Here is a 56,844-nt window from a genome sequence, read left to right as displayed (position 1 = left end):
ATCCACGTCGACGCCCAGCTCGACGTGCACCAGCATCACACCGATGCGCACGAACTCGACCAGTTCGGTGAGTGCTTCCAGATCGCCGGCATCGGCGTCCAGCGCCACCGGGCCGGCGGCAAGCGCGGCGAAGGCGTGCAGCACTTCGTCGACTTCCGCGGGCAGGCGCCGACCCGCGCCGACGCCGGCCAGGCCCAATCCTTCGAGAAATCCGCGGCAGAAGTCCACCAGCGCCTCGGCCTGATCCGGCAGCGGCTGCTCGGCGTCGGGCAGCAGCGGCACATAGCCCAGCTCTGGATCGGCCAGCGTCTTCTGCGTGCCGGCCAGACAGGCGCGTGCCGCGGCACGCAGCGCATCCGCCGCGCTCACGGCAACATCCTCCAATAGCGCGTCCAGCTCGCGCAGGGCTGGCTCCGGCGCCAGCGCGCAGGCCAGTGCGGTGATGCTGCCATGCAACTCGCTGGCGCTTGCGGGCGCGCGCGCGGCGCTCAAGGCTTGGCTCAATGCGAGGTAATCGGGGGCGGTGGTCATGCGGGTGCGACATCCACGGGGCGGTGCAGACGCGCCATGGCGTGGCGCGTTGATCAGCCTAGCCGCTTGCCCGGGGATTGCCTACACTCGGCGCATCGGGGGAGATCGGATCGTCATGCCGGCAGGTTCCACGCGCACCTTGCACGCTCTGGCTCTCATGCTGGGGTTGGGTGTGTTGCTGCTGACGCCGCGTGGTCACACGCAAGCAGCGGTACCGGTGCGTCACACGGTGGCGATCGCGCACTACTACTTTGAGCATATCGGCGCCAACGACGGCCTGCAGCAATCGGGCATCAGCAGTATCTACCAGGATGCCGAAGGCTTCATCTGGATTGCCACGCCCTCGGACCTGTACCGCTTCGACGGCCACCGCCTGCTGGCCTTTCCCGATTTCATGCGCCAGCGCGGCAGCAGCCCCGCGGCGATCACCGACATCGCCGGCGCCGGCGCCGGGCGGCTGTGGCTCTCCACGGCCGCTCTCACGCGCGATGCGGGCGGACCCAATATCATACTGTTCGATCCCACGCGTGGCCCGCAACCGTTGCCACCCGGACTGCTGGCGCCCGGCCCGGGGGCATCGCTGCTCGGGCTGCCCAACGCGCGCCTGCTGATGTCCGGCCCCGCCGGCGTGAGCTTGTGGGACGCCGGTCCGTCACGCCTGCACACGCTGTGGCAAGCGCCAGCGCAGAGCGAAGGCAGTCATGCGCTGACCCTGTGCGGCAAGAACACCGCCTATGCGCTGGCCGATGGCAATTTGCTGCGTGTGAATCTGGCGCAGCCAGCGGCGGTCGCGCTGGCATTGCCCGACAATGCCAGTGGCAGCGGACAAGCCCTGCTGTGCACGCATCATGGCCGGCTGCTGCTGGGCACCAAGGCGGGCCTGTTCGCGCAGACTTCCGCCGGTGGCTGGTCGCGCCTGTGGCCCGAGGCGGGCGCAGCGGTCGCGGGCGTGGCAGCGCTGGCCGAGGATGCTAGCGGCGCGCTGTGGATCGCGCCAGATTCCGGCGGCCTGCTGCGCCTTGCCGGAGACCAGATCCAGCGCGTGCCATCACGCCACGGCGTGAGCGGCGACCTGCCCCCGGGCGCGCTGCGCCAGTTGCTGGTCAGCCGCGACGACACGCTGTGGGCCATCGCCGGTGCGGCGGGTGTGGTCTATACCGATCCGCGCGGCACGCGTTTTCAGTCGGTCACCGTGCCCGATCGCAACGACCCCGAGGATCGCGCCAACTTCATCCGTGCACTGGCCCCGGACGGTGACAGCAGCGTGTGGGTGGGCTCGCACGCCGGGCTGATGCTGTACGACGCGCGCACGCAAACATTGAACGATTACACCGCGCTGCTGCTGCCGGCGCTGGCGGCCGAAGCGCCGCGACCGCCGCAGCCAGGAGCGCCCGCGGTAGATGGGCTGGCCGTGGAGGGCATCGTGCGCGAGCCAGCCAGCGGCCTGCTGTGGTTGGCGACCAGCGCCGGACTGTTGCGGTTCGATCCGGCCACCGGCGTGGCGCAGCCCGCCTACCCCAGCGACCCCGACAATCCGGTGCCGGGGCAGTGGCTGTATACGGTCTGGCAGGCGCCCGACGGCACGCTATGGCTGGCCGGAGCGGTGCGCGGCGTGGCGCGCTGGCGCCCCGGCATGGCTACACCGCAGTGGCTGCCCGCGCCGCCGGGCAGCGCGCAGTTTCCGCATGCAATGGGCTTCGCCGCGGCCGGCAACAACGCGGTGTGGATCGCCACCAACGGTGATCTGCTGCTATGGCGACACGGCCAGTTGCGCGCATTCCGCCATCAGCCCGGACAGGCCGACAGCCTCGGCAATGACGAGGTGATCAGCCTGACGCGCAGCGCCGACGGCACGCTGTGGGTGGGTACCGGCGACGGCCTTGACCGCCTGCTCAACATCGGCGGCGGGCAGGCGCGCTTCCAGCACTATGGCCTGCGCCAGGGCCTGCCGGACAGCGTCATCTACTGCCTGGTCGAGCAGCCGCGTGGCACGCTGTGGATCGGCACCAACCTCGGCATCGCCGCGCTGGATACCGTCAACGGCCGTATCGTGCGCTATGGCCAGCGCGACGGCATCAACGGCATGGAGTCCAACGCCGGCACCTGCACGCGCCTGAAGGACGGCAGCATCGCCTTCGGTGGCCCCGAAGGCTTCGTCATCGGCGCGGCCTCGCGCAAGCCGTCCGATCCGCCCCACACCGTGCAACTGACCGCACTGCGCATCGGCGATGAGGGCGAGCGCGTGCCGCCGCGCGACGGCAGCCTGCACGTGGCGCTGGGCCAACCGGTGCGCATTCAATTCGCCAGTCTCGACTATCGCCACCCCGCGGCGGGCCTGTACCGCTATCGCTTGCTCGGCCGTGGTACACGCTGGAGCGCGCCGGCGCCGACGCACGGGGTGTCCTATGTCGATCTCGACGCCGGCCGTTACACCTTCGAGGTCGCCGCCAGCACCAGCACCATGACCTCGCCGCCGGCGCGTCTGGCCATCATCGTCGTGCCGCCGTGGTGGGACAGCCCGGCCATGCGCGCGCTGTATGCGTTGCTGGCCGGTGGTGTGGTGCTGTTGCTGATCGGGATGACCTGGAGCCGACGCCGTACCGAGCGCCGCTATCGACTGGACAGCGCCGCGCGCGAGGAGCGCCTGAAGCTGGCCCTATGGGGCTCTGGCGATGCGCTGTGGGAACTGGATTTGCAGCGTGGCGTACTGCGCCGCATGGGCGACCTGCACTTGCTGGGCGGGCCGCGCGAGGATGTGCTCACCATCGAAGACTGGCGCCGCTACGCGGTGCATCCCGACGATCTGCCGCATCTGGAGCAGACCCTCGCCGAGCACCTCGCCGGACACACGCCGTTCTACGAATCCGAGCATCGCCTGCGCGGCGCCGATGGTCAGTGGATCTGGATTCGCGCGCGCGGCAAAGTCAGCGAATCCGACGCCGAGGGCCGGCCGCTGCGCGTGATCGGCACCTCGCGCGACATCAGCACCGAGCTGGCGCGCGAGCGCGAGCGCTCGATCGCGGATCTGGTGGTGCGCTCCATGGGTGAGGCGGTCGCGGTCACCGACGCGCGGATGCGCTTCGTCGCCGTCAACCCGGCGTTCACGCGCATGACCGGATACACCGGGCAGGATATTCTCGGGCAATCCTCCAGCCTGCTCGACAGCCCGGACCAGCCCGAGGCGTTTGTGCAGGTACACGCCAAACTCGAAAGCAGCGGCCACTTCAGCGGCGAGCTGTGGCAGCGCAAGCGCGATGGCGAACCCATCCTGTGCCGCATCGAAATCAACGAGATCCGCGACGGCCATGGTCAGCGCACGCACTTTGTCGCCGTGCTCACTGATGTCACCGCGCGCCGCCGCGCCGAGCAGGAACTGCATTACCTCGCCAACTACGACCCGCTGACCGGCCTGCCCAACCGCACCCTGCTCACCGAGCGCCTCGGCGATGCCATTCTGCGCGCGCGTCAGATGGGACGTCTGGTGGCGGTGCTGTTCGTCGATCTGGACCGCTTCAAGCACGTCAATGACGCGCACGGCCACAGCGTCGGCGACCGCGTGCTGCAGGCGGCCGGGCGCCGCCTGCGCGCGGTGGTGCGCGACGATGACACCGTTGCGCGCCTCGGCGGCGACGAGTTCACCGTGGTGCTGGAGCGCGTGGCGCAAACCCGTGATGCCGAGGACATCGCGCAAAAACTGCTGGAGGTATTCGCCGAACCGATGGACCTCGGCGAGGGGCGCGAGGCACAGATTTCGCTCTCGATCGGCATCGCGCTCTACCCCACGCACGGCCAGGCGCCCACTGATCTGCTCAAGTACGCCGACATCGCCATGTACCGCGCCAAGGAACGCGGCCGCAATACGTACGCCGTGTACACCGAGGCGCTGGACACCGAGGTGCGCCAACGCGCCGATCTGATCGCGGCGCTGCAACGCGCGCTCAAGCGCGAGGAACTGCACCTGGTATACCAGCCCAAGCTGAGCCTGGCCGAGAATCGCATCACCGGCGTCGAGGCGCTGCTGCGCTGGCACAGCGAGGAGTTTGGCAGCATCCCGCCCTCGCTGTTCATTCCGCTGGCCGAGGAAATCGGCCTGATCAGCACGCTCGGCGAGTTCGTGATCGAGCGCGCTTGCGCAGAACTGGCCGCATGGTGCGCAGCCGGACTCACGGACGTGACCATGGCGGTCAACCTGTCCGCGGCGCAGCTCGCGCGCGGTGACATCAGCAATTATCTGTTCGAGACGCTGGCGCGCCACGCCATCGCCCCCGAGCTGCTGGAGCTGGAACTGACCGAGAGCATGCTGATGCGGGATCCGGAGCGCGCGCGCGCCATTCTGGAGGCCATCAACAACGTCGGCGTCACCCTCGCCATCGACGACTTCGGCACCGGCTATTCGTCGCTGGCCTACCTGCAGCGCCTGCCGCTGGACACCCTCAAGATCGACCAGACCTTCGTCGCCAAACTCACTCTGAGCGTCGACGACGAAACCATCCTCAGCACCATCGTGCTGATGGCACACGCGCTGGGACTGAACGTGGTGGCCGAAGGCGTGGAAACGCCCGAGCAGCTCGAATACCTGCGCGAGAAGGATTGCGACGAAGTGCAGGGTTATCTGCTCGCGCAACCGATGCCCGGACCGGCGTGCCTGGCGTTCATCCAGCAACACCGCGCGCAGCGCGCGGCGCAACGCAACTGAGCGTCCCATCCACGTACGGTCAACCTGCTAAAGTTGCGCCATGCCGCCCGCCGATCCGATCCGCGCCGAACTGGAAACCCTGCACGCGCTGGTCGAGCGTGCGCTGCAACAGCAGCACCGCCTGGCGGATGAAAACCGCAGCCTGCGCCACAGCCAGGAACAGCTCGCCACGGATCGCGCCAGTCTGGTGGCGCGCAACGATACGGCGCGCACGCGCATTGAAGCGATGATCCAGCGCCTGCGCGCGCTGGAGCAGCCACCGCAGGCGTGAATCGATGAGCACTGTCCCGGTCACCGTCCGCCTGCTCGACCGCGAGTTTCTGGTCAGCTGCACCGAGGAAGAACGCACCGGCCTCGCTGCCGCGGCCAACCTGCTTGATCAGAAAATGCGCGAACTGCGTGGCGCGACCCGTACCGTCGGTTTTGATCGCATCGCGGTGCTCGCGGCACTGAGCCTGACCCACGACCTGGTGCAGTTACGCGAGCGCCACGCCGAGCGCGAGCGCGAGCTGGCGCACAGCCTCGGGCTGCTGCGGCGCAAGCTGGAAGCGGCGCTGCCGGATAGCTGAGTACGCCTCGCGAAAACGCCCAATATCTGTCGGCACTGCTAGAATCCCGGGTGCGTTCCCTGCGGTGTCCGACAGCACGCTATTAGCATTTGCCTTGCTCCTGTTGAACGACCCCGGGTCGGTAAAATGGCTTCCCCATGTGCATGTCCGCCACGCGCGGAAAGCCTGAACGGTCGCCTGAGCCCTCCCACCTGATCCCTGGGATCAAGGTCGCCTGGCGTGCACCGGCATCGCGGAGAACGCACCCTTGCCTTTCATGCCACCCGAAAACCTCGACGCGCGCCGAACCTTGCGCCACCTCATGCGCGCACGCCGTGCCGCGCTGCCCGCGCGCCAACGCCTGGATGCTGGCAATGCGCTCGCGCAACAGCTCGCGTTGTTGCCGATCATGGAATCCGCGCAAACACTGGCCGGTTATTTTGCCTGTACCGGCGAGTTGCCGCTGCACGAGGTGCCCGGGCTGTGTCGCGCGCGCGATCTCGACTACCTGCTGCCGGTGCTGGGACGTGGCCGCGGCCTACGCTTTGCGCGCTGGCAGACCGGCGCCAGCCTGCTGAGCAACCGCTACGGCATCCCCGAGCCCGATGTCGCAGAGGCCGAACTGCTGGCACCCGAGCACCTTGATATCGTGCTGGTGCCGCTGCTCGCTTTCGAGCGCGGCGGCACGCGCCTCGGCAGCGGTGGCGGCTTTTACGATGCCAGTTTTGCCATGCTGCAGCGCGTGCGGCGACCGGCGCGTCCGTGGCTGTGCGGTGTGGCTTATGCTTTCCAGGAAGTCGACAGCGCTCATCCGGCCCTGCAGGCGCAGCCTTGGGACGTGCGCCTCGATGCCGTGCTGACCGATCGCGAAACCATCCTCTGTGCGCAGGATCCGGCATGCACTACTGGCTGATGAAATCCGAACCCGAGACGTTCTCGATCGACGATCTCGCGCGCAAAGGCAGCGAGCCCTGGGACGGCGTGCGCAATTATCAGGCACGCAACTTCATGCGCGATGGCATGCGCGTCGGCGACGGCGTGCTGTTCTACCACTCCAACTGCGCCGTGCCCGGCGTGGCCGGGCTGGCCGAGGTCGCCAGCACCGCCTATCCCGATCCCAGCCAGTTCCAGCCGCGCAATCCACACTATGACCCCGACAGCCCGCGCGATGCGCCGCGCTGGTGGCTGGTGGACGTGCGCTTCGTGCGCAAGCTTGACCGGGTGATCGCGCTGGACACCTTGAAGACCGACGCGCGTCTGGGCGATTTCGCGCTCACCCGCCGCGGCAACCGCCTGTCGGTGCTGCCGGTCAGCGCCGCGCAATGGCGCGTCATCCTCAGCCACGATAAGGACCCCGCATGAATACTGCCGCCACCGATCCCAACGCAGGCAAGCGCGCCGCCGCCGAGGCCGCGCTCAAGGAGGTGCAGGACGACAGCGTCGTCGGCGTCGGCACCGGCTCGACGGTGCGCTTTTTCATCGCGGGCCTGGCACGCATGCGCGCGCGCATCGAGGGCGCGGTGTCCAGCTCCGAGCAGTCCAGCGCGCTGCTGCGCGCGGCCGGTATCCCGGTGCTCGATTTGAACGCGGTCGGACCGATCCCGCTGTACGTGGACGGCGCCGACGAGTGCGACCCGTGGCGACGTCTGATCAAGGGCGGCGGCGCGGCGCTGACGCGCGAGAAGATCGTCGCCGAGGCCGCGCAGCGTTTCGTGTGCATCATCGATCCGAGCAAGTGCGTCGATGTGCTGGGCCGCTTTCCGCTGCCGGTCGAGGTGATCCCGATGGCGCGCAGTCTGGTGGCGCGCGCGCTGGTGCAACTGGGCGGTCAGCCGGTGTGGCGCGACGGCACCACTACCGACAACGGCAACTGGATTCTCGATGTGCACGGACTGCGCATCACCGATCCCGTGGGGCTGGAGCGCGAGATCAACCAGATCCCCGGCGTGGTCAGCGTGGGTTTGTTCGCGCGGCGTCCGGCCGATGTGGTGCTGATCGGCGCCACGCCGATGGCCGATCCGCCGCGCTGAGCGGCCGGCGTCAGCGCAGTGGCGGCACCTCGGCCAGCAGCGGCGGGACATGCCCACCCGGCGGCAACGCAGTGGCCACCAGATGCGGATCACGCTGCAGGAGATAGATCTCGTCACCGAGGATGTGTGCGGCCTCGATCAGCATGGTGTCGGGCTTGTCGTCGCGCTTGCGCTCGCGCGCCAGATCGGCGTGCAGCGGACGCTCGTTGGGCTGCAAACCATCATCGCGGGTGCTGGCCGCGTGCGCTGGCGCGGCAACGGCGGCCGATGCCGCACGCGCCGGCGTGCTGGCCGTGGTCGCGTGCGCCGGCCCCTTGGCGGCGGCCTCGATGGCCTTTTCGCGCGCGCGAAACTGGTCTTGCAGCGCATCCTGCGCCTTGCGTTCGCGCTCGCGCGCGGCGTAGTTCAGCGAGATCGTCTTCTCAGCCTGCAGTTTCTGCACCGCGGCCAGCTCTTCAAGCATCAACTGCCACGCGGGCGATTTGGCCACGCGCGCGTCGTGCTCCGCGAGCAGGGTCGGGATCAGCGGCTGCAAGTCAGCCACCGGCTTGTAGTCTGCCGGCTTGATCTGGCTCCACGGCAGCGGATTGGGGTTGCTGGACTCGCCGAAATCCTTGGGGTTGATGGTCTGCGGGAACACGATGTTCGGGGTCACGCCCTTGAGCTGCGTGGAACCGCCGTCGACGCGAAAGAACTCGGCGATGGTCATGTGCAGATCGCCGAGCTTGGCCTTGGGCTGGTCAGCCATGCGATCGAGATTGACCAGGTTCTGTACCGTGCCCTTACCGTAGGTGTTCTCGCCGATGATCAGCGCGCGGCCATAATCCTGCATCGCCGCGGCGAAAATTTCCGATGCCGAGGCCGAAGCGCGGTTGACCAGCACCGCCAGCGGCCCGTTCCACACGCGCGTCTCGTCGCTGTCCTGCTCCCCGATCTGGCCGTTGCTGTCGCGCACCTGCACGATCGGACCCTTGCCGATGAACAGACCGGACAACTCGATGGCCTCGGTCAGCGAACCGCCGCCGTTGTTGCGCAGGTCCATGACCACGCCGTCGACCTTGTCCTTCTTCAGTTCGACCAGCAACTTGGCCACGTCGCGCGTGGCGCTGCGGTAGTCGGGATCGCCACGGCGGCGCGCGGCGAAGTCCTCGTAGAACGCCGGCAGCGAGATCACGCCGATGCGATAGGTGTGACCATGATCGTGCACGGTGATGATGGACTTCTTGGCGGCCTGCTCCTTGAGGGTCACCTTCTTGCGCACGATGCTGAGGGTCTCGTGCCTAGCATCGGGGCCGGCGTCGCCGGGGATGATCTCGAGACGCACCGTGGTGTCCTTCTTGCCGCGGATCAGCGCGACCACATCGTCGAGGCGCCAGCCGAGCACATCGACCATCGGACATGCACTGCCCTGACCGACACCGACGATGCGGTCACCCACCTGCAGGGGTGAACGCGAAGCCGGGCCACCGGGCAGGACCTGGCGGATGGTGGTGTAGTCGCCACGCCGTTCCAATTCGGCGCCAATGCCGTCCAGCGACAGGTTCATGGAGATGTCGAAGTTCTCGCTGGCGCGCGGTCCGAAGTAATTGGTGTGCGGATCGTTGGCCATGGCATAGGCGTTGAGGAACATCGAGAACACGTCCTCGCTGTCCAGCTCGCGCAAGCTATCGAGGTAATTCAGGTAGCGCTTGTCCAGCACGGTGCGGATGTCGGCGTCGCTCTTGCCGGCCAGCTTCAGGCGCAGCCAGTCGTTCATCACGCGCTCGCGCCAGATCGTGTCCAGCGCGGTGTCGTCGGCGGCCCAGGGCGCGTGCTCGCGGTCAACCTCGTAGTTGAGGTTCTGGTTGAAATCGAAGCCGCCCTTCTTGATCAGCGCCTCGGCGTAGGCCACGCGTGCGGTGACGCTTTTCTCGAAGACGTTGAACATGGCGAATGGGCCGCTGAGATCGCCGCTCCAGATCGCGCCGTCGAGGTGATCCTCGATCGGCTTGAAGCTGGCCAGATCCTGCGCGGTGAAGTACATCTTGTCGGGATCGAGCGCGTCGATGTAACCCTTGAACACGCGCTGCGCCATGCTGGCGTCCAGCGGCAACGCTTCATACGAGTAGCGCGTCAGCAGGCGCGCGGTGAGCTGGGTGACCTCGCTCTGTGTCGCGTTGGGCTGCAGCGGACGCAATGCGCCCGCGCCCTGATGCACGCGCACGGGCAGCTTGCACGCCGCGGACGTGGCCGCCACCGGGATGGGCGCGGCGCTGGTGGCGGGTGCGGGAGCGGCCAGGGCCGGAACCGCCGCGAACAGGACAAAACTCAGGCCCAGCAGGGTGGGCAGCAAGCGCCGGATGCTCGGCATGGGTCAATCGGCCTCGTGGTAGCCGGCGGCATGGGCCTGCGCATCGGCGTGATAGGAAGAACGCACCAGCGGCCCGCTGGCGACATGTTTGAAGCCCAGCGCCATGCCGGCTTCGTGCAAATCGTTGAACTCGCCCGGCGTCCAGTAGCGCAGCACCGGGTGATGGTGCGGCGAAGGCTGCAAGTACTGGCCAATGGTGACCATATCCACGTCATGCCGACGTAAATCCGCCAGCGTGCCGAGCACCTGATCGCGGGTTTCACCCAGACCCAGCATGATGCCGCTCTTGGTCGGGATGTCGGCGTGCTGCGCCTTGAAGTGCCTGAGCAGATCCAGCGACCACTGATAGTCGGCGCCAGGACGCACCTCGCGGTACAGATCGGGTACGGTTTCGAGATTGTGGTTGAACACGTCCGGCGGCGCCTCGGCCAGTACCGCCAGCGCGCGCTGCATGCGCCCCTTGCCGCGGAAATCGGGGGTGAGGATTTCGATTTGCAGGCTCGGACTGGCGGCGCGCGCGGCGCGGATGCAGGCGGCGAAGTGCGCGGCGCCGCCGTCGGGCAGGTCATCGCGATCGACCGAGGTGATCACCACGTAGCGCAAACCCATGTCGGCGATGGTGGCGGCCAGACGGGCCGGCTCCAGCGCATCGGGCGGCCTGGGCCGACCGTGCGCGACATCGCAGAACGAGCAGCGTCGCGTGCACACCTCGCCGAGGATCATGAACGTGGCGGTACCCTTGCTGAAGCACTCGTGGATGTTGGGGCACGAGGCTTCCTCGCACACCGTCACCAGCGCGCTCTCGCGCAGGCGCGACTTGAGCCGCTGCACGGCGTTGCCTTGCGGCAGGCGCACGCGAATCCACGCCGGCTTGCGCAGTGTTTGCGCGGGGGCGAACGCGGCGCGGTTGGCGGCGATCTTGTCCGCGCCGAGCAGGGCCTGGCCTTCGACCAGTCCGGATTCGACGCGCGCGGGGAAGATTTTTTCGCTCATGGCTCCACAGATTCCGGCGCGGACGCCAGCTCGGGCAGGATGGGGGAGGCCGCGCAAGGACGCAAGCTGAACTGACGGCCTAGTTGCTCGATCAATACATCTTCGACCGCTTCGATCGAACCGGGTCCGCCCAGATCGGCCACCTGGGTCACCGCCAGACCGGCATAGCCGCAGGGGTTGATACGCTGGAACGGCTGCAGATCCATGCTCACGTTGAACGCCAGTCCGTGAAACGTGCAGCCGTGGCGCACGCGTAGCCCCAGCGCGCCGATCTTGGCGTCGGCCACGTACACGCCGGGCGCGCCGGCGCGGCGCGCGGCGTGAATGTCCCAAGTGTCCAGGGTGTCGATGATGGCCTGCTCGATGCGCTGCACCAGCTCGCGCACGCCGATGCCGAGACGGCGCAGGTCCAGCAGCGGATAAGCGACGATTTGTCCGGGTCCGTGATAGGTCACCTGACCGCCGCGTTCGACCGCGATCACCGGGATGTCGCCCGGCGCCAGCACGTGCTCCATGCGCCCGGCCTGCCCCAGGGTGAACACCGGATCGTGCTGCAGCACCCACAATTCGTCCACGGTGTCCGGCCCGCGCGCATCGGTGAATGCGCGCATGGCGTGCCACACCGGCGCATAGGGGCGGCGTCCAAGACGGCGGACAAGGAGGTTTTGATCGCTCATGGGCTGATTCGCCCCGGCGCGGCCGCGGCGAATGGGCGATTGTAACGGCTGCAGCTCATGGACGCGCACGAACCCATGTTTCAAAGCGTGTAGCGGATGTCCGGATCGGCGCGCAGCACCGCGTGCGCGCGCTCGTAGTCATCGCGTGAGGCGGCCACGAAGCGCATGCGCACCGCCACGTATTGACCGCCGCTGGAGGGGCGCACGCTGAGCGAACCATCGATCACCCGCAGACCGGCCTCGTGGCGCAGCAGGCTGGGCACGCGCGCCTCCAGTCCGAGGTCGGCGCGGCCCATGGCCGCGATCTCGAACTCGCCGGGAAAACTGAAGCCTTCGCCCGGCAGCAGCGCGCGGTCCGGCGGCAGGCTCATGGCTTGGCCGCGGCGGCCGGCGCTGGCGCGGCGGGCTTGGCCTTGTCGCCCGCCCACCACAGCCGCAGGCTGTCCCATGCGCGACCGAAGAAGCCGGCCTCGGGCACGGCTTTCAAGGCCACCAGCGGCGCTTGCGCCAGCACCTTGCCATCGAGGCTGATGCTGAGCGTGCCGATGCGCTGGCCCTGCCTGAACGGTGCGATCAGCGTCGCCGGAATGTCCATGTTGGCCTTCAGGTCGTGATAGTGGCCGCGCGGAATGGTGACCTCCACCGCCTGCGTCACGCCCACCGGCAGCGTATCGCTGACGCCCTTCCACACCGCCGGCGCAGCCAGCGCTTGATTGGCCTTGTACAGCGTGCGCGTGGTGAAGAAGCGGAAGCCGTAATTCAGCAGCGCCTCGTCCTGGTTGGCCGCGTCGCTGAGGCTCTTGGTTTTCATCACCACGCCGATCAGACGCTGGCCGTTGCGCTCGGCCGAGGCCACCAGACAGAAACCCGCCTCGGCGGTGCTGCCGGTCTTCAAGCCGTCCACCGACGGGTCGCGCCACAGCAGCGCGTTGCGGTTCCACTGCTTGATGCCATCGATGGTGTAGTTCGGAATCTTGTACACGTAGTAGTACTGCGGGAAATCGTGGATCAGCGCGCGCGCCAGCAAGGCCAGATCGTAGGCCGTGACGTAGAGATCCGGCTTCGGATAACCGCTGGCGTCGGAGTAGTGCGTGTCCTTCATGCCCAGGCGCTGCGCATAGGCGTTCATCAACTGCACGAATGCGCCCTCGGTGCCGGCGACGTGCTCGGCCAGGGCGATGGCGGCATCGTTGCCGGACTGCACGATCATGCCCTTGTACACCTCGGACAAGGGGTAGTAGTGATGCAGCTTGAGAAAGCTGGTGGAACCGTCGGTACCAGCGCCGCCCTTGGCCCAGGCGTGATCGCTGATGTAGACCTTGTCGTTCCAGTGCACCTTGCCCGAAGCCAGCGCGGCGTCGACCACATAGGCGGTCATCAGCTTGGTCAGCGAGGCCGGTGGCAGGCGCATGTGCATGTCGTGGTGCGCGATCAACTGCCCGGTCTGGTAATCCATCAACACATAGGAAATGGCATCCAGCGCTGGCGGCGGAGGTGTCGGCATCTGCGGCATCGCCACCGTGGGCCGCGGCGGCATGGGCAGCGCCGCGTCGGGCACAGGCTGCTGCGCCTGCGCGATGGTCGCGGCAGCAAGCAGCGACAGGGAAGCAAGTGCCAGCAACAGGGAGCGCATGGATTTCATCGACGATGGACTCAGGGTGATTGTGTCGGGATGGTGACTTGCAGCGTCGGCAGGCCCAGGTCATGGACACGTGACGCCAAGGCAGCGGCAGCGGCGGCATCCGTCAGTGGACCGAGGCGCACTGCCCAGAAGGTTCGGTCGCGCGCTACGACGCGGCCAATGGTCGCATTGTCCAGCCCGGCCGCGCGCAGTTGAGCCAGCACGCGTTCAGCGTTTGCTTGCTCGGCGAAGGCGCCAACCTGCAGATAGATCTCCGCGCCCCCACTGGCGGGTGCCGGTGAAGGCGCCTGCGTGCCGCCGCCGCAGCGCAGCGCGCGCACGTCGGCGGGATCGTTGGCATCGATGCCCTGCACGCGTACCCTGCCGGTGCCGGCCTGCCAGATGCCCAGCCGGATCGCGGCCACGTAGGACAGATCAATGATGCGCCCGGCCACGAACGGCCCGCGATCGTTGACGCGCACGATCACGCACTTGCCGTTGTCGAGATTGGTCACGCGCGCATAGCTGGGGATGGGCAGCACCTTGCTGGCGGCGGTGAATTTGTACATGTCGTAGGGCTCGAGGCTGGAGGTCAGATAGCCCTGAAACTTGGTGCCGTACCACGACGCGATGCCGGTGGCGTCATAGCTGCGCGCGCTTTCGAGCACGTGATAAGTGCGCCCGTTGACCACGTAGCTGGAGGCATTGCCATAGCGCGACAGCGGCTCGGGGCGCGGCACCGGCATGGGAATGTTCGCCACATCCGGCAACGGCCCGGACGGCGCGCCGTCGTGCCGCCGCGCATAATCCTGGCCGCCGCGCGGCGGCGACGAGGCGCAGCCGGCCAGCAGCAGGATCAAAACCAGCGTGGCCAGCGCGAGGCACTGCCTCAAGGCGCGGCTCCGTCCGCATGCGCGCCCGCAGCGATGGCCGCGGCCAACTGCGTCACCGCCAGCGCATACAGGGCGCTGCTGTTGTAGCGCGTGATCACCTGGAAATTGCCGAAAGTAAGCCAGTACTCGGGGCCATTCACGCCCTGCACCGTGAGCAGGGTCGCCGCGCGATCGGACGCCACCGCCGCGCTGGGCGTGTAACCGCGCGCCGCCAGCTGCGCCACGCTGTAGATCGGCTCGCTGCGTTCGACCCTGGGGGCTTCCGCCTGCGCGGATGCCTGCGCCGGCAGGGCGATCGGCGCACCGCGTTCCCAACCGTGCCGCGCCAGATAGTTCGCCGTGCTGGCGAGGATGTCGGGCAGCGAGCTCCACAGGTTCACGCGCCCGTCGGCGGCGGCGCTCACGCCATAGTGCGCGAAGCTCGTCGGCATGAACTGGCACCAGCCCATGGCGCCGGCGTAGGAGCCGCGCAGTTCGGCGCGCGGGCCGGGCAGCGCGCTGCGCGGCAGGCTCAGGAACACGCCCAGTTCCTTCTGGAAAAACGCCGCGCGCGGCGGATAGTGAAACGCCAGCGTGTACAACGCATCGAGTACGCGATAGCCGCCGGTCTGGCGCCCGTAGTAGGTCTCCACGCCGAGGATCGCCACCAGCACCTGCGGCGGCACGCCATACCGCGCGGCAATGCGATCGATCAGCGCGCGATGCGCACGATAGAACGCGATGCCGGCGTCGATGCGCGCCTCACCGAGAAAAATCGGACGGTAATCCTTCCACGGCATGGACTCGGCCGGGTGCGCCATGGCGGCGAGGATCGAGGGCTGCACGCGCGCCTCGGTCAGCAGTTGCTCGATGTGCGCACGATCCAGATCAGGATGCTGGCGCAGCAACTGCGCGACGAATGCCTGCTCGGAGGCGGACGTATCCGCCACGCTGACCGGCGTTGGTGCTGACGCGGACGCGACCGGCGCGGCCGCCGATCCCCCGGTAGTGGACGCGGCCGCCGGTGTCGCGGCCTTGCCGGCCTCGGGCGCCGGCCGCGGCTGCGCCACGCAGCCCGCGCACAACACGACGCAGACCAGCAGCAGAGAGCGAATCGGCGTGGACATCGGTGGCGTGTCGCATCCGTGGCGGCAGCGGTCAGCGTAGCATGCGCGTCCAAGCCTCTCGCCACCCGCGGCGCTACGGTTTCGCAAGCCGGCCGTGACGCCGCTTACTTCATGAACTTGCGGTGTGCGTGGATCGACATCAGCATGCCGAAGCCCGCGAGCAGGCTCACCGCCGAGGTACCGCCGTAACTGACCAGCGGCAAGGGCACGCCGACCACCGGCAGCAGCCCGGTGATCATGCCGCCGTTGACCATGACGTACACGAAAAAGCTCATCGCCAGCGCGCCGCTCAGCAGGCGCGCATAGGTGTCGCGCGCGTTGACCGCGATCCACAGGCTGCGGCCGATGATGAACAGATACAGCGCCAGCAACAGCAGCGCGCCAATCAAGCCGAACTCCTCGCCGACCACGGCGTAGATGAAATCGGTGGTGTGCTCGGGCAGAAACTGCAACTGCGCCTGGGTGCCGCGCATGAAGCCCTTGCCGAATACGCCACCGGAACCCACCGCGATCTCGGATTGAATGACGTGCCAGCCGGTACCCAGCGGATCGGACTCGGGATTGAACAAGGTCAGCACGCGTTCGCGCTGATAGTCGTGCATGAAATGCCAGGCCACCGGCAGCATCAGCAGGACGAAGCCCAGGATCAAACCCATGCGGCGCAGCGACAGCCCGGACAGAAACAACACGAATGCGCCCGCCGCCACGACCAGCAGCGCGGTACCCAGATCCGGCTGTATGGCGATCAATCCCGCCGGCAGCGCGATCAGCAGCAGCACCACGCCCAGATCGCGCCAGCTCGGCGGCAGCGGACGCTGTGCCAGATACCAGGCCGCCATCATCGGCGTGGTCAGCTTGAGCAACTCCGAGGGCTGAAAGCGGACGATGCCCAGGTTGAGCCAACGGTCGGCGCCACGACCCTCGCCCAACACCAGCACCAGCACCAGCAACAAAATACTGAACGCATACAACGCCGGCGACCAGTGCCGGAACTGCATCGGCGGAATGCGCGAAACCACGTACAGCAGCATGAAGCCCAGCACGAAGCGCGCCGCCTGCGCACCGATGGTGCGCCAAGCCAGATCCGCGGCGCTGGACAGGAAGAACAAGCCCATGCCGGCCAGCAGCAGCAGCGCGATCAGCAGCGGCAAGTCCAGCCGCGGCCGCGTCAGCAGGTGGCGCAGAAAAATCTCGATGCGCAGCGCGACGCGGTTCAAGACGACACGCTCACGGCGACATGTTCACGGCCGCTGCGGCGGCACGGTTGAGCACGCTGCTGGCGTGGGGCAGATCCACCGCCGGCGGCACCGGCGCGCTGCTGGCTGCGCCCGCCGGCAGACTCAGCGGCGCCCAGGCCGGCAGGGTGTCTCCCGGCAGCGGCGTATCCGGCAAATGGCGCAAGCGCGCCCAGGCGTCGAACATGTCGCGCACGATCGGCGCGGCGTCGCGACCACCCCAAGCCGCGCGCTCCAGTACCGCCACGCCGGCCACGCGTGGATCGCTGGCCGGGGTGAAGCCGATGAACAAGGCGCGATGGCGCAACGCCAATTCCTGGTTGGTCCGGTCGTTGTGCCAGGTATGCGAAGTACGCGAAAAGATCTCGGCGGTGCCGGTCTTGCCAGCGATGCGGTAGGGGAAGCCCACGTCCAGGCCGCGTGCCGTGCCGCGTGCGCCTTCAACCACCTTGACCATGCCCTGCATCACCGCCTGCCAATCGGCGCGGTGCGCGATCACCGGCGGTCCCGGCGGCGGCACCACCACCGGCTTGATCGGTGCGTCGCTGCCATCTTGCGTGGCCAGCAGCAGGTGCAGGCGCTGCGGCTGGCCAAAATCGGCCAGGGTCGACAGCGCGTTGGCCAGTTGCAGCGGCGTGACCTGCCAGTATCCCTGGCCGATGCCGGAGATCACCGTATCGCCCAGATACCACGGCCGGTGCAGCGTTTTTTGCTTCCACGCGCGCGAGGGCAGCACACCGCTGGCCTCGTGCGGCAGATCGATGCCGCTGGGCTGACCGAAACCGAACCTGGCCATGAAGGCGCTCAGGCGGTCGATGCCCATGTCGTAGGCGAGCTTGTAGAAATACGTATTCACCGACATCTCGATGGCCTGCGCCAGGTCCACCACGCCGACGCCACCGGGCACATCATCGCGATAGCCGCGCGCGCCGGGCAATCCGGGGATGTGCCACTCGCCGACCGAATCGACGGTGTATTGCGGCGTGCGCAGCCCCAGTTCCAATCCGGCCACGGCCTCGAACGGCTTCACCGTCGAGCCCGGCAGGTAGGTGCCATCGGTGACGCGGTTGAGCAGCGGATGGTGCGGATCGTCCAGCAGCGCCTTGTAGTTGGCTTCGCTGATGCCGCCGACGAACAGATTGGGGTCGTAGCTGGGCGAGCTGGCCAGCGCCAGCACTTGCCCGTTGCGCGGGTCCACCGCGACCGCGGCGCCGGCGCGCCCGCGCAACCCCGCGTAGGCGGCGTTTTGCAGGCGCATGTCCAGGGTCAGATAAAGGTTTTTACCCGGCCGCGGCGGCACACGCTCAAGCACGCGTAGCGGACGCTGGTCGGCGTTAACTTCGACCAGTTCATAGCCGGGCACGCCGCGCAGCAGCTTCTCGTACTCGCGCTCGATGCCGGACTTGCCGATCTGGCTCATGTCGGCGTAGGGCGTGCCCTGCAGTTTTTCCGCCTCGCGCTGATCGATGCTGCCGACATACCCCACCACCGATGCGGTCAGCGCGCCTTGGGGGTAGTAGCGACGCAAATAGGGCGCGATCTCGACCCCCGGGAAACGCCAGCGATTGATGGCGAAACGCGCAATCTCGTCCTCGCTGAGGTGATTGCGCAGCGGCACGCTTTGAAAACTGCGCTGCTCCTTCAGCGTCTGGTGAAAGCGGCGCAGATCGTCGCTCGACAGCGGCACCACCGTGGCCAGCGACTTGAGCATCGCCGGCATGTCGTGCACCTGATCGGGCACCACCTCAAGGCGAAAAGCGGGCACGTTTTCGGCCAGCACCACGCCATTGCGATCGAAGATCATGCCGCGCGGCGGCGACAGAAAGCGCACGTGGATGCTGTTGTCGTTGGCGCGCGTCACGAACTCATCGTGGCGCACCACCTGCAGCCAGAAAAAGCGCACGCCCAATCCGACCAGCGCCAGCATGATCAGGGCCAGGCTGAACCATGCGCGCCGGGTGAACTGGCGCTGCTCGTCGCCGCTGTTGCGCAGTACTGGACGCGGTTTGCGCTTCATGACTCACGCGCGCGCATGCGCGCACGCAAACCATCCAGCAGCAGGAACACGAATGGCCACAACGCGGCATCCACCAGCGGCGCGGCCCAGGCCAGCAGCGGCGGCAGCGGCAGCCCGGCAAACGCGCGAATCAACCAGCGCAACAAGCTGTCGTTGAGCAGCAGCAACAGCACCGCCGCGGACTGCTGCACCATCGGGAAAAAGCGCAGGCGCGCGCGAAAACGCTGCGCCAGAAACACGATCACCACCAGCCGCAGTGCCTGATCGCCGAGCAGCGCGCCGGCGAGCACATCGGCCGCCAAACCGGTGATGAAAGCCGTGCCCAAACCGACTCGGTCCGGCGCCTCCAACACCCAATACACCAGCACCAGCGCCGGCCACCACGGCCGCAGCGGCAGCAGCGCCATGGGCAACGGCAGCAACATCAGCAGCAGGCTCAGCACCAGACTGAGGTAGCAGACCCAACGCTGCCAATCGTTGCGCATCATCGCCGTGCTCCGTTGCGCGCGGCCTGTGGCGTCGACGTGTTGTCCATACCCGCAGGCGCCGGTCCGATCAGGCTGGAAGGTGGGCCGGCATCGATGACTGACGCGGGCGGACCCATCGGCTCGGCGAGATCACGCAGCAACAACACCTGATCGCTGCGATCCAGGCGTGCCGCCGGCCGCGCCGCGGCGCGCAGATAATTGCCTGAGCGATCCGCCATAATCGTCACGATGGTGGCCGCGGGAAAACCGGCCGGGAAACGCCCGCCCAGACCCGAGGTAAGCAAGCTGTCGCCGACCTTGATGTCGGCGTTGACCGGCAAGTCGGGCAGGCTGAGTAAATCGCCCGAGCCACTGCCGTAAGCCACCGCGCGCACGCCGCTGCGCGCATCGATCACCGGCAGCGCGCTGCTCGGGTCGGTGACCAGCAGCACCACCGCGGTATTCGGCAGCACTTCGATCACCTGGCCCATCACGCCGTGTGCGTCGACCACGGCCTGCCCCACCCGCACGCCCTGACGTGCGCCCCGATTCAGCACCAGACGCCGCCGATAAGGGTCGAGATCGATATCGATTACACGCGCCAACTGGCCCTGCATGCGCAGCGAATCGGCGGCATCGAGCAGGCGCTTGAGCTGGTCGTTCTGACGCACCAGCGCCTGCATGCGCGCGATGCGCACGTTGGCCAGCAGCAGCGCATCGCGCAACTTGCGATTTTCGCTGCGCAAGCTGGATTGCGCGGCGAGGTTCTCGCGTATGTCACCCAGCCATCGTGCCGGTGCGCCGGCCAGGCGCCAAGCCGGCTCCACCGCCAGCGCCGTCGCACTGCGCACACGCGGCAGCCAGTCGTCGTGGCGGTCCAGCATCATCAATGCCACCGCCAGCAGCAGATAGCCGGCCAGCCGCAGCGTGCCGCCCGCCGAAGCAGCGAACAGGCTGGCCGAACCGTCGCGCGACAGCACCATGGGCCGCGCCGCCTCCGCGCTTATTCGTAGGTGAAGAAGTCGCTGCCGTGCTGGTCGATCAGCTCCAGCGCGCGCCCGCCACCGCGGGCGACACAGGTCAGCGGATCGTCAGCCACGTGCACGTGCAGGCCGGTTTCCTTGGCGATGAGCTTGTCCAGATCGCGCAGCAGCGCACCGCCGCCGGTGAGCACGATGCCGCGCTCGGCCACATCAGAGCACAATTCTGGCGGGGTTTGCTCCAGCGCCGATTTGACCGCCGCGACGATGCCCTGCAGCGGCTCGTGCAGTGCATCCAGCACGTCGTTGGAGTTGAGCGTGAACATGCGCGGCACGCCCTCGGCGAGGTTGCGTCCGGACACCTCAAGCTCCTTGATCTCGGACTGCGGATAGGCGCAGCCCAGCTCGAACTTGATGCGCTCGGCGGTGGCATCGCCGATCAGCGTGCCACGCGTGCGGCGCACGAAGTTGACAATGGCCTCGTCGAAGCGGTCGCCGCCGATGCGCACCGACTGCGAATAGACGATGCCATTGAGCGCGATCACCGCAACCTCGGAGGTGCCGCCGCCGACATCCAGCACCATCGAGCCGCGCGCCTCATGCACCGGCAGGCCGGCGCCGATCGCCGCGGCCATCGGCTCCTCGATCAGGAACACATCGCGCGCTCCGGCGCCTTCGGCCGACTCCTTGATCGCGCGGCGCTCGACCTGGGTCGAACCACAGGGCACGCACACCAGCACGCGCGGACTGGGGCGCAAAAAACGCGTGCGGTGCACCTGCTTGATGAAGTGCTGCAGCATCGCCTCGGTCATGGTGAAGTCGGCGATCACGCCATCCTTCATCGGACGCACGGTGATGATGTTGCCGGGCGTGCGCCCGAGCATGTGCTTGGCCTCGGAACCCACCGCCGCGACGGTGCGTGGGCCGCCGCGGGCGCGATCCTGGCGCATGGCCACTACCGAGGGTTCGTTGAGCACGATGCCCTCGCCACGCACGTAGATCAGCGTGTTGGCGGTACCGAGATCAATCGAGAGGTCATTGGAAAAGAACCCGCGGAATTTCTTGAACATGCGCGCGTGTCCGGCCGGTAGCGGAAAGGGAAGCCCTACAGTGTAGGCGCACACCCTACCCCCGGCAAGAACAAAGGCGTTAAAAAAGCCTTTGCCGACGCGGTTTTGCCCGCGCCGCTGCGGCATGCCGCGCGGCCGCGTTAACATGACCGGCCCATTTGCCTTGTTGGAATCCCGATGCCTGCGCTGATCTGCGGCTCGCTCGCCTACGACACCATCATGGTGTTCCAGGACCAGTTCAAGAACCACATCCTGCCGGACAAGGTGCACATCCTGAATGTGTCTTTTCTGGTGCCGCACATGCGCCGCGAATTCGGCGGTTGCGCCGGCAATATCGCCTACAACCTCAAGCTGCTCGGCGGCGAGCCCATTCCGATGGCCGCGGTCGGTCAGGATTTCGGTCCTTATCGCAAGCATTTCGAGGCCTGCGGCATCCGTCTCGACCAGGTGCGCGAGATCGATGATTTGTTCACCGCGCAGGCGTTCATCACCACCGATCTGGACGACAACCAGATCACCGCCTTTCATCCCGGCGCGATGATGCGCTCGATGGAAAGCCACGTGCGCGATGTGCCCGATGTGAGTTTCGGTATCGTCGCCCCGGATGCGCGCGAGGCCATGCTGCAGCACGCGCGCGAATTTGCCGAGCGCGATGTGCCGTTCATTCTCGACCCGGGTCAGGCGCTGCCGCTGTTCAACGGCGCCGAGTTCCGTGCCTTCATCGAGCAGGCGCAGTACGTCACCGTCAACGACTACGAATCGCAACTGCTGCAGCAGCAGACCGGCTGGAGCGAGCGGCAGATCGCCGAGCGCGTGCGCGCCTACATCGTCACGCGCGGGCCGCGCGGCTCGCTGATCCACACCGCCAAGGGCAGCATCGAGATTCCGCCCGCGCACGAGCGCCGCATCACCGACCCCACCGGCTGCGGCGATGCCTATCGCGCCGGCCTGATTTTTGGCCTGATGCGTGACTGCGACTGGGCCACGGCCGGGCGCATGGCCTCGCTGATGGGCGCGCTGAAAATCGAATACCCCGGCACGCAAAACCAGCGCTTCGGCTATGCCGAGTTCGCCGAGCAGTTCCGCCAGCAGTTCGGCTACGCGCTGGATTGAGGATCCGCCAACAGCGTGCGCGTTGGGCTTGCTGCCCGCCAACCAATTATCGATGCCGCGCTTGCAAAGGCGCCCGCACTGCAGTGGCGAGCTTGAGGATGCGAAGTAGTTTGTAGACTACACTCAACCGTGATGATCGAACTCCGACAGACCGGGGCTTTCAGCACGTGGTGGACCAAGCTCAAGGACGAGCGGGCGCGTGGCTTGATCGCGGCGCGGTTAGATCGCCTCGCCTATGGCCTCGTCGGCGATGTGGAACCGGTCGGGCACGGGATCAGCGAGCTGCGCATCCACAGCGGCCCCGGCTATCGCGTCTATTTTCAGAAGCGGGGCAACACGATCATCGTCCTGCTCTGCGGTGGCGACAAGAGCATGCGGGCCATGGACATCAAAGCGGCGCGGCGACTGGCTACCGAATGGAGTGCATGACATGACTGAAAAACTGACGATCTTTGACCCCGCCGAGGGGTTGGTATCGGACGTTGCCATCGCGTCCTTCATGGGCGATGCGTTCGAGTCAGGGGATGCCGGCTACATCGCCCATGCGCTGGGCGTGGTCGCTCGCGCCAAGGGCATGGCCCAGATTGCCGGCCAGACCGGGCTTTCCCGCGAACAGCTTTACCGCTCGTTTAGCGCGCACGGCAATCCGACGCTCAAGACCACGCTCGCGGTCATGAAGGCTTTGAGCATCGAACTGACGGCCAAGGTGCATGTATCGCACGCGTCATAGAAAACGCGGCCACCATTTCGCCGCCGGGGTTCACTTATGCATTCACTTGCCTGTTTCGCGCCGAGCGCCACGGCTCGCAGCGCTCAGTACAGCACGCGAAAACGCAGCGTGTGTGGCACCGCGCGGATCGCATCGAGCAGCGCCGGCGAGTAATCGCGATCGACATCGGTGATCACGTAGCCGACCTCGGCATCGGTTTTCAGGTACTGGCCGAGGATGTTGGCACCGTGCGCGCTCAGCGCCTCGTTGATGCGCGCCAGCACGCCCGGCTGGTTGGTGTGCAGGTGCACGAAGCGGTGCGCCTGCTCCTGCGGCGGCAGGCGCAGCGCCGGCAGATTGACCACGCCCTCGGTGCTGCCGCCGTCGATGTAATCGGTCAGACGCTGGCCGACGTAGCGGCCGATGTCGGCCTGCGCCTCCAGTGTGCTGCCGCCGATGTGCGGGGTCAGCAGCAGGCGCGGATTTTCGCGTAGCGGATGCGTGAACGGATCGCCGTTGCGCGCGGGCTCCTCTGGGAATACATCCAGTGCGGCGCCGCGCAAATGGCCCGAATCCAGCGCGGCGCGCAGCGCATCCAGATCGGCGACGTGGCCGCGCGCGAGGTTGAGGAACACGCTGCCCGGACGCATCGCGGCGAACTCGGCGGCGCCGAACAGATTGCGGTTCGACGCGCGCCCGTCGACGTGCACGCTGATCGCATCGCTCGCAGCCAGCAATTCGTGCAGCGTGGACACGCGTTGCGCGGTACCCAGCGCCAGGCGCTCGGCCAGGTCGACATACAGCACGCGCATGCCCGCGGCCTCGGCCAGCACCGAAAGCTGCATGCCGATGTTGCCGTAGCCGACGATGCCCAGCGTCTTGCCGCGCACCTCGCGCGCCGCGCCCAGGGACTTGTCCCACACGCCGTGATCCATCTGGCGCAACTTCTCGGGCAGACCGCGCAGCAGCAGGATGATCTCGGCCAGCGCCAGCTCCACCACCGAGCGCGTATTGCTGTAGGGCGCGTTGAACACGGCGATGCCGCGCCGACGCGCGGCGTCCAGATCGATCTGGTTGGTACCGATGCAGAACGCGCCCACGGCCACCAGGCGCTTGGCCTGCGCCAGCGCTGCCGCGGTCAGCCGCGTCTTGGAGCGGATGCCGAGCACCGCCACCTCGCCGATGCGCGCGGCCAGCGCGGCCTCGTCCAACGCGCCGGGCACGGTTTCCACGCTGTAGCCGGCGCGCGCGAAGGCTTCCACTGCGCTGGAGTGGATGTTCTCCAGCAGCAGCACCTTGAGCCGGTTCTTCGGATACGAATGCGCCGCGCGCAGTCCCAGATCGAACAGCACCTCGTCGAAGTTCGGCGCCTCGCGCTCGGCGCGCGCCAGCACCGGCGCGCGCCGCACGTGCTCGGTGTAGGCGTAGAAGCGCTGCACCAGCCCGGCCTCGGCCACCTCCAGATCGCTCCAGCCATCACCGACGAGCACGCACGGCTGCGCCAGCGCCAGCGCGCGCACGGTCTCGACCTTGCCGCCGGCGCGCGCCAGCGCATTGCCTTGCACGCAGCCCAACAGCCGCCCCTGCGCATCGAATTGCAGACGATTGGCATGCACGCGATCGGCGCGCAGGCCCAGTTGCTCGATCACCGGCACGATGAGTTCCTCGAAGCCGCCGCTGAGCACGTGGATGTGCTCGGCATGCGCTTCGAGAAATGCGCGATTGGCGAGAAACGAGGCGCTCAGCGCCTGCTGCAGACGCGCCACGATCGCCGGCAATTGTTCGCGGCGCAGGTCCAGCAGCGCGAGGCGCTCGCTCAGCGCGACGCCGAAATCCATGCGCCCTTCCATCGCCGCAGTGGTCAGTTCACGCAAACGCGCGCGCTTGCGTGCGCCCTCGGTGTCCTCCGGCAGGCACACCTCTGCCATCACCGCAAGTGATTCCGCGGCGACCAAGGTGCTGTCGAAGTCGAGCAGGAAGGTGTATTGCATGGACACGGTGCGGCTCCAGCGGGAAAACCAGCACCCTAGCGCAACCGATGCCGCGGCGCAGCATGCGGCGCCCGATGTGCGCCCGCCCGCGGTTACCAAGCGTTACATCCCGCAACGCCGCGCGCCGCGCGCACCGGACCATGGCGCCTACAGTGAACTCCAGCCGCCGGCGCCACCCCTGTGTCGCGTCCTTCCCCCTCCGGCCGCGCACCGCCGGCGGCATCTTTTCCCGCTTCTGACTGGAGACACATCATGCAACTGCGTAAATCGAAACTCACGCTCGCCTTGGGCGCGCTGCTGGCGCTGGGTCTGGTCGGCGCGGGCGGCTATGCCCTCGCGGCACCGCCAGCACCCGGCATGCAAGGCCCCGGCATGGCCTCTGGCCAAGGTCAGTGGGGCCACGGCGCCTGGGGCCATGGCAAACACGGCCACGGCTGCGGCATGCAAGCACGATTCGCGGCCATGCGCGACATGCGCGTGCTGCAGCATTTGTACCTTGCACAGGGACGACGTGGCGACGCCGAAGCCATGTACCACGATGTGCTGGCGCACACCCAGAACCCCGGCCTGCGCAATTTCGCCTACGGCCAACTGGCGCGTCTGCAGATGATGCCGACCGACACCGGCGCGGCCATCGCCACGCTGCGCAAGGCGCTCAACGAGAACCTGCAGCAGATCAAGCCGCCGCCGGCACCGGCACCCTGAGCCGTGTCCCGCGCGACACGCAGGCTGGCGCAGCCACGTGTCGCGCGGCACCATCCGTGACTCCAACTGCTTGAGCCCCCGCCATGGCCGCCGCCCGCATCCTGCTCGCCGACGACGACCGCGAACTCAGCGAGCTGCTGACGCGCTTTCTGGTGCGCGAGGGTTTCAGCGTCGAGCCAGTGTTCGACGGCGAGGCGGTGCTCAGGCGCGCGCTCAGCGAGCCTTACGACGCGCTGGTGCTGGACATCATGATGCCGGTGCGCTCCGGGCTGGATGTACTGCGCGACCTGCGTGCCGCGACCACCTTGCCGGTGCTGATGCTGACCGCGCTGGGCGACGACGTCGATCGCATCCTCGGCCTGGAAATCGGCGCCGACGACTACCTGACCAAACCCTGCAACCCGCACGAGCTGGCGGCGCGCATTCGCGCGGTGCTGCGCCGCGCGCGCCGCGACGAGGGCGACAGTCCGCGCTTCGCCGACATGCGTATCGGCGCGGTCGAACTGCGCGTCGGCCCGCGCCTGGCGCTGCTGCATGGCCAGACGCTGGCGCTGACCACCTCCGAGTTCAACATCCTGGCGGTGCTGATGCGCGAGGCCGGGCGCGGCATCAGCAAGGAAATGCTGGCCGAGGCCGCGCTCGGGCGCGCGCTGTCGCCGTTCGATCGCAGCATCGACGTGCACATCTCGCGCCTGCGCCGCAAGCTGGGCAACGCGCCGGATGGGCAATCGCGCATCGCCACATTGCACGGTTCCGGCTACATGTTCCGGCGCGTGGGCGAGTGACATGGGCGGACTGTACTGGCGCGTGTTCGGATTGTTCTGGCTGGCCATGGTCACGGTGATGGTGGCCAGCGTGTGGATCACCTCGCGCGTGGTCGAGCGCGATCACGAGATGCTGCCCAGCGCGCACCAGCGCGCGTTGGCCGAGGATATCGCCGCGGCCACCGCGCGCATGGTCGGCAGCCACGCCATGCCCGAGGTGCGGCGCTGGCTGCAAACCCAAAGTGGCGGTCCGATCCACGTCCGCATTCGCCCGCTTGATGGCGCCACCACGCCGCGCGTGCTGGCGCCGCCGCCCATGCCAGGTTATGCCGCGCAACGCGAGGCCACCGCCAGTGACGGCCGGCGCTTTCTGGTGGATGTGCGCTGGGTGCGCCCGCCGCATCCGCCCAGACCGCCGTTCCGCGCCTTCTGGCTCAGCTTCGTGCTGTTGGGTCTGCTGGTGAGTACCGCGGTGGCGTTGCTGCTGGCGCGCTACGTGGCGCTGCCGCTCAAGCAGATCCGCGCCAGCGCGCGCCAGTTCGCCGATGGTGATCTGGGCGCGCGCGTCGGCACGCTGCGCATGGGCCGCAGTCAGGAGATGGTGGCGCTGGGGCGCGAGTTCGATCTGATGGCGGCGCGCATCGAGCGCCTGATCCAGGACCACCGTCGCCTGATCGGCGACGTGGCGCACGAGCTGCGCTCGCCGCTGGCGCGCATGGGCGTGGCGCTTGAACTCAGCCGCGGCGAGACCGAAACCGATGAGCGCGAGGCCAGCGCGGCGCGCATCGCGCGCGAGTTGGGTCGCATGGACCGGCTGATCGGCCAGGCGCTGGATCTGTCGCGCCTGGAAAGCGGCGCGCATGGCGCCGCCGAAACCGGCGACCTCGGCGTGATCGTCGCGGCACGCGTCAGCGATGCACGCTTCGAGGCCAGCCAGCGCGCGCTCGAGATCACCATGGACACGCCGCCGCCGCTGCCCATCCACGGCGAGCTGGACCTGATCGCCAGCGCGGTGGAAAACGTGCTGCGCAATGCGCTGCGCTTCGCGCCCGAGGGCAGCACGGTCGAGGTGCAATTGACGCGCAGCGATCGCGCGTCCGACCCGGCGCGGGCGCTGCTGGCCATGCGTGATCGCGGCCCGGGCGTGCCCGAGTCGGACCTGACGCACATCTTCGAGCCGTTTTACCGCAGCGCCGATACGCGCCAGCAGACCGGCTCCGGCAGCGGGTTGGGCCTGGCGATCGCACGCAGCAGCATCCTGCGCGCCGGCGGCAGCATCAGCGCTCGCAATCGTGCGGGCGGCGGCCTGGAGGTATTGATCGAGCTGCCGCTGGCGCCGCGCGGCTGAGCCAGCTGCGGCGCCGCGCTTGGTGGCGACAGCGCCCCGCAGATTGAGGTGAATCCCAGCGCGCGCTGCGCGTCGTTCGGGATGACGAGTTCAAAATAGAACTTCGATCGGACTGACGCTGCAAAAAATCGCAACCTGCTCGTCCCGAGTCCCGAGTCCCGAGTCCCGAGTCCCGAGTCCCGAGTCCCGAGTCCTCAGGCAGCGAAGCTGGCGCGCATCTTCTTCAGCGCGCTGGCCTCGATCTGGCGGATGCGCTCGGCGGACACGCCATATTCGTCGGCCAGTTCCTGCAGCGTCACCTTGCTGGCATCGTCCAGCCAGCGGCGGCGGATGATGTCCTGCGCGCGCGCGTCCAGGCGGGTCATGGCTAGCCTCAGGTTGCCCAGATCGCGACCTTCCTGATCGGCCTCGGCCACCACGCGATAAGGATCGGCGGAGTGGTCTTCCAGATAAGCGGCGGGGGCCGGCGGGGCATCGTCATCAGCATCGCCGGGGGCATCGAAGGCAACGTCGTAATTGCTCAGCCGCGCTTCCATCTCCAGCACAGTGGCTTCGGGCACGCCCAAATCCCTGGCCACGGTGCGTACTTCCTCGGCGTTCAACCAGCCCAGGCGCTTCTTGCTCTTGCGCAGATTGAAGAACAGCTTGCGCTGTGCCTTGGTGGTGGCCACCTTGACGATGCGCCAGTTGCGCAGGATGTACTCGTGCATCTCGGCGCGTATCCAGTGCACGGCAAAACTGACTAGGCGCACGCCCATGTCCGGATCGAAGCGCTTGACCGCCTTCATCAGGCCGATGTTGCCTTCCTGCACCAGATCGCCCAGCGGCAGGCCGTAACCGGAATAGCCGCGCGCCACGTGCACCACGAAGCGCAGGTGCGCCATGACCAGTGCCTTGGCGGCGTCGAGATTGCCCTGATCGCGGAATTCGCGCGCCAGTTCCTGCTCATCCTCGACGCTGAGCATGGGAATACGGTGCACCGTGCCGATATATGCATCAAGACTGCCCACCGGACTGGGCAGGGTCCAGGAACGCGTTGCCAGAGCTCGACTCATGCGCTGATCCTCCAATTGCCGACAAGTTTAGCACTCAATGGTTGAGAGTGCTAAGTAAGGATTGGACCGCCGCCCGTACGCCGGGTTCCTCGCCAATCCAAATATGAACTGAACAGTACAGCTAATCCGGTTAATGTGATGTGACCGCACCAGCGGCAAGCAGTCGCAACCGCGTCGACCCGGCTCAGTTGGCCAAGGCTGCGCGCATGGGCAAGGTCCAATCCAGCGGCGCATCGCCGCGGCTGCGCAGATAGGCATGGCACTGCGAGAAATGCGCACAGCCGAAAAACCCGCGGTGCGCCGACAGCGGCGAGGGGTGCGGCGCCTTGAGCACGCGGTGCCGCTGCGTATCCAGCAGCGCACCCTTGGCCTGCGCGTAGCTGCCCCAGAGCATGAACACGAGACCCTCGCGGCGCTCGTTCAACAGCGCCACGATGCGGTCGGTGAAACCCTCCCAGCCTTTGCCCTGATGCGACCCGGCGCGTCCGGCCTCGACCGTCAGCACCGAGTTGAGCAGCAGCACACCGCGCTCGGCCCAGGGCAACAAATAGCCGTGGTCCGGCGGCACGAAGCCGATGTCGTGCTCGAGTTCGGCGTAAATGTTGACCAGCGACGGTGGCACCGGCACGCCGGGCCGCACCGAGAAGCACAGCCCATGCGCCTGGCCGGGGCCGTGGTAAGGGTCCTGGCCAAGGATCACCACGCGCACGCGCTCGAAGGGCGTGTGATCAAGCGCGCTGAAGATCTCCGCGCCGGGCGGATAAATCACTTTGCCGGCAGCCTTTTCGGCACGTAGAAAGGCCGCCAGCGCCAGCATGTCCGGGCGCTGGAAATAATCTCCGAGCTGCGCCTTCCAGCTCGCTTCGAGCCGTGGCTCGGCCACGCTCAGACCACCCCGTCGCGCTGGCGCAAGTGCTGTGACACACGCAACTGAAACAGCAGCTTGGTGATCAGCAGGCGCTCCTCGATGGGCTTTTGCACCAGATCGTTGGCGCCGCTTTTGAGCAGCGCGGCCTGATTGCGCGGGTTGTCGTCACCGGTCATCACCAGGATCGGCAGGCGTCCCCTGCCATAGCCGAACTCGCCGCGCACGCGCGCGATCAGGTCGGCGCCGGACAGCGCACCCTTGAGGTTGACATCGGTGAGCACGACGTCGGCGCCGACGCGCCCCTGCGCGCGCGCGCTTTCCAGCAGCGCCAATGCGTCCTCGGCGCTGATCGAGTGCAGCACGGTGAGGCCGCACTTTTCCATCATGCGCCGCGTCGCCAGCGCCACTACGCGGCTGTCCTCGACATACAGCACTGCGCCGCTGGCCTGCTGCTCGGGGCGCACGTAACCGCGAATGAAAGCCGCCAAAGCCGGAAAGCCAAGTGCTTTGTCGAAATAATCCGTGACGTCCTCGCCCAGCGCGCGCGCTTCCAAACGCTCGGTGACGTCGCCGGAAACCACCACGATCGGCATGTAAGCCTGCTGCATCTGCTGGCGCAGCGTGCGCGCCAGCTCCATGCCGTCCATGTCCGGCAGGCGCAAGCCCGTGGTCACGAAATCCACCGGCGCGGTCAACAACGCTTGCAGCGCTTCGCTGCCGCTGCCGCAGGACACCACGCTGACGCCGGGCAGTTCCTTGAGCAGCAACTGTTCGATCATGCGCCGCACCACGCGCGAGCCGTCGACGATCATTACGCGCGGGGTGTCGCTCGGCAGGTGGCGGGCAATGCCGGTGTGCATGCGGTTCTCGATCAGTTGGGCTCGCCGGCAGCGAGATGACGCGCACTGGCGATGCGTGCGCCGAGCCAGCCCAGCATAGCCGCGCAGGCCAGCAGTACAAGCAGCGGGGTCACGCTCAACGCGGCGAAGCCCAGCCGCCCACCCCAGGATGCATCGAGCTGCGCCGCCGGTGCCGCCAGCGCCACTTCCAGCATCAGCACCAGGATCACCGCCGCGACGCCGCTGAGCAGCCCCAGCCCCAGTCCCGCATACAGATAAGGCCGGCGCACGAACGCCGCGCTGGCGCCGACCAGTTGCAGCACGTGAATTTCATCGGCGCGGCTCTGGATGTCGCTGCGCACGCTGGCGCCGACCACCAGCACCGCGGCCAGCGCCAGCAGCGCGCCCAGCACCTGCATCACGCGTCGGCCGAAATCGGTCAGCGCATCCAGGCGTGCGCGGAACGGACCCTGATCCTGCACCAGCGCCACCGCGCTGTTGCCGCGCAGTTGTGTTGCCAGCGCGCTCACCGCAGCGGGCGCGGCCGTGGCGCGCGGACGCAGCACCAGCACCCACGGCAAGGGATTGTCCGACAGCGCCGCCAGCGCCGGACCGAAGCCCTGCAGCGCAGCCAGCTCGGACAAGCCCGCGGCCGGAGACTTCAGCGTGACCGTGGCCACGGCGGGATCGGCGCGCAGCGTGCGCGCCATGGCCGTCGCCTGTGCCTGGGTTTGATCCTGCTTGAGGAACACGTTGAGCGCCTGCTGCGCGCCGAGTGCCTGACCAAAGCGATCGAGATTGACCTGTACCAGATAAAAGCTCAGCGGCAGGGCCAGCGCCAGCCCCATCACCGCCACCGTCAGCGCGGTGCCCAACGGACGCTCACGCAGGCGCAGCAGGCTTTGCCCCAGCGCCCAGCGGTGCGCGCGCCACCAGCGGCGGCGTGCTGGCGCACCACGACGCGACGCCGCCTGCTCGCGCGAGTTCATGCGGCCACCTCGGTGGCGGACACGTCATCGACCAGACGGCCGTGATCGAGCACCAGCACGCGCTTGCGGATGCGCTTGATCAGGAATAAATCGTGCGTGGCCACCAGCACCGTGGTGCCGATCGCCTGAAACTCGGCGAACAGGCCCATGATCTCCACCGCCAGTTGCGGATCGAGATTGCCAGTGGGCTCATCCGCCAGCAATACCGCGGGGCGGGCGACAATGGCGCGTGCGATACCCACGCGCTGCTGCTCGCCGGTCGACAAACGCACCGGCAGGCGCTGCTCCATGCCACCCAGACCCACCTTCTCCAGCGCCGCGCGGGCGCGCTTGGCGCGCTCCTCGGCAGGCACGCCAGCCACGACCAGCGGCAACTCGACATTGGCTTGCACACTGCGATCCAGCAGCAGATGGTGATCCTGAAACACCATGCCGACCATGCGCCGGTGCTGGGCAATGCCGCGGCGGCGCACCTGCGCCAGATTGCGCCCGGCCACGGTGACCGCGCCCTGGCTGGGGCGTTCCAGCAGACCGATCAGCTTGAGCAGCGTGCTTTTGCCCGCGCCCGAATGGCCCGTGACGAAGGCCATCTCGGCCGGCGCCAACGCAAAGCTCAGCGTTTCGAGCGCATTGGCATTGCCCGGGTAGCGCTTGCTGACCTGTTCGAATCGGATCACGGGTTCATCGTCTCGCGCGAGGCCACGAAGCATACGGCATCGCGCGGCGGCCCTGAGCTGGCGGCGAGGAAATCCCGAGGGGGCTTCGAGGCGCGCTCAGCGCTTGCGAAACAGCCGTGCGATGCGGCGCAGGAATCCCGGTTTGGGCACATGCGCATGCGCCGCGCCAGGCTCACCGGAATGTGCGGCGGCGCGCGGCTCGTGGCGGCGCATCGCGGGCACATGCGTGCTGGCGGCAGTGGGCGCCGCTGCGGCAACGGCGGCCTTGCTGGCCTCGACCTCATGACGGCGACCGCGACCACCACGGCGACGGCGCTTGCGCACCACGGCATCGCCGGTGGCCGGCGCCAACGCAGTAGCGACTGTGCTGGCCGTGGCTGCAACAGCGGGCACGACGACTGCGGCGGCATCCGCCTTGGCGACGCGCGGGACATCACCATGCCCAACGCGGCGCTCGGCGTGACGCGGCGCGCTGCTGCGCGGCCCGCGTTGGCGCGTGCGTGATGCACTGCTCCTGGTTACGGCGCCGACCTCGGCTGCGTCATCCTCGGCATCAGCATCGACGCCGGCGTGCGCGGCCATCTGCGCGGCGCTGCGGCGCGGCTTGGGTGCGATCAACAGCTCCGGCGACACCGTGGCGACGGGAATCTTCTGGCCGATATAGGTTTCGATATCAGGCAGCGACACCGCGTACAAATCACAGGCGAAGCTGACCGCATCGCCCTCGGCGCCGAGGCGCGCGGTGCGACCGATGCGGTGCACGTAATCCTCGGCGTCCTGCGGTAGGTCGTAGTTGAAAACGTGGCTGACGCCCTCGATATGCAGGCCGCGCGCGGCCACATCGGTCGCCACCAGCGCCTCCAACTGCCCCTGCTGGAAGCGCGCCAGGAGTTTTTCGCGCTTCTTTTGCGGCACATCGCCGGACAGCGCGCCAGCGAGGATGCCCTGGCGCTGCAGGCGCTCGGTCACGCGCTCGGCGGCGATCTTGGTGTTGACGAACACGATGCTGCGCGATGTATCAGTCTGCTGCAGCAAATTCAGCAGCAGCGGCATCTTTTCTTCCTTGGCCGGGAAGTACACGCACTGACGCACGCGGTCGGCGGTGATGTGGTCGCTTTCCACGGCCAGTTTCTCGGGCTCGTTCATGTGCTCGTAGGCCAACTCCAGCACGCGATGACTGAGCGTGGCCGAGAACAGCATGCTCTGGCGTTGCTCGCGCGGTGGCAGGCGGCGAAACAGGAAATAAATGTCCTTGATGAAGCCCAGATCGAACATGCGATCGGCTTCATCGACCACCATCGCATCGACGGCGCGCAAGGTGAACACCTGCTGCTTGTAGTAGTCGATGAGGCGGCCCGGCGTGGCGATGATCACGTCGCAACCGGATTTCAGCAGCTCGCGCTGACGGTCGTAATCGGTGCCGCCGTAGATCAGCGCCAGACGCAGGCCGGTGTGGCGGCCAATGGCGCGGGCATCTTTCTCGATCTGGATCGCCAGTTCGCGCGTGGGCGCCAGGATCAGTGCGCGCGGGTCTTCGGGGTGGCGCTCGGCCAGCGCCGGGCGCGTCAGCAGGCGGTTGAACACCGTCACCAGAAACGCCGCGGTCTTGCCGGTACCGGTTTGCGCCTGACCGGCGACATCATGTCCGGCCAATGCCACGGGCAGGCTCAGTGCCTGGATCGGCGTGCAGCGGGTGAAGCCGCAATCAGCGAGACCCCGCGCTAGCGTGGGATGCAGATCGAACTGCTCGAAAAACGTATCAGTGAGGACTTGATCGGCCATGATCTGAACAATGAATGCGCGCGGGGAGCGCCTTGAATCGCGCTCGGGATTGCGCTGGAATGGCGGCCGTCAGCCGCCTGCTGCTGGCCGCACAGGACGCGCGGCGCGGCGCAGTGTAGCCCAACGGCGGGTGGAAAGCCGCTCGGACAAGGCAACAGCGGCAGCAATGCCATCCGTTGTGATGCACGCGGGTTGAATTCCGCGTCGACAACGCCATAGCGGTTGCAGCATCCCGACACGCAACATCCACCGCGCCCGCGCGCGTCCTCTAGTTCATCACCCCTCCGGAGATTCCAGGTGAGCGACAACATCACCCACGTGACCGATAGCGATTTCGACGCCCAGGTTTTGCACGCCGCCACGCCCGTGCTGGTCGACTTCTGGGCGACCTGGTGCGGCCCCTGCCGCGCGATTGCCCCGACGCTCGAAGACATCGCCGCCGAGTATCAGGGCCGCATCAAGGTGGCCAAGGTCGACGTGGACAGCAACCAGAAAACCGCCATCGCCTACAACATTCGCAGCATTCCGACGCTGATGTTGTTCAAGGACGGCAAGGTGGCCGGCACGCAAATGGGCGCCGTGCCCAAGGCGGCCATCGCCAGGTTTGTCGAGCAGGCGCTATAACGCGCCTTGGCTGCAATGCGCGCCGCGGCGGTCTGTGCGACATTGCCGATGCTTGGATAGACGCCGCGCGGCGCGGGTGCTAGATTGCCCTTGCCTTGCGCGGCGAACCGCTGCGCCCTGCGCCGCTTGCGCGCACATCTCCTTTTCTCTTTCTCTCCGGCCCGCGAGGCCCGTTCGTGTCCGATACTGACGCCAAGACCCCCGACGAGGCCACACGCCCGTCCGCGACCCCGGTCGCAGCAAATCCTTCCTTGCCCGGCCCTGAAACCAGCGCGCCCGACAATGCATCCGGCGCGTCCGGCGCGCCGCCACGCGAGGGACGCGACAACAATCGTGATCGCCGCCATCGCCGCAACCGCAACGATCGCGAGCGCGGCCGCAACATCGGCGGCCGCGCACCCGGCCCTGGCCTGCCGCGCGATGATTTCGACGAGGATGCCGGCAACGACGTTCCGCGCGATCCATCGCGACTGATCAACCTCACCGAGCTGAAGCGCAAACCCGCCGCCGCGCTGCTGGACTTCGCCGAAACCCTCGGCGTCCATGAGGGCGTGGCGCGCGCGCGCAAGCAGGATGTGATCTTCAACATCCTCAAGGCGCATGCGCGCAGCGGTGGTGGCATCTGGAGCGAGGGCGTGCTGGAGATCATGCAGGACGGCTACGGCTTCCTGCGCTCGGCCGATGAGTCGTACCTGGCCGGCCCCGACGATGTGTATGTGAGCCCCAGCCAGATCCGCCGCTACAACCTGCGCACCGGTGACTACATCACCGGACTGGTGCGCCACCCGCACGAGGGCGAGCGCTACTTCGCGCTGTCCAAGGTGGACGACATCAACGGCGAGCCGACCGAGGCGTCGAAGAACAAGTTCCTGTTCGAGAACCTCACCCCGCTGTTCCCGCGCAAGGCGTTCAAGCTCGAGCGCGGCAACGGCTCCAGCGAGGACATCACCGGCCGCATCCTTGACCTGATCGCACCGGTCGGCAAGGGCCAGCGCGGCCTGATCGTCTCGCCGCCCAAGGCCGGCAAGACCATGATGCTGCAGAACGTGGCGCAGGCGATCGTGCACAACCACCCCGAGGCGCACCTGATCATCCTGCTCATCGACGAGCGCCCCGAGGAAGTCACCGAAATGCAGCGCAGCGTGCGCGCCGAAGTGATCAGTTCCACCTTCGACGAACCCGCCGTGCGCCACGTGCAGGTCGCCGAGATGGTGATCGAGCGCGCCAAGCGTCTGGTCGAGCACAAGCGCGACGTGATCATCCTGCTCGATTCCATCACCCGCCTGGCGCGCGCCTACAACACCGTGGTGCCCAGCTCCGGCAAGGTGCTCACCGGCGGCGTCGATGCCAACGCGCTGCAGCGCCCCAAGCGCTTCTTCGGCGCCGCGCGCAATGTCGAGGAAGGCGGTTCGCTGACCATCCTCGCCACCGCGCTGATCGACACCGGCAGCAAGATGGACGAGGTGATCTACGAGGAGTTCAAGGGCACCGGCAACATGGAGGTGCATCTCGATCGCCGCATCGGCGAGAAGCGCGTGTACCCGGCGATCAACATCAACCGCTCGGGCACGCGCCGCGAGGAATTGCTGATCGACTCCGACCTGCTGCAGAAGGTGTGGATCCTGCGCAAACTGCTGCATCCGATGGATGAACTCACGGCGATGGAGTTCATGCTCGAGAAGATGAAGAACACCAAGACCAACGACGAGTTCTTCGGCGCCATGAAGCGCGGCTGAGGCCGCGCCTCATGGCACAATCTCAGGGCGCCCGCGCGCCGGCTTCGGCCAGACGCTCCTGATTGCGGGTCCGTTCCTGCGCCATGCGCGCGGCGCGGCGGCACTTGGCAGATAACGGTGCACCACGCCGCGCCACTGACAGGCCTGCCCGGCATTGGCGATGCCGAAATGGTCGCGAATCTCAGCCACGCTGGGCGCGCCCCCGCGCTCGCAGAACCAGCGGAATCCCTCGCTCGGCGCAGCAGGCGATGCCTGCGCTTGAAGCGCGGCCAATGCCAAGCCGGCCACGACTGCCAGCCGCGTGATTGGTTTTGTGGACGCGTTCATGCGGCAATCCTCCGTGCGTTTATGCGTGCAGATGTGGACGCGACCGGCCCGCTGTTCATTGCCCGGCTTTGGCGACCGCGACCAAGGTCGTGGCTGACGCGCGCGCCGGCACGCCCAGGCGCGCGGCCTGCTCCGCACTCACCCACTCGGGCAGTTGCAATTGCACGCGACCTTCCTGCACGGCGCGGCGCAGCTTGCGCTCGGCCTGCTCGTAGCTGTGGCTGGATATCTGTCCGGAGGCATAGCCCAGCAGCATCTGCACCTGCCGCACATGCAGGCCGCTGGCCTTGGCGATGGCGTGTAGATCGTCCTGCCCGCCGCCTTGCGCAAATGCGCCACTGCCGAGCAACAGCGCAGCGGCACCTGCCAACAACTTCACTTGTAGGTTCATGATGTGCTCTCCCGTCATAGGCGCCTGCGGGGCACCGGCCGCGGAACCCTGCGATTCCGTGCGCCGATGCGGTCATGCCCGGATGGCATGGCCTGGAACGGCGCAGGCACCACCTTAGGCACGTCGGGCCTGGCGCTCTTGGGGATGCGCGCCCATTTTTGGCGCGCGCGACCACCTATTTTTCAGGCGGCGCTGCGGTCGCGGCGGTCGCTGCCAATACCCACGGCTCACTCTGCAATCGCAACAACAACTCGATGCGACCGTTGACGCCGAGCTTGGCGTAAACGCTGGCGATGTGGTGCTCGATGGTGCGCGGCGAGCGCGACAGGCGCAGCGCGATGTCGCGGTTGCCGTGACCATCGGCCAGCAGCCTCAGCACCTGCAGCTCGCGCCGGGTCAGACCGAGCGGATGCGCGCGCGCGGCGCGATAGGGACCGTATCGGCGCCGTGGCAGCGCAGCCTGCACGCCCAATTCGCGCGCCAAACCACGCAGCCGCGTGATCAGCGCCTGCGCGTCGATCGGCTCCAGCAGACGCAACGCCTGGGCCAACGCGGCGCCCGCGCCCGCGCCGCGCACCTGCAGCAGTGCCAGCGCGGCTTCGCACGGCATTCCAAGTTGCATCCAGGCCGTGGCGGCGGCAGCGGGATCGCCGCGCAGCTCGGCCGCCCAGGGTTCCGGTATTTGCTGCGCAGATCGTGCCCGCGCCACGCGGCGGCGCATCTGTAGTCGCTGGCACCAGACCGCCAGCTCCCCACATTCCCAGGGATCGAGACAGGCATCCGTCATCGCTGCCAATGCCGAAAGCTGCGCGACGCATGCGACGGTGTCCTGCACCAGCCACGCGGCCTCGACCAGCGCCAGGCGCGGCGGCACCGTGCGCTGCGGTTCGGCAGTCGTCAACGCCAGTTGCAGAGCTTCCTGCAGCACGTCCGTACCGCTACCAATGCCGAGCCTTGCCTGCGCCTTTCCCAGCCCGCACATGGCTGGCAGGCGCTCGACCGCGCTCAGCGTCGTCATCGCGACGATGCGTTGCGCCATGGTCTCGGCTTCATGCAGCCGTCCCTGCTCCAGGCGCAGTTGCGCCTGGCAGCCCACCAGATAGTGGATCCAGACTTCCAGATCATGGCGGCGATCAAACGCGATGCCCTCCTCGAGCACGCGCTCGGCCAGCGCGAAGTCCTTGAACGCGACGGCATGCTCGCCGAGGTTTGTATACGCACGCGCGGCGTGCTCGTGATAGCCGTGCGCCAGGGCCAACCGCAGACTTTGCTCGAGCTTGGCCTGTCCACTCGGATCGCTGTCGGTAGCGGACAATTGCGCGGTGCCGATGTTGTTGAGCGCGTGCACGCGCGTTTCGAGGTCACCCACCTGCTCGGCCAACGCTAGCGCGCGCTCGCCCCATTCGATCGCCAACTCGAAACGATCGTGCAACATGTGCAATTGCGAACGCACGCTGTAGGCCATGGCCAGCTCGGCGCTGGCGGGCAGCGCCTCCAGCTCGCGCACCGCCGCGTCGGCGTAATCCTCGGCCTGCCGCCCGTCGCCGCGATACCAGTGCAGGCGCGACAGCCAGCGCAGATTGTGCCCCACCTTGTCGCCGCAGTTCAGGCCGCGCCACAACGCGATGGACTGGTGCCGCGCCGCGATCACGGCATCGTCGATGCGCACGGACAGTCCGGCTTCATAGGCCCAATCCTGATAGAGCTGGGCGGCCAAAGCCGCAGGTGCCTGCGTCACGAAGCGCAACGCCGTTTCCAGTTGCTGCGCCGCCTGTCGATGCGCGCCCAGTGCCGCCGCCTCGGCGGCGGCGCGCGGCGCCAGCGTCAGTACACGTTGGGCATCCGCGGCCGCGGCGGCGTGATGTGCCAACTGCGCCAGGGACGCATGGACCATCGGCGCGTGCCGCTCGAGCAGGGCCAGCACATGCGCATGCAGGTGGCGCTGCTCCTCGGGCGCCAGTTGCGCCAGCACCGCCTGACGTGCCAGCTCGTGCCGAAACGCCAGCGCGCCCGCAGCGTCGCGCACCAGGATGCCGCGCGCGATGCAGCGCTCGGCCGCGGCCACGTCCTCGGCGCGCAGCGCGGTCCACAGCGCACGCTCCACGGCGCCGGGAATCACGCTGATCAGATCGAGCATCCAGCGCTCCTGCGCATCCAATCGCGCCAGCCGCGCCCACACCGCATCGCGCACGGTGACCGGCAGCTCCGCGCCCGCAACGCCTGACTCCGCCAGCACCTCGGTCACGAAAAATGGATTGCCGGCGGTGACGCGATACAACGCGTCGCCATCGCGACCAACCCGCTGCGCCAACATGACGACCGCGGCGGCGGACAGCGGCGCCAGCTTGATGTGCGACAGCGCGGCAGCAGGCAGATCACCGGGCAGACGCGCCAAGGGGTGATCGGGCGCCACTTCGTCGCTGCGCAGACTCAGAATCAGCAGCGTCGACAGCGCCGGCAGACGCCGCCCCAGGTAGCGGATCAGATCGAGCGTGGCCGCGTCGGCCCAGTGCACATCCTCGAAGATCAGCACGCTCGGCGTCGACGCATGCTGCAGACTGTCCAGCACCATGGCGAAGATGCGTGGCGGCGGCGCGCCCGCATTGAGCAGTGCCGCCAGTTCATCATCCAGCAGCGCCGCTATGTCCTGCAGCGGCCCCAGCGGCCGCGCCGTGGACAAAGGCTCGCAGGCGCCCCACAACACACGGCACGCTGCACCCTGCTGCGCGGCAAAAGCCCGCAGCAGCGTGGTTTTGCCGATGCCCGCCTCCCCGGCCAGCAGCACCGTGCCGCCATTGCCGCGCGCGGCGCGCGCGGCCTGCTCAGCCAGCGCACGCAATGAGTCATCGCGTTCCAGCAGCATCACGGCGGGCTCTGTACATGCGTGTCCACCCTGGACAAGCAAGAGCTGGCGAGCTTAGCGCCACCCCGGCGCGGTGACGCCTGCTAGCATCGCCGCCTTGCGCGTGTATCAGGCACGCAACAGCATCAGGAGTCGCCATGCGCTGGAGCCAAGCCCTCACCCGCCACAAGAGCATCGCGCAATTGCAGCAGGAGGCCGGGGCGCGGCGCGATCTGCGCCGCGTGCTGGGCATCTGGCAGCTCACCGCCATCGGCATCGGCGGCATCATCGGCGTCGGCATCTTCGTGCTCGCCGGGCAGCAGGCCGCGGTCAACGCCGGGCCGGCGGTATTCATCTCGTTTCTGATCGCCGGCGTCGCCAGCGCGGCGGCGGCGCTGTGCTACGCCGAGTTCGCCGGGCTGATCCCGGTCACCGGCAGCGCCTACACCTATGGCTACGCGGTGCTGGGCGAGTTCGCCGCGTGGGTCATCGGCTGGGATCTGCTGCTGGAGTACGCGCTGATCGTGGCCGTGGTGGCGATCGGCTGGTCCGGCTACATGCAGGCGCTGTTGTCTGCGGCCAGCCTGCATCTGCCGCGGTGGGCGCAGGGCAATCTGAGTTCGGACACGCTGGCTTATTACTGGGATCGCGCGGCGATGTGGGTGGGCTTCACTCTCGACCATCCGGCGCCGCGGCCGACCGGCGGACACGTGTTCAATGTCATCGCCGCGGCCGTGTCTCTGGGCATCGCTGGTCTGCTGACCATCGGCACCGAATGGGGCGCGCGCTTCAACACCACGGTGGTGGTGATCAAGGTGATCGGCGTGGCGCTGGTGATCGTCGCCGGCGTGTACTACGTGAACCCGGCCAACTGGCATCCGTTCGTGCCGCCGCGCGTGGTGATCGATGGCGTCGGACATTTCGGCTGGCAGGGCGTGCTGGCCGCGGCCAGCGTGGTGTTTTTCGCGGTGTTCGGCTACGACACGCTGACCACCGCCGCGGAGGAATCGCGCGATCCGCAGCGCGATCTGCCGCGCGCGGTACTGCTGTCGCTGGGCATCTCGATGGCGCTGTACCTGGCGATCTCGCTGGTGCTGACCGGCATGGTGCCGTACCCGGAACTCAACAGTAATGCGCCGGTGGCCAGCGCCTTCGCGGCGGTGGGCGCGCACTGGGTGATGGTGGCGATTTCGGTGGCGGCGGTGGCCGGCATCACCAGCGTGTTGTTCGCCTTCATGCTGGCGGCGGCGCGCATCTGGTTCGCGCTGGCGCGCGACGGGCTGCTGCCGGGCTGGTTCGCGCGCCCGCATCCGCGTTGGCGCACGCCCTACCGACCGACGCTGATCCTGGGCGTGGCCACGGCGCTGCTGGCCGGGCTGCTGCCGATCGGCGAGCTGGCCGAAATGGTCAACATCGGCACGCTCAGTGCCTTCATCGTGATCTGCGCCTCGATCATCGTGCTGCGCGTGCGCCAACCCGATCTGCCGCGCCGCTTCCGCACGCCGTGGGTGCCATGGGTGCCGCTGATCGGCATTCTCTTCTCGATCGCGCTGATCTGGGGCTTGCATGCGGTGACTTACTGGCGCTTCATCATCTGGATGGCGCTGGGGCTGTGGATCTACTTCGGCTACGGCATCAGGCGCAGCGTGCTGGCGCGCGGCACGGCGGACGAACCATAACCTTTCTTGTCCGCCAAAGACGCGAAGATCGCGAAGGAAATCCGCAACGGAGCAGACGTTCGGCGCACGCGGAAGCCTGCGCGAATATCCCATCAATCCTTCGCGTTCTTGGCGTCCTTCGCGGACCGGGCCGTTGTGCTCAGCCGGCCACCTCGACGCGATTGCGCCCGCCGCGCTTCGCCGCGGCAAGGGCTTGATCAGCACGCGCCAGCAGCGGCTCCAGCACGGTTTCCTCGCCACGCACGGCGACGCCGATGCTGATGCTCAGCGCCTGACCGGCACTGCGCTGCAGCGTGACCGCGCGGCGCAGGCGCTCGGCCGTGGCGCGCGCGGCTTCGGCATCGAGCCCGGGCAGCAGCACCGCGAATTCCTCGCCTCCGATGCGCCCGATCAGATCATGACCGCGCAGGTGCTCGCGCAGGATGCGACCCATGCCGGCCAACGCCGTGTCACCGGCGGCGTGGCCGTGATTGTCGTTGAGCTGCTTGAAGTGATCGGCGTCCAGGTACAGCACCGACAGCGACGTGCCGCTGTCGATGGCCTTGACCAGCAGGCTGCGCGCCTGCTCCAGAAAACGCGCGCGCGTGGCCACACCGGTCAGTTCGTCGACATCAGCGCGCAGACGCAAGCGTTCCTCCAATTCCAGGTGCTGGCGAATCAGACGCACCTGATAACCATTGAGCACCGCGGCCACGACGACGGCGATCACAATGTAATCGGCATACTGGAACATCTGCCACGGCCCGGGCGGCTCCAGCCACAACAGCGGCAGCGGCCCGAGCAGGGTGCAGATCACCGCGGCGGCGACAAAATGGCGGCGTTTGAGCCAGATCGGACTGGCCGCGATCGGCAGCAGCGTGTATGCCGGCAGAATCCAGCTCAATCCTTCGGGCCGCGCATAGCCGTTGAGGAAGATCCCCAGTTCCAGCCACGCCAACGCGGCCAGACCCAGCGCGCCGTAATATCGCGGCGCCCGATGCAGCAAACCGAGCAGCGCCAGCAGGGTCAATGGAACGACAGGCGCCAGGCGCAGCCAGAACGGCACCGCCGAGGTTCCGGTCATCTGTCCACCCAGCACGAAGCTGAGGTAGCCGCCGACTGCGGTCCACAGCAGCGCGCGCACCACCGGACCAAGGCGGCGTTCGAGCGCTTGATCCAAGGCGTTCGCATCGAAAGCCTTCCAGGAAGGTTGGCGCGGCGGCGAGGACAGAGGACGGGTTTTCACGACGGGGGACACGCCCGGCAATCAGCAATGAGGCCATTGCAGCAAGTTGCGGGCCGCGACCTGCTCGCGTTGCAATCGTTGACGCCAGCTTGCGCCCGAACGTGATCCACGTCACGCAACATGAGCATGGGTCTTGGCCGCGGGAGTCTTGTCCATGAATCGTTTGTCCTTGCAAAAGATCCTTGTCGCCGCGCTGCTGGGCGCCAGCCTGCCGCTGGCGGTCCACGCGCGAACGCAATCCTGGCCAACGTGGGCGCCGAGTACGCCGGCCCGGTGCAGAGCCTTATCCCGGACTCGCGCAGTCGCCCGCCCCCGGCACACTGATGCTGCATGTCGACCTGACCGACGCGTCGCGCAAGATTTTTCGCGTGCGCGCAACCATTCCGGTGCGGCCCGGCGCGCTGACGCTGTACTACCCGAAGTGGATTCCCGGCGAGCATTCGCCCTCCGGCCCGCTGGCCAACGTGGTCGGCGTGGAAATCTCCGGCAACGGCCAGCGCATCGCCTGGCGCCGCGATCTGATCGATATGTACGCGCTGCATTTGGATGTGCCGCAGGGCGTCAGCTGGATCGAATTGAAGTTCCAGTTTCCTCACCCAGCAGCGGCGATGAATTCTGGCAAAGCGTTTCGGCCACGTCCGGGTTGGTCGATCTGGAATGGAGCCAGGTGGTGTTTTATCCGGCCGGGCATTACTCGCGCGCAATCAGTCTGCGACCCCGCGTCAAGCTGCCGCCCGGCTGGCAATTTGGCAGCGCACTGCAGGCCACCGCCACGCAGGGCGGCACGGTGCAGTTCGCGCCGGTGGGCCTGAACACGCTGGTCGATTCGACCGCTGATCGCCAGCGAGTACTTCGAGAGCTTTGATCTGGACCCCGGCGCCAGGGTGCCGGTGCATCTCGACGTCACGGCCGACAGAAACAAGTATCTGCAATCATCCGGCCCGCAGCTGGGCAAATTCCACAATCTGGTGCGGCAGGCCTACAGGCTCTTCGGTGCGCACCACTCTGCGCATTACACCAACGCCTGCCTCAAGGCAGTGGAGGCGCGGCGCAAGTTCGCCAGCTACGCCGCATCGATCGGCTTCATGGTGGACAAGGACGGCCGTCTGACGGACGTGCAGTGGAATGGCCCGACGTTTCAGGCGGGACTGGCACCGGGCATGAAGCTGATCGCGGTCGGCGATCAGGTTTACAGCCGGAGCGCGTTGGACGATGCCATCACCGCGGCCAAGGGCGGCACCGCGCCAATCACGCTCACGGTGCAGAACCAGGGCCATGTGTATCCACTGCAGGTGCGCAACCACGACGGCTTGCGCTACCCGCACCTCGAGCGCATGAAAGGCACGCCGGACACCCTCGATCAGATCCTCAGTCCGCTGCGTTGAGATAATGGATTTTTGCAAAACTTGGCACCCCGCCGCGGTTTGCGAGCAACCGGTCGCGGCTGAGCCGCGCCACCTTTGTCGCGACGAGCGCTTGCGCGCTCGTCGCGGCGGCGCATCCATGTGCCGGGCTTTTTGAAGTCGCGCGGCGCCCGGCAGCGCCACGCAGCCTCGACCCGCCACGGTGCGCGCGCCATACTCGCGCGCCCCGTTGCATCGGCTGCGCCGCATGACGCTCGTCTCCTTCATCGCCTGGCTGACCGTGATGGTGTTCGACACTGGCGGCCAGCTCACCTTCAAGGCTGCCGCCAATCACGGTGGTGGCGAGGGCATGGCGCACTGGCGCGCGATGGCACGCAAGCCGTGGCTGTGGCTGGGGCTGCTGTCGTTCGTCGTCGAGTTCGTGGCGTGGCTGGCGTTTCTGTCGCTGGTGCCGTTGGCCGAGGGCGTGCTGCTGGCCACGCTCAACATGGTCACCATCATGCTTGGCGGGCGTTTCCTGTTCGGAGAAAAACTGACCCCTCGGCGCCTGCTGGGCGTGGGGCTGATCGCCGCCGGCGTGATCCTGGTAGGTGTCGGATGAAACCGCGCTGGCGCTTTTACGTGGTCGGTTTCCTGGTGCTGATGGGCTTCGACACGCTTTCGCAACTGTGTTTCAAGCTGGCCGCGATGCACGCCGAACCTTTCGCCACGGATCTCGCCTGGCTGCTGCGCGTGGCGCATTCGCCGTGGGTGTACGGCGCCATCGCCGGCTATCTGGGCGCGTTCGTCACCTACATGAGCCTGCTCAAGCACGCGCCGGTGGGACCGGCGTTCGCCGCCTCGCACTTGAACGTGGTCAGCGTGCTGATCCTCTCGGCTTGGCTGCTGCGCGAGCACCTGAGCCTGCCGCAACTGGGCGGCGCCGTGTTGATCGTGCTGGGCATTCTGGTGCTGGCTGGCGCCGAGCAGGACGATGGTCACCACATCGCGCACTAAACCTGCGCGCGGCGAGCTGCCGCCCACGGCATGGTTGCCGGCTTCCTGTCGCCGTGGCGCGCTGATTGCACCGCGCGTGCCGCCTGACTGGGCACCGCCTGGGCGCCTGCTGACCTGTTCGGGCATGACCGCGCAGTGTGGATCGCGCTGAAGGCATTGACGACGCTGGCGCCCGAGCGCCGGCATGGACCCCGCCTGTGCGCCTGGCCTGCTGGCGGCTGCAGCGGTGCCGCGCACCGCGCGCGCCGCGCTGGAGGCAGCAGACTGTACGCGCTTTCGCCGCGCGCACCCTTCCTGGGCAACTGCGCGTGACTGAAATGCGGCACGATTCGAGATCGCGCTCACGGCGCTGCACGGCGCGCCGGCGCACCATGCGCGGGTAACGGAACCCCTGCAATCGGCCAGGCAGGCGCCGAGTCAGGCGGCGACAGATAGACTAGACATATTGAATCTTGCGGTTTCGTAAGATTGCGTCCCCGGCTCCAGTCAGGGTCGCAGTGGCACAGTAGCCGCAAGGTCACCCCAAAACTTTCCCTCCCGATGCCCAAACAAGTCGACTATTTGCTGCCCGGCGGACGCCACGGCGTTCTGCTCATCCACGGCCTCACCGGCACCCCGGCGGAGATGCGTTTCGTGGCCAAGGGCCTCAACCGCCGCGGCTACACGGTGTACGCGATGCAACTGGCCGGACACTGCGGCAGCGTCGAGGATCTGCTCGCCACCGGCTGGCGCGACTGGGCCGCCAGCGTGCGCGAGGCTGCCGCCAAGCTGGGCACGCAAGTGGACAAGCTGTTCGTCGGCGGGCTCTCGATGGGTGCGCTGCTGGCGCTGAACTACGCGCTGGAACAACCCGAAACGGTGCACGGCATGGCGCTGTACGGCACCACGTTCCGCTACGACGGCTGGGCGGTGCCGACCATCGCCAAGTTCTCCTTCCTGCTGCCGTGGGTGGTGCCGCTGGGTATCGGCCGCAAGCGCAGCTTCACTGAGGTTTTTCCTTATGGCCTGCGCGATGAGCGCATGCGCAATCGCATCGTCGGCGCCATGTTTGGCGACGATTCCAGCGCCGCCGGCCTGCCCGGCAATCCGTGGCCCTCGCTGGCCGAGCTGTATCGCCTGGCGCGGCATGTGCGCGCGCGTCTGCCGCAGATCCACACCCCCGCGCTGGTGGTGCATGCCACCGAGGACGACGTGGCCAGCCTGCGCAACGCGCGCCTGGTGATGGACGAACTCGCCGGACCCAGCGAATTGCTGGAGCTGCCCGAGAGCTACCACATGGTCACCCTGGACGGTGAGCGCGAGCGTGTCATCGAGGGCTCGGCGCATTTCTTCCAGCGCCTGCTGCGCAACGAGCACGCCCAGCCCGACACGTCTTCGGTGCTGCGGCACTTGCGCGCCATCGGTGCCGATTAGCAGCGTTGTGCAAAGCGGCGTTGTACTAAAATCGCGCACCTTGCCACGGTTTGCATGCTGCTTGTGGCGGTCCTGTCCGGCGCCCGGCGCAGCCTCTCGAATCGCTCGCAAGCCATGCGCTCCGGTATGCTTTAGGGTAATCCCGGCAACCCGCCGGGCACCCGGTCAGGAGTATTCGTCTCATGAGCGACAACGTCGCCGACACCATCTTCGACATCATCGCCAAGGAAGCGAACATCGACCGCGGCAAGATCACGCTCGAATCGACGCTCAAGGATCTCGAAATCCAGTCGCTGGACGCGGTGCAGATCCTGTTCGAGATCGAGGACCACTTCAAGGTCACCATGCCTGATCGCGATCCCAATTTCGACACCGAGTCGGTCAAGGGTCTGGTCGACACCGTGCGGAAACTGCTCGCCGCGCAGGCAGCCACGCCGCTACCCGGCAACGGTTGAGACACGTGCTGAGACACGTACGCAGGGTCGCCATCACCGGCCAGGGCGCGGTCACACCGCTCGGATTGAATGCAGCAGACACGTGGGATGCGCTCGCGGCTGGGCGCTGTGCGATCGCGCCACTGCAGTCGGGGCCACGCGAAAGCCTGCGCGCCGGCAACGCCGCCGAGGTGCGCGATTTCGACCCACTGCAGCACTTCGACGAGAAGCGCCTGATCCTGCTCGATCGCGTCAGCCAGTTCGCGCTGGTGGCCGCGCGCGAGGCCGTTGCCCAGGCCGGCCTGGAATTCCGCGCCAGTGGTTTGGGCGCGCGCGCGGGCTGCATCATCGGCACCGGCGCCGGCGGCGAACTGACCCATGACGCAGCCTCGCGGCGCCTGTATGCCGAGGGCAATCCGCGCCTGCATCCGCTGACCATCGTGCGTGCGATGTACAACGCACCAGCCAGCCAGATCAGCATGGAATTCGGACTCACCGGCCCGGCGTTCGCGGTATCCAGCGCCTGCGCCTCCAGCAATCATGCGCTGGCGCAGGCGCTGGGCGCGATCCGCGCTGGCCAAGCCGATATCATGCTCGCTGGCGGCACCGAGGCGAGCCTGTCGCTGAGCTCGCTGCGCGCCTGGGAAGCCATGCGCGTGCTCTCCGACGACACCTGCCGGCCATTCTGCAAACAGCGCCGCGGTCTGGTGCTCGGCGAAGGCGCGGCGGTATTCGTGCTGGAGGAATACGAGCACGCGCGCGCGCGCGGCGCCAGCATCCTCGCCGAGTTCGCCGGTGCCGGCATGAGCGCGGATGCCGGCGACATCGTGTTCCCCAAGGTCGAAGGCGCGGCCAGTGCCATGCGCAATGCGCTGGTCGATGCCGGCCTCGCGCCGCAGGACATCGGCTACATCAACGCCCATGGCACCGGTACGCCGGCCAACGACCCCACCGAGACACAGGCCATCCACGCCGTGTTCGCTGATCACGCGCACCGCCTGGCGATCAGCTCGACCAAGTCCATGCACGGCCACGCGCTGGGCGCCGCCGGCGCGCTGGAGCTGGTGGCCGTGATCGGCGCGCTGCGCGCGGGCGTGATCCCGCCCACGATCAATTTCATCGATCCCGATCCCGCCTGCGACCTCGATTACGTGCCCAATCACGCGCGCGCGCAACGCATCGATGCCGCGCTCAGCAACTCCTTCGCCTTCGGCGGACTCAACGCGGTGCTGGCGCTGAAACGCGCGGATTGATCGGCGCCGCGCGCGCTTGCGCGATGCTCAGCCGAGCGATTTACAAAACCACTCGGCACCAGGGCGCGGGGGGGCCCCCCCCCCCCCGCCGCGCGCCGGAACCATGGATGGTGCAGGCTGGGCTTGGGCAGTGAAGCAGGATGCGCAGATGCCAAAGTGCCGTCGCGATGAGCGCGCCAGCGCTTGTCGCGACAAACGTGGCGCGGTTCCGCCGCGACCGTTTGCATGCACGCAATCGTTCGGAATCAGGCGGCAGGATGCCCGGTTTTGCAAACGATCAGTACGCGAACTCGCGGAACGCCGGGTCGACACTGCCGTTCCATGCGCCGTGGAACAGCTCCAGCTTGCGTTCGGCCGGGGTCTGGTTGGCCAGCGCGAATTCGATCAGCGGTTCGACGAAGTGCGCCTCGTCGGCGCCATTGCTGTTGAGCCGCGCGCGCCGCTGCAGTCCCGCCTGCGCGATCTGCAACGCCTGCAGCGCCAACTCGCGCACCGTGGCCTGGCGAAATGGCAGCTTCAGCGCGTGCCGTGGCACGCCGTCGCGCAGTGCATGGCGCTCGGCCATGCTGAAGTCCTTGACCAGATCCCAGGCGGCATCCAGCGCGGCAGCGTCGTACAACAGGCCCACCCAGAACGCCGGCAGCGCGCACAGGCGATTCCAAGGGCCACCATCGGCGCCGCGCATCTCCAGATATTTCTTCAGCCGCACCTCGGGGAAGGCCGTGGTCAAGTGATCGGCGAAATCGCGCAGCGTGGGCAGCGCGCCGGGCAACCCGGGCAGCTTGCCGGCGAGAAAATCGCGGAAACTTTGCCCGGCCAAATCCACGTAGCGGCCATCGCGGTAGCTGAAGTACATCGGCACATCGAGCAGGTAGTCGACGTAACGCTCGTAGCCGAAGCCGTCCGCGAACACGAAATCGAGCATGCCGGTGCGATCTGGATCGGTGTCGGTCCACACCTGCGAGCGGAACGACTGGAAGCCGTTGGGCTTGCCCTCGGTGAACGGCGAGTCGGCGAACAGCGCGGTGGCGATGGGCTGCAGCGCCAGCGCGACGCGGAATTTCTTCACCATGTCCGCTTCGGAGGCGAAATCCAGATTCACCTGCACGGTGCAGGTGCGCGTCATCATGTCCAAGCCGAGCTGGCCCTTGAGCGGCATGTAGCGGCGCATGATCGCGTAGCGGCCCTTGGGCATCCATGGCATCTCGTCGCGGCGCCATTTGGGCTGGAAGCCCATGCCGAGAAAACCCATGCCCATGGGTTCGGCGATGCCGCGCACTTCCTCCAGATGCTCGTTGACCTCGCAGCAGGTTTCGTGGATATCCGCAAGCGGCGCTCCGGAAAGCTCCAATTGTCCGGCCGGCTCCAGCGTGATCGAGGCGGCTTCGCGCAGCAGCGCCACCGGCAGTTCACCCTCACGGATGATGTCCCAGCCGTGGCGCGCGGCGATGCCTTCGAGCAGCGCGCGGATGCCACGCTCGCCCGCATACGGCGGCGGTCTCAGATCATCGAGATAAAACCCGAACTTCTCGTGCTCGGTGCCGATGCGCCAATCGCTGTCGGGCTTCTCGCCCGCGGCGATGTAGTCCACGAGCATGCGCCGGTCGGTGATGGGTGTGTCGGGCGCGACGCTGGGGATGGACATGGTGCGGCCTCGAACGGTCGGGCATGGAAAACGGATCAATGTCGCAATTCTTGTGGTCTTCCCTTCTCTCACCGGGAGAAGAGACAGCTTTGAACTTGTCAAAGCGTGGCGCGCTGCGCCGGAGGTACTGACTTCCCTTTTCCCCCCGGGAGAAGGTGGCGCGTAGCGCCGGACAAGGGTTCGGGACGGAGCATGGCGCTGCCGAATTCATGGTGACGATTGCTCTGCGCCGAACCCCTTTCCCGGCGGGAGAGGGGCTAACGGCCGAACTTCAGCGCGAATCCGGTGGCGATATGGGGCGCGGGTGCCGCTTTGCAAGCGTTCAGCGCGGCACGGCACGGGCGCGCGCGTCGCTGCGCCAGTCGGGCGTGGCGCGGATCGCCGGCAGCACCTCCTCGGGCGTGGTCACGCGCTGCCACATCGCCGCGTGTTCGGGGTTCATGAAGCGCGCATCGATGAGCCGATCGAGATACGCCGTCAGCGGCGCGAACAGGCCATCGGTGTCGAGCAGCACGATGGGTTTGAAGTACAGGCCGAGGCGCTTGAGCGTGATCGCCTCGAACAGTTCCTCCAGCGTGCCGCAGCCGCCGGGCAGCGCGACCACGGCATCGGAATCGGCCAGCAGGCGATGCTTGCGCTCGCGCATGTCCTCGACGTATTGCATGTTGAAGGTGCCATTGCCGCCGGCCACCGTGCCCGGACCGGCGCGCCAGCCTGCGCTGCCTTGGTCCATGCGCAAACCTTGCGCATCCAGCGGCGCGGCGTGCGCCTTGCCCGGCCAGCCCCACTCCAGATCGGCCATGAAGCGCGGCAACACGCCGATGACTTCGCCACCGCGCGCCAGCGCACCGGCCGCCAGCGCGCCCATCGAGCCGGACGAACCGCCGCCATACACCACCGTGCAGCCGCCCTCGGCCAGCAGCTCGCCCAGGCGCCGCGCGGCGACGCGAAACCCGGCCGGCGCCGCGTCGCTGGAGGCGCAATACACACACACCCGCATGGTTTACTCCCTCGCGTGGACGATCCTTGAGCTTGGCGCGCGCTGCGCAGGCGTGCAACCAGATCGGCGGGCAAGCCCACGCGCTGCGCAATCTGATCGAGCGTGCTGATCGAGCGTGCCGCGTGGTGCAAGCATCGCTCCGCGCCACCTTCCCTTGGGGACTTCCCTTTTTCCCGTCTCCCAGCGGGAGAAGGGAAAACCAGATGAACTTCAGCGCGAATCAGGAGCCGTCATCCCGGCGAAGGCCGGAATGACGAAGGAGGATGGCGTCATCACCGCGCAGCTTGTTCCTTTCGTCATCCCCGCGCAGGCGGGAGGCGCTTTATAACCGCGCAGCGGGTCATCCAGGGCTTTTGCCAGGCCCCCTGGATTCCGGGCTCCGCCTGCGGCGGCCCCGGAATGACGAATCAAGGCTTGATCAGAGTTCCCCTTGGGTCCAGGTGAACCTTGAGCACGCACCGCCATCGCGCGTGCCGCAATTGAACCGGCACCGATCGCTTCAAGTCCATCTGTTGGAAAAAAAGCGCCGGCTGTGCGCCGGCGCTGAAGTGACACCACCTTGGAAATTCGCGTTGCGGTGATTACCCGCCCGCGCTCACATCCGCACGCGCACACCCATCTGGAAATAACGCCCGATGATGCCTGGCTGCTGGTAGGTGGGGTTGTAGTTCACACCCGCGTAATCGAGCGGATCGAAACCCGGGCTGCGGTCGAACAGGTTCTCGATGCCACCGAAGATGTCGATGTTATGGGTCAGGTGATAGCTGCCGTTGAGATCGACGTAGGTGAACGAGGGTACCTTGCAGTTGGGCGGGAGGTTCCCGTTCGGACCCTGGGAAATGCACGCGTAATTGCCCGTGTAATCTGGCGCGCTCATGTACAGGCCACTGACGTAGTAGACCGACGCGGTGGCCGACCACTTGCCATTGGTCAAGGTGTTGGACCACGACGCGCGCCACTTCGGCGTACCCGCGCCCGAGGACAGGATGTACGGTCCCTGTGTGCCGACCATCTGCAGGTTGCCCTGACCGAAGTTCTTCTTCCAGGTCAGGATGTCGGTGGCGGTGAACTCGCTGATCCATTCCAGGTTGTCGGCGAAGTGGAAGCGGCCGCGCAAGTCCACATCGACGCCCTTGGTGAGCAGCGAATTGGCGTTGATGTAGGGTGCGCCGACCAGGATCGGACGTAGCGGTGCGCTGGGATACGCCGGATCGGGGTTGTCGAACTGCATGATGTAACCGGGCGGGATCGGCTGACCGGCGAAGTAGGCGTTCAAGGGCACGAACGGACTGCCCGAGGTGATGACGTTCTTGACCTTGATATCGTAGTAATCGATCGCGGCACTCAGGTTGGGCAGCGGCTGCACGACCGTGCCCAGGGTGTAGCTGGTCGAGGTCTCCGGCTTGATGTTCGGATTGGCCGTGCTCAGCAGGGCGATGGCATAGGGCTGCGTGTAGGCGTCGTTGCCGTGCAGTGCCGCGAAATTGGCCGGCACCTGCTCGTTGACGTAGCCGGTGGTCTGGCTGGAGCCGTTCTCGGCGAAGCTGGGCGCGCGGAAGCCCTTGGAGAAGGTGCCGCGGAAGGCGATTTCCTTGAACGGCTGCCACTTGAAGCCCGCGGACGGGGAGAAATTGGTGCCGAAGTCCGAGTAGTCGCTGAAACGGCCCGAGATATCGGCCTCCAGCGACTTCAGCAGCGGCGCCTGGAACTCGCCGTACAGCGATCCGACATCGTGCGAGCCGATGATCTGGGTGTTGCCCAGGCCCAGCGCGTTGTTACCCGGGTTCATCTCGGGTTCGTACTGCGACTCGTGGCGCACGCTGCCGCCCAGGGCCAGCTCGCTGCGCCCGCCGGGCAGACGCCACAGATGATGCGAGGCGGTCAGCGAGAACTCCTGCAGGTCGGTGGTGGCCGTGTTGCTGATTGCAGGCGACAACGCCGCCAGCACCGCCGGGCTGTTGGAAGCCGGATTGACAAAGCTATAGGCGCCGGTCTGGATATCGTTCAGCAACGTCGGGATGTTGAGGAAGCCGTAGTTGTTCTCGGTCAGGTAGGTGTGATTGATCACCGCCGCCGCGTTGTAACGCCACGAGTCGTAGTAGCCATGCAGATCAGCCACCAGGCGCATGTTGTGGTTGGTGTAGTTGAAGCTGCCGAAGCCCGGCAGACCGCCGAAGGCGTAGTTGAGCAGCGCGTACTGGCCCTGCGCCGCGTACGGATCGTTGGGGTTGGGCTGGCCATTGAGCAACGTGGGCGGCAGGGCGACCGCACCGAAGTTGACCGGGGTGCCGATCTGGATCTGCGACGGCGCCGAGGTGGAGATGGTCTGCACCTGCACGTAGCTGGCGTTGACATAGCCGGTGGTATCGCTGTTGATCTTGAAGCTCACGCGGCCATCGATGGCGTAGCGCTTCTGCTGCGGCGCGACCTCCCCATACTGGGATGTGAAGTTCTGCGTGCAATAACTTCCGACCCCAGCGGTCGTGGTCGCGGTCGAACCCGGTCCGCAGGGGCGCAGGGGTTGCACCAGGCTACCGGGAATCTGCTGGCCAGTCAGCAGATTGCCGGGGGTGCCCAGCGTGGCCGGCGCCACCGAGCCGTAGATCGAACCCGAATTCAGGAATGGCTGGCCGCCGATGCTGTTGAAGCCGCCGATCGAGGACAGGTTCGTGGTGTTGAACGGGAAGCCGCGCTGGCGGTTGTAGACCGGATTGGTCCTCGAGTACTCGACATCGATGTACTCGTTGTGGCCATCGCGCTGCAGACTGCCGGTGCCGGCCATGAAACTGGCCGTGGTCATGGCGCCGCCGCCATGCTGCGAGGTACCCACCTCGCCGCTGGCTTCGGCGCCGTGGTAGGTGCGACGCATGATCACGTTGACCACGCCGCCGATGGCCGCGGAACCGTAGATCGACGAGGCGCTGGCCTTCAGCACCTCGATGCGCGAAACCGCGTTCAGCGGAATCGTGTTGAGATCGGTGAACGAGCGCTGGCCGTCGTCATCCAGCGCGTAGGGCGCGGTGCGCTGGCCATCGATCAGCACCAGGGTGGAACCCACGTTGAGGCCACGCAGGGCCACGCCCGACGCGCCCGCGGCGAAGCCGAGCGTGAACGCATTCGGGATGGTGCCGCTGTTGTTGGCGCTGATCGCGCGGATCACCGCGGACACCGAGGTGAAGCCGCTGCGCTTGATCTGCTGGGCGGTGATCACCTGCACCGGCGCCGGCGTCTCCACGTCGATCTGCGGAATCAGCGAGCCGGTGACCATGATGGTCTTCAGGCGCTCGACTTTTTTCGGTGGCGTCGGGTTGGCCGTGTTGGTGGTGGTCTGCGCGAACGCCGCGCTGGTCGAAAACGCCAACGCCAGTCCAATGAAAATCGAGAGTTTGTTGCGTGCAAGCAGCGGATTCATGGGATACCCCGTGGTGTGCGGTGAAAGAAAGCGACGCGCGCCCGTGGCGCTACGTCTGATGCACGGGGGGGCCGGAATTTTCTGCTGCGCCGCCATGCGCTTACCCCGCCGTCACGCAAGGCTAACGCGCGTTTCACGCCTGCGAACCATGGGACCGGTTGCTGTATTGAAACAGTATGAAAGCTGTTGTTAAGCCGCAATATTCATGCGGTTTGGCTGGCCGGAAATGATCAGCGCGCCAGCATGGCGCGCTGCGGCGGGGATGGGGGAAGACAGACAGGCAAGACAGGCATGACGCGGGATACGTGTCATGCCGCTCAGCGCGCGATGAAGATGCGCGCCGCGCAGTTGCCGCGGCGTCCGGGCATAAAGCTCTGCGGCGCAGGGAATTGCTTGAGCCGATCGCCGCGGATCGTCATCCACGCCTGCACCAGAACATCCTCGCGCCGCGCGCCCTCGCGGCGCCCGCAGCGCAGCTCCAGCGCCGCGCTGGCATCCAGCTTGAAACCGCGCTGGAACGCCTCGAGCAGCGCGGCGCGGCTGACCGTCTGGCCGCGATGCGCGCGCATCCACGCGGTGAACGGATTGGCGTTGACCGCATCGAGCAGGTCCAGCGTCTGACTGAAAAACGGCGCCGGCTGAAATCCGAGGCAGGCCGCGTGCTTGAAGTATTCGTGGCGATCCAGACAGGTGGCCGCGGCCGGCATCGCTGTCCACAGGCGCGCATGCAGGGGCGGCGGCAGGTCCAGCGCCGCGTTGCTGCACGAGCCTTGTGGAATGGCGTGATCCGGCCGATACCAGTAGCAGCCGTAGCGCCACCAGGTGGGATCGGGCATGTGCCGCGCCTGCAGCTCCGCGGGCGTGCTGGCCCACAAACCGTGCAGGCTCCACTGCCGGCTGCGTACATCGCCGGGCGTGCGCGTGGTGCAATCCGGCCCGGCGAGTTGGTCGTGCGCGAGGCAGGCGCCCGGCTCCCACAGCAGGGCGAAGGTGTAGTGGCCGAAGCGCATGCCCGGCTTGCCGTTGGGCGCGGGATTGAACGCATGTGCGGCGGCGGAGTCATCGGCGCGCGCGGGCGCCGCGCCGAACAGCGGCAGAGCCGACAGCAGCGCGGCGAACAGCAGGACGTGGAGCAGGGATGGCAGGCGCATCGAAGGCTTCCGGCAACAGCGTGATTGGGCGCGCAACGGTAGCGCAAACACGCGACGCCATCTCCCACGTCTTGACGTCATCCCCGCGTAGGCGGGGATCCAGTAGGCGCGCCCGCTGGAATGGTTTATGGATCCCCGCCTGCGCGAGGATGACGCCATGCTGATCTTCGGCCACTTGCCGTATGCAACTCGATGGCCCGCATCGCTGTCGTCATCTGCGCGCGACACCCCCTGCGCAGCAGCGCGCGGCGCATCTACACTTTGCGCATGGCCAAACCCCGCTCCCCGCGCCGCCAGCCGGTGATCGCGCACGCCGCGCAGCGCCCGCGGCGCAACTCCACGCCGGCGCCGCGCCCGGCCGACGCCACGGCGCGCTCGACGCGTGTGCTGAATGCGCTGCTGGCGCCGCTGCCGCCCGCGCTGCGCGAACGCCTGCACGATTACCTCGTGCTGATGCGCCTGGATCGCCCGATCGGCGCGCTACTGCTGCTGTGGCCCACGTGGTGGGCGCTGTGGCTGGCGGCCAAGGGCACGCCGCCGCTGGGCATCTGGCTGATCTTCACCGTCGGCGTATTTCTGATGCGTTCGGCCGGCTGCGTGATCAATGATTACGCCGACCGCGCGCTCGATCCGCAGGTGGCGCGCACCGCCGGACGGCCCATCGCCTGCGGGCGCATCGCGCCGCGCGCCGCGCTCAAACTGTTCGCGGCGCTGCTGGTGCTGGCATTCCTTCTGGTGCTGCTGACCAATCGCCTGACCATCCTGCTGAGCCTGGCCGGCGCCGCGCTGGCCGCGCTGTATCCCTACAGCAAGCGCTACACCAGCCTGCCGCAGGTGCTGCTGGGTGTGGCCTTCGGCTGGGCCATTCCGATGGCTTTTGCCGCGGTGCAGGGCACGGTGCCGGCGCTGGGCTGGATGCTGTTTCTGGCCAACGTGCTGTGGAGCACGATCTACGACACCGAATACGCCATGGTCGATCGCGCCGATGACCTCGAGGCCGGCGCACGCTCCACAGCGATCCTGTTCGGCGATGCCGACTTGCCCATCCTCGGCGTGCTGATCGCGAGCTTGTTGCTGACCCTGCTGCTGATCGGCACGCGCGCCACGCTGGGCTGGCCGTGGTATGTGGCGCTGGTCGCCGCCGCGACGCAATTCGCCTGGCAGTTGCGGATCATGCGCGCGCGCGATCCCGCGCAATGCCTGCGCGCGTTCCGCCAGAACAACTGGCTGGGCATGACGCTGTGGCTGGGGCTGGCGCTGGCGCTGGCCCTGCGCTGAGGCGATGATGCCGCGCCCCT

51 protein-coding genes, 1 other RNA gene and 2 pseudogenes (1 of these 54 cut by a window edge) are annotated in these 56,844 nt (G+C 67.3%); 25 read left to right on the top strand and 29 right to left on the bottom strand.

The window, feature by feature from the left end; genetic code table 11:
* Positions 1-531 carry the 5' portion of a UPF0149 family protein gene (locus ACYDAT_RS02695; protein WP_461441420.1) on the bottom strand. It extends 15 nt beyond the left edge of the window, so 531 of the gene's 546 nt are visible here — the first part of the coding sequence; it begins with the start codon at positions 529-531; its stop codon lies off the left edge, out of view.
* Positions 532-646: 115 nt separating this feature from the next.
* Here ACYDAT_RS02695 and ACYDAT_RS02690 point away from each other — a divergent pair, with 115 nt between their 5' ends.
* The 7 genes from ACYDAT_RS02690 to rpiA all read left to right on the top strand — a co-directional run bounded on the left by ACYDAT_RS02690 (position 647) and on the right by rpiA (position 7,805).
* Positions 647-5,227 (top strand): EAL domain-containing protein, encoded by a 4,581-nt coding sequence (locus tag ACYDAT_RS02690; RefSeq protein WP_461448402.1) that lies wholly within the window; start codon positions 647-649, stop codon positions 5,225-5,227.
* A 40-nt stretch (positions 5,228-5,267) separates the two neighbouring features.
* Positions 5,268-5,498, top strand: a complete 231-nt coding sequence (locus ACYDAT_RS02685; RefSeq protein WP_297899598.1) for a TIGR02449 family protein — start codon at positions 5,268-5,270, stop codon at positions 5,496-5,498.
* Positions 5,499-5,502: 4 nt separating this feature from the next.
* The gene (locus ACYDAT_RS02680; RefSeq protein ID WP_297922161.1) at positions 5,503-5,796 is read left to right on the top strand and encodes a cell division protein ZapA; all 294 of its coding nucleotides are present in this window, start codon (positions 5,503-5,505) and stop codon (positions 5,794-5,796) included.
* 53 nt (positions 5,797-5,849) lie between these two features.
* A non-coding RNA gene (gene ssrS / locus ACYDAT_RS02675) (6S RNA) lies at positions 5,850-6,039 on the top strand.
* 13 nt (positions 6,040-6,052) lie between these two features.
* Positions 6,053-6,688, top strand: coding sequence for a 5-formyltetrahydrofolate cyclo-ligase (locus ACYDAT_RS02670; RefSeq protein WP_461448411.1), 636 nt, complete (start codon positions 6,053-6,055; stop codon positions 6,686-6,688).
* Positions 6,673-7,137, top strand: a complete 465-nt coding sequence (locus ACYDAT_RS02665) for an EVE domain-containing protein (protein WP_461448401.1) — start codon at positions 6,673-6,675, stop codon at positions 7,135-7,137. The genes ACYDAT_RS02670 and ACYDAT_RS02665 overlap by 16 nt, the downstream gene beginning before the upstream one ends.
* Positions 7,134-7,805: a ribose-5-phosphate isomerase RpiA gene (gene rpiA / locus ACYDAT_RS02660; RefSeq protein WP_461448400.1), complete on the top strand. Its 672-nt coding sequence runs from the start codon at positions 7,134-7,136 to the stop codon at positions 7,803-7,805. The genes ACYDAT_RS02665 and rpiA overlap by 4 nt, the downstream gene beginning before the upstream one ends.
* A 10-nt stretch (positions 7,806-7,815) precedes the next feature.
* On the opposite strand, the gene ACYDAT_RS02655 is transcribed toward rpiA, so the two are convergent.
* From ACYDAT_RS02655 to ACYDAT_RS02600, 12 genes are all read right to left on the bottom strand, one after another.
* On the bottom strand, positions 7,816-10,155 hold the full coding sequence (locus ACYDAT_RS02655; protein WP_461448399.1) for a carboxy terminal-processing peptidase: 2,340 nt from the start codon (positions 10,153-10,155) through the stop codon (positions 7,816-7,818).
* 3 nt (positions 10,156-10,158) lie between these two features.
* On the bottom strand, positions 10,159-11,148 hold the full coding sequence (gene lipA / locus ACYDAT_RS02650) for a lipoyl synthase (RefSeq protein ID WP_461438291.1): 990 nt from the start codon (positions 11,146-11,148) through the stop codon (positions 10,159-10,161).
* Positions 11,145-11,825 (bottom strand): lipoyl(octanoyl) transferase LipB, encoded by a 681-nt coding sequence (lipB, locus tag ACYDAT_RS02645; protein WP_461448398.1) that lies wholly within the window; start codon positions 11,823-11,825, stop codon positions 11,145-11,147. The genes lipA and lipB overlap by 4 nt, the downstream gene beginning before the upstream one ends.
* Before the next feature lie 80 nt (positions 11,826-11,905).
* Complete coding sequence (locus ACYDAT_RS02640) at positions 11,906-12,196, bottom strand: DUF493 family protein (RefSeq protein ID WP_461448397.1); 291 nt, start codon at positions 12,194-12,196, stop codon at positions 11,906-11,908.
* A complete protein-coding gene (locus ACYDAT_RS02635) occupies positions 12,193-13,458 on the bottom strand; it encodes a D-alanyl-D-alanine carboxypeptidase family protein (RefSeq protein WP_461448396.1) in 1,266 nt (421 codons plus the stop codon). Before ACYDAT_RS02635 ends, ACYDAT_RS02640 begins: the two co-directional genes overlap by 4 nt.
* Before the next feature lie 20 nt (positions 13,459-13,478).
* A complete protein-coding gene (locus tag ACYDAT_RS02630) occupies positions 13,479-14,339 on the bottom strand; it encodes a septal ring lytic transglycosylase RlpA family protein (RefSeq protein WP_461448395.1) in 861 nt (286 codons plus the stop codon).
* Positions 14,336-15,445 carry a lytic murein transglycosylase B gene (mltB, locus tag ACYDAT_RS02625; RefSeq protein WP_461448394.1) on the bottom strand — a complete coding sequence of 370 codons (1,110 nt, stop codon included), beginning with the start codon at positions 15,443-15,445 and terminating at the stop codon, positions 14,336-14,338. The genes ACYDAT_RS02630 and mltB overlap by 4 nt, the downstream gene beginning before the upstream one ends.
* A gap of 104 nt (positions 15,446-15,549) precedes the next feature.
* A complete protein-coding gene (gene rodA / locus ACYDAT_RS02620; RefSeq protein ID WP_461448393.1) occupies positions 15,550-16,662 on the bottom strand; it encodes a rod shape-determining protein RodA in 1,113 nt (370 codons plus the stop codon).
* A gap of 10 nt (positions 16,663-16,672) precedes the next feature.
* A complete protein-coding gene (mrdA, locus tag ACYDAT_RS02615) occupies positions 16,673-18,697 on the bottom strand; it encodes a penicillin-binding protein 2 (protein WP_461448392.1) in 2,025 nt (674 codons plus the stop codon).
* Positions 18,694-19,185, bottom strand: coding sequence for a rod shape-determining protein MreD (gene mreD / locus ACYDAT_RS02610; RefSeq protein ID WP_461438283.1), 492 nt, complete (start codon positions 19,183-19,185; stop codon positions 18,694-18,696). Before mreD ends, mrdA begins: the two co-directional genes overlap by 4 nt.
* Positions 19,182-20,147 (bottom strand): rod shape-determining protein MreC, encoded by a 966-nt coding sequence (mreC, locus tag ACYDAT_RS02605; RefSeq protein WP_461438282.1) that lies wholly within the window; start codon positions 20,145-20,147, stop codon positions 19,182-19,184. Before mreC ends, mreD begins: the two co-directional genes overlap by 4 nt.
* Before the next feature lie 20 nt (positions 20,148-20,167).
* Positions 20,168-21,214 (bottom strand): rod shape-determining protein, encoded by a 1,047-nt coding sequence (locus ACYDAT_RS02600; protein ID WP_081126542.1) that lies wholly within the window; start codon positions 21,212-21,214, stop codon positions 20,168-20,170.
* Positions 21,215-21,391: 177 nt separating this feature from the next.
* Between ACYDAT_RS02600 and ACYDAT_RS02595 the strand changes: the two genes are divergently transcribed.
* The 3 genes from ACYDAT_RS02595 to ACYDAT_RS02585 all read left to right on the top strand — a co-directional run bounded on the left by ACYDAT_RS02595 (position 21,392) and on the right by ACYDAT_RS02585 (position 23,057).
* On the top strand, positions 21,392-22,327 hold the full coding sequence (locus tag ACYDAT_RS02595) for a carbohydrate kinase family protein (protein WP_461448391.1): 936 nt from the start codon (positions 21,392-21,394) through the stop codon (positions 22,325-22,327).
* Positions 22,328-22,459: 132 nt separating this feature from the next.
* Complete coding sequence (locus tag ACYDAT_RS02590; protein WP_461441428.1) at positions 22,460-22,756, top strand: type II toxin-antitoxin system RelE/ParE family toxin; 297 nt, start codon at positions 22,460-22,462, stop codon at positions 22,754-22,756.
* 1 nt (position 22,757) lies between these two features.
* Positions 22,758-23,057: an addiction module antidote protein gene (locus ACYDAT_RS02585; protein ID WP_461448390.1), complete on the top strand. Its 300-nt coding sequence runs from the start codon at positions 22,758-22,760 to the stop codon at positions 23,055-23,057.
* Positions 23,058-23,140: 83 nt separating this feature from the next.
* Here ACYDAT_RS02585 and serA read toward each other — a convergent pair whose 3' ends face one another.
* Complete coding sequence (gene serA / locus ACYDAT_RS02580) at positions 23,141-24,370, bottom strand: phosphoglycerate dehydrogenase (RefSeq protein ID WP_461438307.1); 1,230 nt, start codon at positions 24,368-24,370, stop codon at positions 23,141-23,143.
* Positions 24,371-24,496: 126 nt separating this feature from the next.
* Positions 24,497-25,027 (bottom strand): annotated as a pseudogene (locus tag ACYDAT_RS02575) (HAD-IB family phosphatase); the annotation flags it as partial.
* Between the two features lie 252 nt (positions 25,028-25,279).
* On the opposite strand from ACYDAT_RS02575, the gene ACYDAT_RS02570 reads away from it, so the two are divergent.
* The 3 genes from ACYDAT_RS02570 to ACYDAT_RS02560 all read left to right on the top strand — a co-directional run bounded on the left by ACYDAT_RS02570 (position 25,280) and on the right by ACYDAT_RS02560 (position 27,844).
* Positions 25,280-25,732 (top strand): hypothetical protein, encoded by a 453-nt coding sequence (locus tag ACYDAT_RS02570; RefSeq protein WP_461448389.1) that lies wholly within the window; start codon positions 25,280-25,282, stop codon positions 25,730-25,732.
* A gap of 83 nt (positions 25,733-25,815) precedes the next feature.
* The gene (locus ACYDAT_RS02565) at positions 25,816-26,517 is read left to right on the top strand and encodes a response regulator (RefSeq protein WP_461438278.1); all 702 of its coding nucleotides are present in this window, start codon (positions 25,816-25,818) and stop codon (positions 26,515-26,517) included.
* Between the two features lies 1 nt (position 26,518).
* Positions 26,519-27,844 (top strand): sensor histidine kinase, encoded by a 1,326-nt coding sequence (locus ACYDAT_RS02560; protein WP_461438277.1) that lies wholly within the window; start codon positions 26,519-26,521, stop codon positions 27,842-27,844.
* Positions 27,845-28,038: 194 nt separating this feature from the next.
* On the opposite strand, the gene rpoH is transcribed toward ACYDAT_RS02560, so the two are convergent.
* The 6 genes from rpoH to ACYDAT_RS02530 all read right to left on the bottom strand — a co-directional run bounded on the left by rpoH (position 28,039) and on the right by ACYDAT_RS02530 (position 34,054).
* A complete protein-coding gene (gene rpoH, locus ACYDAT_RS02555; RefSeq protein WP_461438276.1) occupies positions 28,039-28,899 on the bottom strand; it encodes an RNA polymerase sigma factor RpoH in 861 nt (286 codons plus the stop codon).
* A 184-nt stretch (positions 28,900-29,083) separates the two neighbouring features.
* A complete protein-coding gene (gene ung / locus ACYDAT_RS02550; protein WP_461438306.1) occupies positions 29,084-29,788 on the bottom strand; it encodes a uracil-DNA glycosylase in 705 nt (234 codons plus the stop codon).
* Positions 29,785-30,627, bottom strand: a complete 843-nt coding sequence (locus tag ACYDAT_RS02545) for a response regulator (RefSeq protein WP_461438275.1) — start codon at positions 30,625-30,627, stop codon at positions 29,785-29,787. The genes ung and ACYDAT_RS02545 overlap by 4 nt, the downstream gene beginning before the upstream one ends.
* Positions 30,628-30,638: 11 nt before the next feature.
* Positions 30,639-31,595 (bottom strand): cell division protein FtsX, encoded by a 957-nt coding sequence (locus ACYDAT_RS02540; protein ID WP_461438274.1) that lies wholly within the window; start codon positions 31,593-31,595, stop codon positions 30,639-30,641.
* Positions 31,592-32,305 carry a cell division ATP-binding protein FtsE gene (locus ACYDAT_RS02535; protein WP_461438273.1) on the bottom strand — a complete coding sequence of 238 codons (714 nt, stop codon included), beginning with the start codon at positions 32,303-32,305 and terminating at the stop codon, positions 31,592-31,594. The genes ACYDAT_RS02540 and ACYDAT_RS02535 overlap by 4 nt, the downstream gene beginning before the upstream one ends.
* 63 nt (positions 32,306-32,368) lie before the next feature.
* Positions 32,369-34,054, bottom strand: coding sequence for a DEAD/DEAH box helicase (locus ACYDAT_RS02530; RefSeq protein ID WP_461448388.1), 1,686 nt, complete (start codon positions 34,052-34,054; stop codon positions 32,369-32,371).
* 297 nt (positions 34,055-34,351) lie between these two features.
* Between ACYDAT_RS02530 and trxA the strand changes: the two genes are divergently transcribed.
* Positions 34,352-34,678 carry a thioredoxin gene (trxA, locus tag ACYDAT_RS02525; RefSeq protein ID WP_461438271.1) on the top strand — a complete coding sequence of 109 codons (327 nt, stop codon included), beginning with the start codon at positions 34,352-34,354 and terminating at the stop codon, positions 34,676-34,678.
* A 176-nt stretch (positions 34,679-34,854) separates the two neighbouring features.
* Positions 34,855-36,414 carry a transcription termination factor Rho gene (gene rho / locus ACYDAT_RS02520; protein WP_461438270.1) on the top strand — a complete coding sequence of 520 codons (1,560 nt, stop codon included), beginning with the start codon at positions 34,855-34,857 and terminating at the stop codon, positions 36,412-36,414.
* Between the two features lie 9 nt (positions 36,415-36,423).
* Here rho and ACYDAT_RS02515 read toward each other — a convergent pair whose 3' ends face one another.
* From ACYDAT_RS02515 to ACYDAT_RS02505, 3 genes are all read right to left on the bottom strand, one after another.
* Positions 36,424-36,741, bottom strand: a complete 318-nt coding sequence (locus tag ACYDAT_RS02515) for a hypothetical protein (RefSeq protein WP_461448387.1) — start codon at positions 36,739-36,741, stop codon at positions 36,424-36,426.
* 55 nt (positions 36,742-36,796) lie between these two features.
* Positions 36,797-37,132: a hypothetical protein gene (locus ACYDAT_RS02510; protein WP_461448386.1), complete on the bottom strand. Its 336-nt coding sequence runs from the start codon at positions 37,130-37,132 to the stop codon at positions 36,797-36,799.
* 175 nt (positions 37,133-37,307) lie between these two features.
* Positions 37,308-39,995 carry an AAA family ATPase gene (locus tag ACYDAT_RS02505; RefSeq protein ID WP_461448410.1) on the bottom strand — a complete coding sequence of 896 codons (2,688 nt, stop codon included), beginning with the start codon at positions 39,993-39,995 and terminating at the stop codon, positions 37,308-37,310.
* Positions 39,996-40,132: 137 nt separating this feature from the next.
* Between ACYDAT_RS02505 and ACYDAT_RS02500 the strand changes: the two genes are divergently transcribed.
* Entirely contained in the window at positions 40,133-41,653 is a 1,521-nt protein-coding gene (locus tag ACYDAT_RS02500) for an amino acid permease (RefSeq protein WP_461448385.1), read from the top strand.
* A 139-nt stretch (positions 41,654-41,792) separates the two neighbouring features.
* Here ACYDAT_RS02500 and ACYDAT_RS02495 read toward each other — a convergent pair whose 3' ends face one another.
* A complete protein-coding gene (locus tag ACYDAT_RS02495; protein ID WP_461448384.1) occupies positions 41,793-42,878 on the bottom strand; it encodes a GGDEF domain-containing protein in 1,086 nt (361 codons plus the stop codon).
* Between the two features lie 323 nt (positions 42,879-43,201).
* On the opposite strand from ACYDAT_RS02495, the pseudogene ACYDAT_RS02490 reads away from it, so the two are divergent.
* From ACYDAT_RS02490 to ACYDAT_RS02455, 8 genes and pseudogenes are all read left to right on the top strand, one after another.
* Positions 43,202-43,456: pseudogene (locus ACYDAT_RS02490) on the top strand (M61 family metallopeptidase); the annotation flags it as partial.
* Positions 43,457-43,545: 89 nt separating this feature from the next.
* Positions 43,546-43,743: a M61 family metallopeptidase gene (locus ACYDAT_RS02485; RefSeq protein ID WP_461448383.1), complete on the top strand. Its 198-nt coding sequence runs from the start codon at positions 43,546-43,548 to the stop codon at positions 43,741-43,743.
* A 25-nt stretch (positions 43,744-43,768) separates the two neighbouring features.
* A complete protein-coding gene (locus ACYDAT_RS02480; protein WP_461448382.1) occupies positions 43,769-44,263 on the top strand; it encodes a hypothetical protein in 495 nt (164 codons plus the stop codon).
* Between the two features lie 226 nt (positions 44,264-44,489).
* Positions 44,490-44,843: an EamA family transporter gene (locus ACYDAT_RS02475; RefSeq protein WP_461438262.1), complete on the top strand. Its 354-nt coding sequence runs from the start codon at positions 44,490-44,492 to the stop codon at positions 44,841-44,843.
* Positions 44,840-45,238, top strand: coding sequence for an EamA family transporter (locus ACYDAT_RS02470; protein WP_461448381.1), 399 nt, complete (start codon positions 44,840-44,842; stop codon positions 45,236-45,238). Before ACYDAT_RS02475 ends, ACYDAT_RS02470 begins: the two co-directional genes overlap by 4 nt.
* A gap of 540 nt (positions 45,239-45,778) precedes the next feature.
* A complete protein-coding gene (locus tag ACYDAT_RS02465) occupies positions 45,779-46,651 on the top strand; it encodes an alpha/beta hydrolase (RefSeq protein WP_461438260.1) in 873 nt (290 codons plus the stop codon).
* Positions 46,652-46,833: 182 nt separating this feature from the next.
* On the top strand, positions 46,834-47,106 hold the full coding sequence (locus ACYDAT_RS02460) for an acyl carrier protein (protein ID WP_461438259.1): 273 nt from the start codon (positions 46,834-46,836) through the stop codon (positions 47,104-47,106).
* Positions 47,107-47,111: 5 nt separating this feature from the next.
* The gene (locus tag ACYDAT_RS02455) at positions 47,112-48,338 is read left to right on the top strand and encodes a beta-ketoacyl-[acyl-carrier-protein] synthase family protein (protein ID WP_461438258.1); all 1,227 of its coding nucleotides are present in this window, start codon (positions 47,112-47,114) and stop codon (positions 48,336-48,338) included.
* A 277-nt stretch (positions 48,339-48,615) separates the two neighbouring features.
* On the opposite strand, the gene ACYDAT_RS02450 is transcribed toward ACYDAT_RS02455, so the two are convergent.
* The 4 genes from ACYDAT_RS02450 to ACYDAT_RS02435 form a co-directional block, all read right to left on the bottom strand.
* Complete coding sequence (locus ACYDAT_RS02450; RefSeq protein ID WP_461438257.1) at positions 48,616-49,983, bottom strand: glutamate--cysteine ligase; 1,368 nt, start codon at positions 49,981-49,983, stop codon at positions 48,616-48,618.
* Between the two features lie 322 nt (positions 49,984-50,305).
* The gene (locus tag ACYDAT_RS02445) at positions 50,306-50,983 is read right to left on the bottom strand and encodes an LOG family protein (protein WP_461438256.1); all 678 of its coding nucleotides are present in this window, start codon (positions 50,981-50,983) and stop codon (positions 50,306-50,308) included.
* A gap of 595 nt (positions 50,984-51,578) precedes the next feature.
* Positions 51,579-54,395: a TonB-dependent receptor gene (locus tag ACYDAT_RS02440; RefSeq protein WP_461448380.1), complete on the bottom strand. Its 2,817-nt coding sequence runs from the start codon at positions 54,393-54,395 to the stop codon at positions 51,579-51,581.
* A 317-nt stretch (positions 54,396-54,712) separates the two neighbouring features.
* Positions 54,713-55,546: a ribonuclease T2 family protein gene (locus tag ACYDAT_RS02435; RefSeq protein WP_461448379.1), complete on the bottom strand. Its 834-nt coding sequence runs from the start codon at positions 55,544-55,546 to the stop codon at positions 54,713-54,715.
* A gap of 384 nt (positions 55,547-55,930) precedes the next feature.
* Between ACYDAT_RS02435 and ubiA the strand changes: the two genes are divergently transcribed.
* The gene (gene ubiA / locus ACYDAT_RS02430) at positions 55,931-56,824 is read left to right on the top strand and encodes a 4-hydroxybenzoate octaprenyltransferase (protein ID WP_461439182.1); all 894 of its coding nucleotides are present in this window, start codon (positions 55,931-55,933) and stop codon (positions 56,822-56,824) included.
* The last annotated feature ends 20 nt before the right edge of the window (positions 56,825-56,844 follow it).

Source organism: Metallibacterium sp., from assembly GCF_054637675.1.
Note: the sequence above shows the minus strand (reverse complement) of the source record. Positions and strands in the feature narration are given on the sequence as shown.

What these genes read in the sequence shown, in the direction of transcription:
- ACYDAT_RS02545 (WP_461438275.1), bottom strand. Translation starts at nt 30,627, where the DNA reads ATGCACACCGGCATTGCCCGCCACCTGCCGAGCGACACCCCGCGCGTA.
- ACYDAT_RS02655 (WP_461448399.1), bottom strand. Translation starts at nt 10,155, where the DNA reads ATGCCGAGCATCCGGCGCTTGCTGCCCACCCTGCTGGGCCTGAGTTTT.
- ACYDAT_RS02450 (WP_461438257.1), bottom strand. Translation starts at nt 49,983, where the DNA reads ATGTCCATCCCCAGCGTCGCGCCCGACACACCCATCACCGACCGGCGC.
- ACYDAT_RS02530 (WP_461448388.1), bottom strand. Translation starts at nt 34,054, where the DNA reads ATGGCCGATCAAGTCCTCACTGATACGTTTTTCGAGCAGTTCGATCTG.
- ACYDAT_RS02435 (WP_461448379.1), bottom strand. Translation starts at nt 55,546, where the DNA reads ATGCGCCTGCCATCCCTGCTCCACGTCCTGCTGTTCGCCGCGCTGCTG.
- ACYDAT_RS02590 (WP_461441428.1), top strand. Translation starts at nt 22,460, where the DNA reads ATGATCGAACTCCGACAGACCGGGGCTTTCAGCACGTGGTGGACCAAG.
- mreC (WP_461438282.1), bottom strand. Translation starts at nt 20,147, where the DNA reads ATGGTGCTGTCGCGCGACGGTTCGGCCAGCCTGTTCGCTGCTTCGGCG.
- ACYDAT_RS02470 (WP_461448381.1), top strand. Translation starts at nt 44,840, where the DNA reads ATGAAACCGCGCTGGCGCTTTTACGTGGTCGGTTTCCTGGTGCTGATG.
- ACYDAT_RS02515 (WP_461448387.1), bottom strand. Translation starts at nt 36,741, where the DNA reads ATGAACGCGTCCACAAAACCAATCACGCGGCTGGCAGTCGTGGCCGGC.
- ACYDAT_RS02565 (WP_461438278.1), top strand. Translation starts at nt 25,816, where the DNA reads ATGGCCGCCGCCCGCATCCTGCTCGCCGACGACGACCGCGAACTCAGC.
- rpiA (WP_461448400.1), top strand. Translation starts at nt 7,134, where the DNA reads ATGAATACTGCCGCCACCGATCCCAACGCAGGCAAGCGCGCCGCCGCC.
- ACYDAT_RS02465 (WP_461438260.1), top strand. Translation starts at nt 45,779, where the DNA reads ATGCCCAAACAAGTCGACTATTTGCTGCCCGGCGGACGCCACGGCGTT.
- ACYDAT_RS02690 (WP_461448402.1), top strand. Translation starts at nt 647, where the DNA reads ATGCCGGCAGGTTCCACGCGCACCTTGCACGCTCTGGCTCTCATGCTG.
- ACYDAT_RS02670 (WP_461448411.1), top strand. Translation starts at nt 6,053, where the DNA reads ATGCCACCCGAAAACCTCGACGCGCGCCGAACCTTGCGCCACCTCATG.
- ACYDAT_RS02665 (WP_461448401.1), top strand. Translation starts at nt 6,673, where the DNA reads ATGCACTACTGGCTGATGAAATCCGAACCCGAGACGTTCTCGATCGAC.
- mrdA (WP_461448392.1), bottom strand. Translation starts at nt 18,697, where the DNA reads ATGAAGCGCAAACCGCGTCCAGTACTGCGCAACAGCGGCGACGAGCAG.
- ACYDAT_RS02540 (WP_461438274.1), bottom strand. Translation starts at nt 31,595, where the DNA reads ATGAACTCGCGCGAGCAGGCGGCGTCGCGTCGTGGTGCGCCAGCACGC.
- ACYDAT_RS02570 (WP_461448389.1), top strand. Translation starts at nt 25,280, where the DNA reads ATGCAACTGCGTAAATCGAAACTCACGCTCGCCTTGGGCGCGCTGCTG.
- ACYDAT_RS02680 (WP_297922161.1), top strand. Translation starts at nt 5,503, where the DNA reads ATGAGCACTGTCCCGGTCACCGTCCGCCTGCTCGACCGCGAGTTTCTG.
- ACYDAT_RS02505 (WP_461448410.1), bottom strand. Translation starts at nt 39,995, where the DNA reads ATGCTGCTGGAACGCGATGACTCATTGCGTGCGCTGGCTGAGCAGGCC.
- ACYDAT_RS02635 (WP_461448396.1), bottom strand. Translation starts at nt 13,458, where the DNA reads ATGCGCTCCCTGTTGCTGGCACTTGCTTCCCTGTCGCTGCTTGCTGCC.
- ACYDAT_RS02640 (WP_461448397.1), bottom strand. Translation starts at nt 12,196, where the DNA reads ATGAGCCTGCCGCCGGACCGCGCGCTGCTGCCGGGCGAAGGCTTCAGT.
- ACYDAT_RS02600 (WP_081126542.1), bottom strand. Translation starts at nt 21,214, where the DNA reads ATGTTCAAGAAATTCCGCGGGTTCTTTTCCAATGACCTCTCGATTGAT.
- ACYDAT_RS02535 (WP_461438273.1), bottom strand. Translation starts at nt 32,305, where the DNA reads ATGCTTCGTGGCCTCGCGCGAGACGATGAACCCGTGATCCGATTCGAA.
- ACYDAT_RS02585 (WP_461448390.1), top strand. Translation starts at nt 22,758, where the DNA reads ATGACTGAAAAACTGACGATCTTTGACCCCGCCGAGGGGTTGGTATCG.
- ACYDAT_RS02475 (WP_461438262.1), top strand. Translation starts at nt 44,490, where the DNA reads ATGACGCTCGTCTCCTTCATCGCCTGGCTGACCGTGATGGTGTTCGAC.
- lipB (WP_461448398.1), bottom strand. Translation starts at nt 11,825, where the DNA reads ATGAGCGATCAAAACCTCCTTGTCCGCCGTCTTGGACGCCGCCCCTAT.
- ACYDAT_RS02685 (WP_297899598.1), top strand. Translation starts at nt 5,268, where the DNA reads ATGCCGCCCGCCGATCCGATCCGCGCCGAACTGGAAACCCTGCACGCG.
- rpoH (WP_461438276.1), bottom strand. Translation starts at nt 28,899, where the DNA reads ATGAGTCGAGCTCTGGCAACGCGTTCCTGGACCCTGCCCAGTCCGGTG.
- ACYDAT_RS02510 (WP_461448386.1), bottom strand. Translation starts at nt 37,132, where the DNA reads ATGAACCTACAAGTGAAGTTGTTGGCAGGTGCCGCTGCGCTGTTGCTC.
- mltB (WP_461448394.1), bottom strand. Translation starts at nt 15,445, where the DNA reads ATGTCCACGCCGATTCGCTCTCTGCTGCTGGTCTGCGTCGTGTTGTGC.
- ACYDAT_RS02460 (WP_461438259.1), top strand. Translation starts at nt 46,834, where the DNA reads ATGAGCGACAACGTCGCCGACACCATCTTCGACATCATCGCCAAGGAA.
- ACYDAT_RS02560 (WP_461438277.1), top strand. Translation starts at nt 26,519, where the DNA reads ATGGGCGGACTGTACTGGCGCGTGTTCGGATTGTTCTGGCTGGCCATG.
- mreD (WP_461438283.1), bottom strand. Translation starts at nt 19,185, where the DNA reads ATGATGCGCAACGATTGGCAGCGTTGGGTCTGCTACCTCAGTCTGGTG.
- ACYDAT_RS02595 (WP_461448391.1), top strand. Translation starts at nt 21,392, where the DNA reads ATGCCTGCGCTGATCTGCGGCTCGCTCGCCTACGACACCATCATGGTG.
- ACYDAT_RS02445 (WP_461438256.1), bottom strand. Translation starts at nt 50,983, where the DNA reads ATGCGGGTGTGTGTGTATTGCGCCTCCAGCGACGCGGCGCCGGCCGGG.
- ACYDAT_RS02500 (WP_461448385.1), top strand. Translation starts at nt 40,133, where the DNA reads ATGCGCTGGAGCCAAGCCCTCACCCGCCACAAGAGCATCGCGCAATTG.
- ACYDAT_RS02440 (WP_461448380.1), bottom strand. Translation starts at nt 54,395, where the DNA reads ATGAATCCGCTGCTTGCACGCAACAAACTCTCGATTTTCATTGGACTG.
- lipA (WP_461438291.1), bottom strand. Translation starts at nt 11,148, where the DNA reads ATGAGCGAAAAAATCTTCCCCGCGCGCGTCGAATCCGGACTGGTCGAA.